The sequence below is a fragment of the Cohnella lupini genome, assembly GCF_003386205.1.
GTDB classification, from domain to species: Bacteria; Bacillota; Bacilli; order Paenibacillales; family Paenibacillaceae; genus Cohnella; species Cohnella lupini.
The window spans coordinates 83,344-138,996 of the sequence record NZ_QRDY01000011.1 but is presented as its reverse complement, the minus strand read 5'-3'; the positions used below and the strand labels follow the sequence as shown (position 1 = coordinate 138,996).

At 51.7% G+C, this 55,653-nt stretch carries 68 protein-coding genes, 1 pseudogene and 1 other annotated feature (1 of these 70 only partly in view); of the genes and pseudogenes, 49 read left to right on the top strand and 20 right to left on the bottom strand.

The window, feature by feature from the left end; all coding sequences use genetic code 11:
• Positions 1-109, bottom strand: partial view of an NAD kinase gene (locus DFP95_RS18440; RefSeq protein ID WP_115994128.1) — the beginning only. It extends 683 nt beyond the left edge of the window; the window shows 109 of its 792 coding nt (coding positions 1-109); it begins with the start codon at positions 107-109; its stop codon lies off the left edge, out of view.
• A 60-nt stretch (positions 110-169) separates the two neighbouring features.
• A complete protein-coding gene (locus DFP95_RS18435) occupies positions 170-1,453 on the bottom strand; it encodes a nucleoside recognition domain-containing protein (RefSeq protein WP_342768261.1) in 1,284 nt (427 codons plus the stop codon).
• A gap of 451 nt (positions 1,454-1,904) precedes the next feature.
• Here DFP95_RS18435 and DFP95_RS18430 point away from each other — a divergent pair, with 451 nt between their 5' ends.
• The 5 genes from DFP95_RS18430 to DFP95_RS18410 all read left to right on the top strand — a co-directional run bounded on the left by DFP95_RS18430 (position 1,905) and on the right by DFP95_RS18410 (position 5,868).
• Entirely contained in the window at positions 1,905-2,339 is a 435-nt protein-coding gene (locus DFP95_RS18430) for a globin domain-containing protein (protein WP_115994127.1), read from the top strand.
• Positions 2,340-2,348: 9 nt separating this feature from the next.
• Positions 2,349-3,053, top strand: a complete 705-nt coding sequence (locus DFP95_RS18425) for a DUF2225 domain-containing protein (RefSeq protein ID WP_181907508.1) — start codon at positions 2,349-2,351, stop codon at positions 3,051-3,053.
• An 8-nt stretch (positions 3,054-3,061) separates the two neighbouring features.
• Complete coding sequence (locus DFP95_RS29700) at positions 3,062-3,187, top strand: hypothetical protein (RefSeq protein ID WP_342768260.1); 126 nt, start codon at positions 3,062-3,064, stop codon at positions 3,185-3,187.
• Between the two features lie 179 nt (positions 3,188-3,366).
• Entirely contained in the window at positions 3,367-5,175 is a 1,809-nt protein-coding gene (locus tag DFP95_RS18415) for a M3 family oligoendopeptidase (protein ID WP_245987723.1), read from the top strand.
• Between the two features lie 294 nt (positions 5,176-5,469).
• On the top strand, positions 5,470-5,868 hold the full coding sequence (locus DFP95_RS18410; protein ID WP_115994124.1) for an O-methyltransferase: 399 nt from the start codon (positions 5,470-5,472) through the stop codon (positions 5,866-5,868).
• Positions 5,869-5,956: 88 nt separating this feature from the next.
• Here DFP95_RS18410 and DFP95_RS18405 read toward each other — a convergent pair whose 3' ends face one another.
• The 3 genes from DFP95_RS18405 to DFP95_RS18395 form a co-directional block, all read right to left on the bottom strand.
• Entirely contained in the window at positions 5,957-6,166 is a 210-nt protein-coding gene (locus tag DFP95_RS18405; RefSeq protein ID WP_115994123.1) for an alpha/beta-type small acid-soluble spore protein, read from the bottom strand.
• 96 nt (positions 6,167-6,262) lie between these two features.
• Positions 6,263-7,234 carry a TIGR03943 family putative permease subunit gene (locus DFP95_RS18400; RefSeq protein WP_115994122.1) on the bottom strand — a complete coding sequence of 324 codons (972 nt, stop codon included), beginning with the start codon at positions 7,232-7,234 and terminating at the stop codon, positions 6,263-6,265.
• Positions 7,235-7,252: 18 nt separating this feature from the next.
• A complete protein-coding gene (locus DFP95_RS18395; RefSeq protein WP_245987722.1) occupies positions 7,253-8,341 on the bottom strand; it encodes a permease in 1,089 nt (362 codons plus the stop codon).
• Between the two features lie 154 nt (positions 8,342-8,495).
• Positions 8,496-8,753 (top strand) — a binding site (T-box leader).
• 55 nt (positions 8,754-8,808) lie between these two features.
• Here DFP95_RS18395 and trpS point away from each other — a divergent pair.
• The gene (trpS, locus tag DFP95_RS18390) at positions 8,809-9,807 is read left to right on the top strand and encodes a tryptophan--tRNA ligase (RefSeq protein ID WP_115994121.1); all 999 of its coding nucleotides are present in this window, start codon (positions 8,809-8,811) and stop codon (positions 9,805-9,807) included.
• Here trpS and DFP95_RS28960 read toward each other — a convergent pair whose 3' ends face one another.
• Positions 9,808-9,981, bottom strand: a complete 174-nt coding sequence (locus DFP95_RS28960) for a DUF5325 family protein (protein ID WP_181907501.1) — start codon at positions 9,979-9,981, stop codon at positions 9,808-9,810.
• Positions 9,982-10,070: 89 nt separating this feature from the next.
• Here DFP95_RS28960 and DFP95_RS18385 point away from each other — a divergent pair, with 89 nt between their 5' ends.
• Complete coding sequence (locus DFP95_RS18385) at positions 10,071-10,274, top strand: alpha/beta-type small acid-soluble spore protein (RefSeq protein ID WP_115994120.1); 204 nt, start codon at positions 10,071-10,073, stop codon at positions 10,272-10,274.
• 118 nt (positions 10,275-10,392) lie between these two features.
• Here DFP95_RS18385 and DFP95_RS18380 read toward each other — a convergent pair whose 3' ends face one another.
• The gene (locus DFP95_RS18380; protein WP_115994119.1) at positions 10,393-11,376 is read right to left on the bottom strand and encodes a metal-dependent hydrolase; all 984 of its coding nucleotides are present in this window, start codon (positions 11,374-11,376) and stop codon (positions 10,393-10,395) included.
• Between the two features lie 73 nt (positions 11,377-11,449).
• Between DFP95_RS18380 and DFP95_RS18375 the strand changes: the two genes are divergently transcribed.
• On the top strand, positions 11,450-11,734 hold the full coding sequence (locus tag DFP95_RS18375) for a hypothetical protein (protein WP_115994118.1): 285 nt from the start codon (positions 11,450-11,452) through the stop codon (positions 11,732-11,734).
• On the opposite strand, the gene gerQ is transcribed toward DFP95_RS18375, so the two are convergent.
• Both gerQ and DFP95_RS18365 read right to left on the bottom strand, forming a co-directional pair.
• A complete protein-coding gene (gene gerQ, locus DFP95_RS18370; protein ID WP_342768258.1) occupies positions 11,724-12,209 on the bottom strand; it encodes a spore coat protein GerQ in 486 nt (161 codons plus the stop codon). The two genes, DFP95_RS18375 and gerQ, sit on opposite strands and share 11 nt — an antisense overlap.
• A gap of 18 nt (positions 12,210-12,227) precedes the next feature.
• A complete protein-coding gene (locus DFP95_RS18365; protein ID WP_115994117.1) occupies positions 12,228-12,650 on the bottom strand; it encodes a cell wall hydrolase in 423 nt (140 codons plus the stop codon).
• 257 nt (positions 12,651-12,907) lie between these two features.
• Between DFP95_RS18365 and cyoE the strand changes: the two genes are divergently transcribed.
• Together cyoE and DFP95_RS18355 are read left to right on the top strand one after the other, a co-directional pair.
• Entirely contained in the window at positions 12,908-13,768 is an 861-nt protein-coding gene (gene cyoE / locus DFP95_RS18360; protein WP_115994116.1) for a heme o synthase, read from the top strand.
• Between the two features lie 6 nt (positions 13,769-13,774).
• Entirely contained in the window at positions 13,775-14,491 is a 717-nt protein-coding gene (locus DFP95_RS18355; RefSeq protein WP_115994115.1) for an SCO family protein, read from the top strand.
• A gap of 741 nt (positions 14,492-15,232) precedes the next feature.
• Here DFP95_RS18355 and DFP95_RS18350 read toward each other — a convergent pair.
• The 3 genes from DFP95_RS18350 to DFP95_RS18340 form a co-directional block, all read right to left on the bottom strand.
• A complete protein-coding gene (locus tag DFP95_RS18350; protein WP_115994114.1) occupies positions 15,233-15,595 on the bottom strand; it encodes a DNA primase in 363 nt (120 codons plus the stop codon).
• A gap of 192 nt (positions 15,596-15,787) precedes the next feature.
• Positions 15,788-15,877: a sporulation protein YjcZ gene (locus tag DFP95_RS18345; RefSeq protein WP_115994113.1), complete on the bottom strand. Its 90-nt coding sequence runs from the start codon at positions 15,875-15,877 to the stop codon at positions 15,788-15,790.
• A gap of 155 nt (positions 15,878-16,032) precedes the next feature.
• A complete protein-coding gene (locus DFP95_RS18340; protein WP_115994112.1) occupies positions 16,033-17,229 on the bottom strand; it encodes an MFS transporter in 1,197 nt (398 codons plus the stop codon).
• 174 nt (positions 17,230-17,403) lie between these two features.
• Between DFP95_RS18340 and DFP95_RS18335 the strand changes: the two genes are divergently transcribed.
• The 11 genes from DFP95_RS18335 to DFP95_RS18285 all read left to right on the top strand — a co-directional run bounded on the left by DFP95_RS18335 (position 17,404) and on the right by DFP95_RS18285 (position 28,688).
• A complete protein-coding gene (locus DFP95_RS18335; protein ID WP_115994111.1) occupies positions 17,404-17,862 on the top strand; it encodes a hypothetical protein in 459 nt (152 codons plus the stop codon).
• Positions 17,863-17,867: 5 nt separating this feature from the next.
• Positions 17,868-19,013 (top strand): transglutaminase domain-containing protein, encoded by a 1,146-nt coding sequence (locus DFP95_RS18330; RefSeq protein ID WP_115994110.1) that lies wholly within the window; start codon positions 17,868-17,870, stop codon positions 19,011-19,013.
• Positions 19,010-21,106: a peptidoglycan D,D-transpeptidase FtsI family protein gene (locus DFP95_RS18325; protein ID WP_115994109.1), complete on the top strand. Its 2,097-nt coding sequence runs from the start codon at positions 19,010-19,012 to the stop codon at positions 21,104-21,106. The genes DFP95_RS18330 and DFP95_RS18325 overlap by 4 nt, the downstream gene beginning before the upstream one ends.
• A 187-nt stretch (positions 21,107-21,293) precedes the next feature.
• Positions 21,294-22,241, top strand: a complete 948-nt coding sequence (locus DFP95_RS18320) for a metal ABC transporter solute-binding protein, Zn/Mn family (RefSeq protein WP_115994108.1) — start codon at positions 21,294-21,296, stop codon at positions 22,239-22,241.
• 16 nt (positions 22,242-22,257) lie between these two features.
• On the top strand, positions 22,258-23,043 hold the full coding sequence (locus tag DFP95_RS18315) for a metal ABC transporter ATP-binding protein (protein ID WP_115994107.1): 786 nt from the start codon (positions 22,258-22,260) through the stop codon (positions 23,041-23,043).
• A 5-nt stretch (positions 23,044-23,048) separates the two neighbouring features.
• Positions 23,049-24,002, top strand: a complete 954-nt coding sequence (locus DFP95_RS18310) for a metal ABC transporter permease (RefSeq protein ID WP_115994168.1) — start codon at positions 23,049-23,051, stop codon at positions 24,000-24,002.
• Positions 23,999-24,883: a metal ABC transporter permease gene (locus DFP95_RS18305; protein WP_115994106.1), complete on the top strand. Its 885-nt coding sequence runs from the start codon at positions 23,999-24,001 to the stop codon at positions 24,881-24,883. Before DFP95_RS18310 ends, DFP95_RS18305 begins: the two co-directional genes overlap by 4 nt.
• Before the next feature lie 179 nt (positions 24,884-25,062).
• Positions 25,063-25,803 carry a Cof-type HAD-IIB family hydrolase gene (locus tag DFP95_RS18300; protein ID WP_115994167.1) on the top strand — a complete coding sequence of 247 codons (741 nt, stop codon included), beginning with the start codon at positions 25,063-25,065 and terminating at the stop codon, positions 25,801-25,803.
• Positions 25,804-25,808: 5 nt separating this feature from the next.
• Complete coding sequence (locus DFP95_RS18295) at positions 25,809-26,294, top strand: DUF456 domain-containing protein (protein ID WP_115994105.1); 486 nt, start codon at positions 25,809-25,811, stop codon at positions 26,292-26,294.
• An 18-nt stretch (positions 26,295-26,312) separates the two neighbouring features.
• Positions 26,313-27,035, top strand: a complete 723-nt coding sequence (locus DFP95_RS18290; protein ID WP_115994104.1) for a ThuA domain-containing protein — start codon at positions 26,313-26,315, stop codon at positions 27,033-27,035.
• Between the two features lie 27 nt (positions 27,036-27,062).
• A complete protein-coding gene (locus tag DFP95_RS18285) occupies positions 27,063-28,688 on the top strand; it encodes a putative polysaccharide biosynthesis protein (protein WP_115994103.1) in 1,626 nt (541 codons plus the stop codon).
• Here DFP95_RS18285 and DFP95_RS18280 read toward each other — a convergent pair.
• Positions 28,619-29,917 carry a DUF2515 family protein gene (locus DFP95_RS18280; RefSeq protein ID WP_115994102.1) on the bottom strand — a complete coding sequence of 433 codons (1,299 nt, stop codon included), beginning with the start codon at positions 29,915-29,917 and terminating at the stop codon, positions 28,619-28,621. The genes DFP95_RS18285 and DFP95_RS18280 overlap by 70 nt on opposite strands.
• Positions 29,918-30,017: 100 nt before the next feature.
• Here DFP95_RS18280 and DFP95_RS18275 point away from each other — a divergent pair, with 100 nt between their 5' ends.
• The 5 genes from DFP95_RS18275 (at position 30,018) to DFP95_RS18255 (ending at position 34,966) form a co-directional block, all read left to right on the top strand.
• Complete coding sequence (locus tag DFP95_RS18275; RefSeq protein ID WP_115994101.1) at positions 30,018-30,362, top strand: thioredoxin family protein; 345 nt, start codon at positions 30,018-30,020, stop codon at positions 30,360-30,362.
• A 212-nt stretch (positions 30,363-30,574) separates the two neighbouring features.
• Positions 30,575-31,528: a COX15/CtaA family protein gene (locus tag DFP95_RS18270; RefSeq protein ID WP_245987721.1), complete on the top strand. Its 954-nt coding sequence runs from the start codon at positions 30,575-30,577 to the stop codon at positions 31,526-31,528.
• A gap of 21 nt (positions 31,529-31,549) precedes the next feature.
• Complete coding sequence (locus DFP95_RS18265; RefSeq protein ID WP_115994099.1) at positions 31,550-33,331, top strand: UbiD family decarboxylase; 1,782 nt, start codon at positions 31,550-31,552, stop codon at positions 33,329-33,331.
• Between the two features lie 128 nt (positions 33,332-33,459).
• Positions 33,460-34,161 (top strand): Cthe_2314 family HEPN domain-containing protein, encoded by a 702-nt coding sequence (locus DFP95_RS18260; protein WP_245987727.1) that lies wholly within the window; start codon positions 33,460-33,462, stop codon positions 34,159-34,161.
• Between the two features lie 28 nt (positions 34,162-34,189).
• Positions 34,190-34,966, top strand: a complete 777-nt coding sequence (locus DFP95_RS18255) for an SDR family oxidoreductase (RefSeq protein WP_115994097.1) — start codon at positions 34,190-34,192, stop codon at positions 34,964-34,966.
• Between the two features lie 70 nt (positions 34,967-35,036).
• On the opposite strand, the gene DFP95_RS18250 is transcribed toward DFP95_RS18255, so the two are convergent.
• The gene (locus DFP95_RS18250) at positions 35,037-35,282 is read right to left on the bottom strand and encodes a NifU family protein (RefSeq protein ID WP_115994096.1); all 246 of its coding nucleotides are present in this window, start codon (positions 35,280-35,282) and stop codon (positions 35,037-35,039) included.
• Between the two features lie 96 nt (positions 35,283-35,378).
• Here DFP95_RS18250 and DFP95_RS18245 point away from each other — a divergent pair, with 96 nt between their 5' ends.
• Positions 35,379-35,645, top strand: a complete 267-nt coding sequence (locus tag DFP95_RS18245) for a YuzB family protein (RefSeq protein ID WP_115994095.1) — start codon at positions 35,379-35,381, stop codon at positions 35,643-35,645.
• On the opposite strand, the gene DFP95_RS18240 is transcribed toward DFP95_RS18245, so the two are convergent.
• Both DFP95_RS18240 and mqnE read right to left on the bottom strand, forming a co-directional pair.
• Positions 35,642-36,703, bottom strand: a complete 1,062-nt coding sequence (locus DFP95_RS18240; RefSeq protein WP_115994094.1) for an NAD(P)/FAD-dependent oxidoreductase — start codon at positions 36,701-36,703, stop codon at positions 35,642-35,644. The genes DFP95_RS18245 and DFP95_RS18240 overlap by 4 nt on opposite strands.
• An 82-nt stretch (positions 36,704-36,785) precedes the next feature.
• A complete protein-coding gene (mqnE, locus tag DFP95_RS18235; RefSeq protein ID WP_115994093.1) occupies positions 36,786-37,889 on the bottom strand; it encodes an aminofutalosine synthase MqnE in 1,104 nt (367 codons plus the stop codon).
• A 325-nt stretch (positions 37,890-38,214) separates the two neighbouring features.
• Here mqnE and DFP95_RS18230 point away from each other — a divergent pair, with 325 nt between their 5' ends.
• From DFP95_RS18230 to DFP95_RS18220, 3 genes are all read left to right on the top strand, one after another.
• On the top strand, positions 38,215-38,598 hold the full coding sequence (locus tag DFP95_RS18230; protein ID WP_147304186.1) for a hypothetical protein: 384 nt from the start codon (positions 38,215-38,217) through the stop codon (positions 38,596-38,598).
• Positions 38,599-38,648: 50 nt separating this feature from the next.
• Complete coding sequence (gene erpA / locus DFP95_RS18225) at positions 38,649-39,008, top strand: iron-sulfur cluster insertion protein ErpA (protein ID WP_115994091.1); 360 nt, start codon at positions 38,649-38,651, stop codon at positions 39,006-39,008.
• Between the two features lie 222 nt (positions 39,009-39,230).
• Positions 39,231-40,265, top strand: coding sequence for a tyrosine-type recombinase/integrase (locus DFP95_RS18220; protein ID WP_115994090.1), 1,035 nt, complete (start codon positions 39,231-39,233; stop codon positions 40,263-40,265).
• A gap of 191 nt (positions 40,266-40,456) precedes the next feature.
• On the opposite strand, the gene DFP95_RS18215 is transcribed toward DFP95_RS18220, so the two are convergent.
• The 4 genes from DFP95_RS18215 to DFP95_RS18195 form a co-directional block, all read right to left on the bottom strand.
• Positions 40,457-40,741 carry a hypothetical protein gene (locus tag DFP95_RS18215; protein ID WP_115994089.1) on the bottom strand — a complete coding sequence of 95 codons (285 nt, stop codon included), beginning with the start codon at positions 40,739-40,741 and terminating at the stop codon, positions 40,457-40,459.
• Positions 40,742-41,441: 700 nt separating this feature from the next.
• Positions 41,442-41,699 (bottom strand): hypothetical protein, encoded by a 258-nt coding sequence (locus DFP95_RS18205; RefSeq protein WP_115994087.1) that lies wholly within the window; start codon positions 41,697-41,699, stop codon positions 41,442-41,444.
• Positions 41,700-41,758: 59 nt separating this feature from the next.
• Entirely contained in the window at positions 41,759-41,998 is a 240-nt protein-coding gene (locus tag DFP95_RS18200) for a hypothetical protein (RefSeq protein WP_115994086.1), read from the bottom strand.
• A gap of 117 nt (positions 41,999-42,115) precedes the next feature.
• The gene (locus DFP95_RS18195; protein WP_115994085.1) at positions 42,116-42,349 is read right to left on the bottom strand and encodes a helix-turn-helix domain-containing protein; all 234 of its coding nucleotides are present in this window, start codon (positions 42,347-42,349) and stop codon (positions 42,116-42,118) included.
• A 138-nt stretch (positions 42,350-42,487) separates the two neighbouring features.
• Between DFP95_RS18195 and DFP95_RS18190 the strand changes: the two genes are divergently transcribed.
• From DFP95_RS18190 to DFP95_RS29440, 19 genes and pseudogenes are all read left to right on the top strand, one after another.
• Positions 42,488-42,724: a hypothetical protein gene (locus DFP95_RS18190; RefSeq protein ID WP_115994084.1), complete on the top strand. Its 237-nt coding sequence runs from the start codon at positions 42,488-42,490 to the stop codon at positions 42,722-42,724.
• A gap of 72 nt (positions 42,725-42,796) precedes the next feature.
• Positions 42,797-43,030 carry a hypothetical protein gene (locus tag DFP95_RS18185; RefSeq protein WP_115994083.1) on the top strand — a complete coding sequence of 78 codons (234 nt, stop codon included), beginning with the start codon at positions 42,797-42,799 and terminating at the stop codon, positions 43,028-43,030.
• Positions 43,027-43,419, top strand: a complete 393-nt coding sequence (locus tag DFP95_RS29825) for an HNH endonuclease (protein ID WP_115994082.1) — start codon at positions 43,027-43,029, stop codon at positions 43,417-43,419. The genes DFP95_RS18185 and DFP95_RS29825 overlap by 4 nt, the downstream gene beginning before the upstream one ends.
• A complete protein-coding gene (locus DFP95_RS18175) occupies positions 43,416-43,760 on the top strand; it encodes a hypothetical protein (protein WP_115994081.1) in 345 nt (114 codons plus the stop codon). Before DFP95_RS29825 ends, DFP95_RS18175 begins: the two co-directional genes overlap by 4 nt.
• A gap of 87 nt (positions 43,761-43,847) precedes the next feature.
• On the top strand, positions 43,848-44,231 hold the full coding sequence (locus DFP95_RS18170; protein ID WP_115994080.1) for a LytTR family DNA-binding domain-containing protein: 384 nt from the start codon (positions 43,848-43,850) through the stop codon (positions 44,229-44,231).
• Positions 44,232-46,131: 1,900 nt separating this feature from the next.
• Positions 46,132-47,061 carry a hypothetical protein gene (locus tag DFP95_RS18160; protein WP_115994078.1) on the top strand — a complete coding sequence of 310 codons (930 nt, stop codon included), beginning with the start codon at positions 46,132-46,134 and terminating at the stop codon, positions 47,059-47,061.
• A gap of 137 nt (positions 47,062-47,198) precedes the next feature.
• A complete protein-coding gene (locus DFP95_RS18155; protein WP_115994077.1) occupies positions 47,199-47,597 on the top strand; it encodes a hypothetical protein in 399 nt (132 codons plus the stop codon).
• Positions 47,598-47,646: 49 nt separating this feature from the next.
• Entirely contained in the window at positions 47,647-48,033 is a 387-nt protein-coding gene (locus DFP95_RS18150; RefSeq protein WP_115994076.1) for a hypothetical protein, read from the top strand.
• A gap of 3 nt (positions 48,034-48,036) precedes the next feature.
• Positions 48,037-48,255: a cold-shock protein gene (locus tag DFP95_RS18145; RefSeq protein WP_115994075.1), complete on the top strand. Its 219-nt coding sequence runs from the start codon at positions 48,037-48,039 to the stop codon at positions 48,253-48,255.
• Positions 48,255-48,704 carry a hypothetical protein gene (locus DFP95_RS18140; RefSeq protein ID WP_115994074.1) on the top strand — a complete coding sequence of 150 codons (450 nt, stop codon included), beginning with the start codon at positions 48,255-48,257 and terminating at the stop codon, positions 48,702-48,704. The genes DFP95_RS18145 and DFP95_RS18140 overlap by 1 nt, the downstream gene beginning before the upstream one ends.
• Entirely contained in the window at positions 48,697-49,335 is a 639-nt protein-coding gene (locus tag DFP95_RS18135) for a hypothetical protein (protein ID WP_115994073.1), read from the top strand. Before DFP95_RS18140 ends, DFP95_RS18135 begins: the two co-directional genes overlap by 8 nt.
• On the top strand, positions 49,335-49,649 hold the full coding sequence (locus tag DFP95_RS18130; protein WP_115994072.1) for a hypothetical protein: 315 nt from the start codon (positions 49,335-49,337) through the stop codon (positions 49,647-49,649). Before DFP95_RS18135 ends, DFP95_RS18130 begins: the two co-directional genes overlap by 1 nt.
• Positions 49,646-49,909: a hypothetical protein gene (locus tag DFP95_RS18125; RefSeq protein ID WP_115994071.1), complete on the top strand. Its 264-nt coding sequence runs from the start codon at positions 49,646-49,648 to the stop codon at positions 49,907-49,909. The genes DFP95_RS18130 and DFP95_RS18125 overlap by 4 nt, the downstream gene beginning before the upstream one ends.
• 58 nt (positions 49,910-49,967) lie before the next feature.
• Complete coding sequence (locus DFP95_RS18120; protein ID WP_115994070.1) at positions 49,968-50,375, top strand: hypothetical protein; 408 nt, start codon at positions 49,968-49,970, stop codon at positions 50,373-50,375.
• On the top strand, positions 50,376-52,319 hold the full coding sequence (locus DFP95_RS18115) for a phage tail tape measure protein (RefSeq protein WP_115994069.1): 1,944 nt from the start codon (positions 50,376-50,378) through the stop codon (positions 52,317-52,319).
• A gap of 4 nt (positions 52,320-52,323) precedes the next feature.
• Positions 52,324-52,605 carry a DUF2577 family protein gene (locus DFP95_RS18110; protein ID WP_115994068.1) on the top strand — a complete coding sequence of 94 codons (282 nt, stop codon included), beginning with the start codon at positions 52,324-52,326 and terminating at the stop codon, positions 52,603-52,605.
• A 61-nt stretch (positions 52,606-52,666) separates the two neighbouring features.
• Positions 52,667-54,415 (top strand): hypothetical protein, encoded by a 1,749-nt coding sequence (locus DFP95_RS18105; protein ID WP_115994067.1) that lies wholly within the window; start codon positions 52,667-52,669, stop codon positions 54,413-54,415.
• Between the two features lie 17 nt (positions 54,416-54,432).
• Entirely contained in the window at positions 54,433-54,882 is a 450-nt protein-coding gene (locus DFP95_RS18100; RefSeq protein ID WP_115994066.1) for a phBC6A51 family helix-turn-helix protein, read from the top strand.
• A gap of 651 nt (positions 54,883-55,533) precedes the next feature.
• Positions 55,534-55,644 (top strand): annotated as a pseudogene (locus tag DFP95_RS29440) (iron-sulfur cluster assembly accessory protein); the annotation flags it as partial.
• Positions 55,645-55,653 lie beyond the last annotated feature (9 nt).

Genomic DNA, 55,653 nt, shown 5'->3' with positions numbered 1-55,653 from the left:
CCGGCGCGATTTCATTTACCGAGAACCCTTTGGCTTTGGCCAGGGAATGGAATTCCTCCGATAAAGCCCGGGATAGCCGGTCTCCCCGGTCTAACAATGCATAATTCAAAGCGAGGCTGCCCCTTCCGAACTTTCTTTCTCCTGATCATAAACAATAACGGAAGTGAATTCAATCCTTCGCTTTCCGATCCAGCTTGCGAATTCCGATCGCAGCCGCGCCGACAATGACGATGACGGCAAGAACAAACGCGAATACGACGGGCATCCAGATCGCGGATCTAAGCAAAGGATATAATCCGGGAGAAGCCAAATGAGACCAAGGAGACCAACTGGATTCGCTCAACCAGGCATCGACGGATAATTGAGCGGAGAGGTCGGAATGAAACAACGGCCATATTAAATAAACGATCAGCATGGCGAGGAGACCATGATAGAGACGAGCACGGGCAAAGGGGAGGTATCTCCAATCGGTGCGGCTCATCAAGCCTGCCACTTGCGCATGAACGGATAAGCCTGCCCAAGACAGGACAAAGGCAGCAACGGCAACCCGATCGACCAAGGGCAATTCGGCATTCGCCGCGGCTGCTTTCGCTCCTAGAGTCACTTCGAAAGTGCCATTCACGAACGCGGGCGCAAGATTGGGGGATGCTCCGAGCAGGTGCAGCAAACCGGCAATCATGTCTCGAAAATAGGCTAGTAGTCCGCTGTTCACCAAGAGATCTAACGTCGCGGAGAAGAAAACGACCAAACCTCCGACGATCATCATTAAGGTAAGGGACGACTGCAACGATTGTTGGAGCAAGATGCCGAATGGGCGACCGTCGGACATACGAGCTTTGTGCATGGCGGATAGAGCGGCACGTATCCTGTTCCCTTTGGTCGGTTCGGCCGTATTTCCGTCGCTATCCGGCTCGCGTCCGCGAAATCTAGAAGCCAACCCGAGCATCAGCGCGCCGCTGTAATGGGCGACGGCAAGTACCGGAGCGGCTTCCAAGCTGCCGAAGAATCCGATGCAGACGGCGCCTATCAAGAAGATAGGGTCTGAAGTCGTAGTCATGGATACGAGGCGTTCTCCTTGATTACGGGTGACTAGCCGTTGTTCCATTAATCGGGATGTCAACCGGGCTCCCACCGGATAGCCCGAGGCGAATCCAATGGCAACGATGAACCCTCCTACGCCCGGCAATCGAAACAATGGCCGCATGAACGGGTCGAGCAAGGTGCCCGCAAGATGAACGATTCCGAAACCAAGCAACAGCTCGGATAAGACGAAGAAGGGGAACAGAGCGGGAAATAAAACCTCCCACCAAACCGAAACTCCTCGCAAGGCTGCGCTCAAAGCGGTTTGAGCATCCGTTAACGCCAAGCATCCCAGCAATAATGAAGTCCCGCCAATGGTTACCGCGCTTGCCAGCGATAGCCTACGGGACGAGATCTCCTCGATATTCCTCATTATACCCACTGCTTAATTCCTCCAATCGAAACCCTCTTGTCCCACTATATGTGAAGGGCTGGGCAATCTTTCTCCCGTGTTGATAAAGCGGACATTTTTTCTATGCAACCGGTTACAAAAATGAGGTGAAAAAGGACTTAAGCTATGCTACAATGGTACTAGGAAATGCGATGGGATTTCGAAAGTCAAATTCATCGAGCTGGAGTGATGAGAATGGCAGGAGTCATTGCAGGATTAATTGTATGCGCTTTCGTTTACGTCATTCGCGAGTCTTTGGTAAGAACCGAAGAAGAAGTGTAAATCATAATAAACTCCCTCGGCGGATAGCCGAATCTGATCGCCCATCCGGGCGATTTTTGCTTTTTAGACCTAAGGCAGTCCGGTTCTTGTGGTATAATAGGCATGCTTCAAGTGAATTGCAAGGACTTTCTACTCATTACTGCAATGATTCATGGGGAGACAAGATTCCCATGAATCTCATAATAGGAGGCACAAATTGGCTAGTTATAACTCGCTCTACGAAGCGCTGGGAGGAGCCGACGTCATTCGCGACGTCGTAACCAGATTCTACCCCAAGGTGCAAGCACATCCGTTGTTGGCTCCATTGTTTCCCGATGACATCGACCCTGTCATGGAGAAACAATATTTATTTTTAACTCAGTTTCTAGGCGGTCCTTCTTTGTATTCCGATGAATACGGACACCCGATGATGCGGGCCCGCCATCTGCCTTTCCCGATTACTCCGGAAAGAGCGGCGGCATGGCTGGCATGCATGGCCGAAGCGTTGTCCGAGGCTTCAATTCCCGAAGAACTGCGGAAAATCACGATAGAACGATTGTCGGGTCCCGCTAATCATTTCGTTAACACGGAGTCTCAAGATCAATAAGGAGGAAACATAGTGGAGCCGCTTTTTCAGATCAAAATCGAATGTATTTGTTGCACGGAAAGCTATCAAACATCCCGGGTAAGGCCAAGCTTGAAAAAAGCGGTAAGGACGGATTCCGATTTCTGTTCCTATTTCAAGACCGTCAACCCGGATTATTACGTGGTAAGGGTATGTCCATTTTGCGGGTTTGCGTCGACGGAAAATTTCGTGACCAAGCTCAGCGAAAAGCAAAAAAGCGCGTATTACGAAAAACTCGGCAATCAGTGGCAGTTTCGGGATTACGGAGGAGAACGTTCGGCGGTGTTAGCCATGGAATGCTATAAGTTATCCTTGGTTACGGCTCAAGCGATCGGGGAAAAAGATCGGGTCGTGGCGGCGCTGCTTCATCATATCGCATGGCTTTACCGATACGAGGGGAAGCAGGACCAAGAAGAGCGATTCCTCAAATTCGCGATGGATTCTTATGTTCGGGTATATGAAACGGAAAGGGATTCCATAAGCAATGCCCGCCTCATGTATTTGATCGGCGAGCTACATAAACGTTTGGGATTATTCCATGAAGCGGTGAGATGGTTCGGACGAGTCATTCACGACAAGAAGATCGTGGATGCCGCCATGATTCGCGCCTCGCGGGAGCAATGGCAGAACATTCGCGAGATCATGACGGGGCAAGGATTGGATCTTCCGGAGGAAATGCAGCAAAGCGGAGCATAAACCGGCATTTGGAAGTTCTATTTTCCACGAATAGCTCGGTTAGCAAGCATGTAATCATCGTCCGCGTCGATTATTCGAACGCTTCCGTGACAGCATGGGAATACGAGCAATATTTTGCGGTGCCCGCCGTATAAGCTTTTGACATCGTCCGGTCTCAGAGGAAGAAGGGTAGGAGAGCTCCCGCAGAAGGGGCACTCTTGTATAACGACGTCGTTCATTATAATATCGTATGGTAAACTATTCCTTAGAGGAATCAAGGTCAAGCCCCCTTTCAACGTATCCTAACAATACATCAGGGGGTCCGAAGAACGCAATGGAAACGGAGCGTGAGGAAATGAAACCATCGTATTCTTTAAAGTGGGACTTGGAGACTTTATTTCCCGGGGGCTCGTCTTCGTCGGAGTATGCGTCGTTCATTGAGAAGACGGAGGCTCTTTGCTCATCCTTGTTGCAAGAGCTTCAGGCTACCGGTGACAAATTGCCCGATCCTGAACGGTTAACGGAATGGACCGATAAGCTTCAAGACGTATTAGCGAGTCTTCGCGAGGCGGATGCTTTCGTTTCCTGCATTACGGCGCAAGATATGGGCGATAAACGCGCGATAGCTTGGACCGAGCGAATTCAAACGTTATCGGCGCGTTTCAGGCAAGCTACGGATTTGTACGATTCGCAGATCGCTTCCGTTCCGGATTCGCAATGGCAACAATGGAGCGGAATTCAAGAAAGAGCTCTCATAGCATTTCCTCTTAACGAACGTCGGGATTCCGCCAAGGATAAGCTGCCGCCGGCATTGGAAGCGGTGGCGAGCGAGCTAGCCATTAACGGATATCACGGTTGGGGAGAGCATTACAATACGATCGTAGGCAGAATTTCCATTCCGTGGGATGAGAACGGAGAAACGGTTCAGCTATCCGTGGGGCAAGCCGCCAACAAATTAGACGATCCCGATCCGTCCGTACGGGATTTAATGGCTTCGAAATGGGAAGAAGCTTGGTCGGAGCAAGCGGATTTAGCAGCTGATACGCTAAATCGGTTATCCGGATTCAGGTTGAAGCTATACGAGATGCGCGGTTGGCACGATCCGCTTAGAGAGCCGCTTCGCATGAATAGGATGAGCCGCGAGACTCTCGATGCGATGTGGACAGCGGTCGAAGGCGGCATCGAACCGCTTAAGCGTTACTTGGCGCTCAAAGCGAAGCGTCTTGGCAAAGAAAAGTTAACTTGGCATGACGTCGATGCACCGATTGCGACTAGTCAAGCCAAGATTCCTTATGACGAGGCGGCTGTCCTTATAACGGATGCTTTCGCGCAGTTTTCACCCGAAATGGTCAAACTCGCCGAGACGGCTTTCGCCGATCGGTGGATCGAAGCTGAGGACCGTCCGGGTAAAAGGCCGGGAGGCTTCTGCACAAGCTTCCCGATTAATCGTCAGGGCAGGATCTTCATGACTTATTCGGGTACGCCGGGTAACGTGTCGACTTTGGCCCACGAGCTTGGCCATGCTTATCATGGCGAATTGGTTGAAGACCTTCCCCCGTTAGCGCAGGATTACGCGATGAACGTCGCGGAGACGGCGTCGACGTTCGCGGAAGCGCTAGTCGGCGATGCCCTGCTCCGAGTTGCGCAGAACGACGAGGAGAAGCTGTCCTTGCTAGATGATCGCTTGCAACGCGCCGTAGCTTTCTTCATGAATATCCGCGCGAGGTTTTTATTCGAGACTCGTTTCTACGAGCGCCGCGCTTCCGGAATGCTTGAAGTATCGGAATTGAACGAGCTCATGGTAGCCGCGCAGAAAGAAGCATTCGGGGACGCTCTCGATAGCTGGCATCCGCATTTCTGGGCCGCGAAGCTCCACTTTTATATTACCGACGTGCCTTTTTACAACTTCCCTTACACCTTCGGGTACTTATTCAGCGCGGGACTGGTTGCCGTAGCCGAGAGGGAAGGCGCCGGGTTCAGTAAGCGATACGACCAATTGCTGAAAGATACGGGAATCATGACCGTGGAGCAATTGGCTAAACATCATCTCGACGTCGCATTGGATCAACCGAAATTTTGGGAAGATGCGGTAGCGAGAGTCGTCGCGGATGTAGAAGTTTTCGCGGAATTGTGCAAGGAATAGCCCGTTATATTCACCCTGTAAAAAAATAATGAATTTCGGTCGTGAAGCACACGCCGCTCAACCTGGAACCAATCTGGGTGAGCGGCTTTTGTTTTTTTCCTAATCGAGAGGGCGAACCAACTGAAAACCATGGTTTTTAAAGCTAAAATCCGCGTTAATTAGCTATAGAGTTACAAATTAAACCAAAATAAGACAAAATGATTGAAATATTCTAATTATTCAATTATACTGAGTCCTAAGTCGTAATAGGTAATACCTAGGAATTATGAGCAATAAGAACAAAGGAGGATAATAATGTCGTTAGAGCAAATTCCTTTAGCTCGTCAGGTGGATGTAGCTTTGGAGAAATTGGGAGGAGAATTGAAAGGGTTGGTCGCGGGTACGATCGTATTGCAAATTCGCGACGACGCGGTCGGCAGATTCGGCATTCGGCACTTACCCGTGGATTGCGGCGAACAGGGGCGAGAAGTCGTCGGCATGACGCCTTCGGAGGTTATGCTACTTAGGAAGCTGGCAGTTGAGGCGCTAAGGCATAAGAACGGATGGACGCATGGAGAAATCTCTTACGATTTCTTGCTGAAGCAAGGCCAAGTCTACGTGAGCGTTCAATTCGAATCCAATTACAACATGGCAAACTTGATGTTTCGGTTTTCTCCGAAAAAGCGGGATCGCAGGGAAGCTTCTAACGAATAAAGCACTACATATCCGTAACGAAAATCCGGCATGCTCTTTGGAGCATGCCGGATTTTCGGGTTTTGCGGCTATTTTCAAGCAAAGATATTTAACGTCCGGCCAATTGCTGTTCGCCCATTTGAACCAAACGGCGGGTAATTTGACCTCCGATGGAGCCCGTCTCACGGGTTAACATGTTGCCGTAGTAGCCGTCACTTGGAATCTGGATGCCAAGCTCCTGCGCGACTTCGAACTTCAATTGCTCCAACGCTTGGGCGGCTTGAGGGACGACGAGAGAATTACGTGAACGCGATGACACTAACGCTCACCTCCTTTGAACGTAGTATGGACGTTATTGGGAGGGCTATGCATTTGTCGGAAGTAATTCCAATAAATACTTTTTTGAATCCGAGCGTTATTCCAAGCCGAAATCCAAATCCTGCGTGACGTAGGGGTCTTCCGGAGGAGAGATCTTGGTAATCTTGGTTACATCGATCTGAATGATCTCGATGTCGTTGTACAAAGCGGTGCTAAGCTTGCCTGTGACGGTCACCCATTCATCCGTTGCAAACTCGCTCGCTTTACCGAACTTCGCCATGACGCCGTAGGGAGAAGCATCCGCGGAGCAACAGGATATCGCAAAGCGACTAACCCCGAACTGCTGCTGACCCATGGAGCCTTCCCGATACACGAAACCGCTGAGTTGTATATTTTTGCCGATAAAAGCGGTTCGGTAAAGATCGAGAGTCGTCAAGGTTTCGATGAACTGTTTATCTGTCACTTGAATCAGATCCTGATCGACGAGCTGTCTGCCGAACCGGGCATAGCTTTCCGTAAATGCGTCAGTCGGGAAAAGGAGATCGAGAGCATCGTCCGATAGCTCCGCTACGGGAATTTCGTCTTCATCGTCCTTCTCTATCGGAAGCTCGATCACCGCGGGATCGATAACGGTCGGGTCGGGCGCAGCTGGCGGAATTTCGGCATAAGGTTTGACGATCTGCTGAGGCGTGAATTGCACGCCTTTGGCGGAAGCCATACTGCTGCCGAGCAAACCGTCAGGTACCGCGAAGCCAATGATCAGAGGCAGGGCGAACCAACCGTACAGAAGCAGGCTCCTGCCCCACGTAGCCGGCATCTCGTGCTGGCAATCGCAGGACGGATCGTGGTTTTTTCCGTCCAACCAAGAGCGGATGGCGGAATAAAACTGCTGGGCAGCTACGGCATATAGACCGAGAGCAGAGCATTTGACGATGAATTGCATCCGGCTGGCAATATAAAGATCGAGATCGCCGGCTCGTACGAGATGGACGATGAAGAATGCGAATCCGGCGAGCAATAGGGCTCTGGCTAAATAATGCATGGCGGTGACGGACGGATGTCTATGCATAGGGTTTATGTCTCCTTTTTATACAAATCCCAGATGATCGAATAAAATGGAACCGAACAGGACTAGCAGGGCTATGAGAATGCCGAATTTCAAAACGAATTTCTTGCGAAAAACCGCGAGCATCATGAGAGTGTTCTTCAAATCGAGCATCGGCCCGAATACGAGGAAAGAAAGCAATGCGGCAGGCGGAAACATATTGTTGAAGGAGGCCGCAACGAACGCGTCCGACGTTGAACAGAGCGATAACGCATAGGCGAAGCCCATCATGAAGAGATGGGAAGGCAATTCATGATCAGCGACGGACGCGAAGGAAGCGCGGGTGACCAAGGTTTGCAGCAATGCGGTGATGAACGAGCCAAGAATTAAATATTTGCCCATATCGAAAAATTCCTCGGCGGCATGACCGGGAGTATCTGCCAATTTCTGCACGACGCTGCCTCCGTGAGAATGAACGTGCCCGTGGTTGTGCGCGTGATTGAGTTCATGCGAATGATCGTGTGCGTGGTTGTGCATGTCCGTAGACCTGAGGACGATAGCGGCTTCTTGTTGGTTTAACGTTTCAGGCTTAAGGGGAGAGCGTTTCATGAAGTAATATAGAATCAAACCAATGGTTACCGATACTACGAATGCCAAATAAAAACGCGAGTAAGCGAGCTCCTTATTCGTGCGGAAGGCGGCGAAGGTCGCCCCGAATACGACCGGATTGATGATCGGTCCGGCAACGATATAGATAATGCCTATGTAAGCGGGAAGCCCCTTGCGGATCAGCCTGCGGACGATGGGGATCATTCCGCATTCGCATAGGGGTAAGATAATGCCGAGCAAGCTGCCGAACAACACTCCCGCGACGGGATTTTTCGGGGTAAGCTTCCGGATGAGCCTGTCCGAAACGAAGGCTTGAAGAAGCGCTGAAACCAAGACCCCGATAAGCAAGAAGGGCAAGGCTTCCAGGATAATGCTAAGAAATACGATTTTGAAATTTTGGAGTTTGGCCGTATCTAAGTTCCAGCGCGACAGATCCCTTCCGAAAAAAATAAGGGCAAGCATCGCCGCGCAAACGACCGTCGCGGCTCCCGTCGCCAGACGCATGATCACGTTGGGCACCATTTCACTTCCTAGTCTATAATAGTAATTGTTACGATTATTATAACGTATGCTTGACCGATAGAGTATAAGAACATGGAAAAAAATCATTCCGATCGTAAAAAAGCATGGATTGACAATCCATTCGCGAGGGGTATAATGAGAAACAAATCAAGTATATTCGGCGATGAAGAGAACAAGTACGCTTGGATGGAGCGCTCCCAGAGAGCCGGTGATTGCTGGAAGCCGGTACGCTTGCCTTGCGGAATGGATCTTGGAGCCGAGAGCGAAACGACGCGCCGGATGAAGTATCGTATATCCTTCCCGCCATGTCCTATGCTCTCCGACTGTTCCCCGTTATCGGAGCTTAAGGTATTGCGAATCGTAAGACTCGCGATACGAATAAGGGTGGTACCACGGCTTTCTCGTCCCTTGCGGAGGAAGGCTTTTTTTGTTTTCCAAAAACTTTAATAAAAAGGGGTTCGTTGACTTTGACCAAACAACGCGTTCTATCCGGCATTCAACCAAGCGGTAAGCTGACTCTGGGGAATTACATCGGAGCGATGAAAAATTTCGTGGCGCTCCAGCACGAGCATGACTGCTTCTTCATGGTCGTCGATCTCCATGCCGTAACGGTGCCGCAGGAGCCGGCCGCGCTTCGCGAGCAAAGCGAAGCCGTTGCCGCATTGTTCGTTGCCGCGGGTCTTGACCCGGCGCAAGCTTCGATCTATATGCAGTCGCATGTACCTGCTCATGCTGAGCTCGGATGGTTGCTGACGACGATGACCTATATGGGCGAATTGGAACGGATGACTCAATTCAAAGACAAATCGGAAGGCAAAGAAGCCGTCGGAGCCGGTTTGTTCGTCTATCCGTCTCTTATGGCAGCCGATATTCTGCTCTACAATTCGAATCTTGTGCCAGTGGGAGACGACCAAAAGCAGCACTTGGAGCTTACTCGCGATTTGGCAGGCCGATTTAACTATAGATACGGAGACACATTCGTCATCCCCGAGCCGTTCATACCGAAAGTCGGAGCGCGGATTATGTCCTTGGACGACGGTACTAAGAAAATGAGCAAAAGCAGCCCGAACGTCGGCAGCTTCATCGCGCTGTTAGACACTCCGGACGAAATTCGCAAAAAAATATCCCGTGCCAAAACGGATCTCGGCCGGGAAATTATTTTCGACGTGCAGAACAAACCGGAAGTCAGCAATCTGATGACGATCTTCGCGCAATGCTCCGGGCAGACGCTCGAGCAGGTCCAAGCCGCCTACGAAGGTCAAGGATATGGCGCTTTCAAGAAGGATTTGGCCGAGGTCGTCGTTCAAGCTATAGAGCCTTTGCAAAGCAAATACGAGGATATTCGGGCATCCGGGGAAATTCATAAGATTTTACGGGACGGGGCGGAGAGGGCTTCCGCCGTTGCGGAGGTTACGTTGCGCTCCGTGAAGGAAGCAATGGGATTCCTGCCGAGGGTCGATCGCTGATTAAGAATTTTTTTTTCTTAATCGCGCTTTAACGACGAAGCCGGTGCCGATCACGGCCACCGTCAAAACGCCGAAAAGAAGCGCCAACCAGCCGTTATGGCTGAGCGAGAAAGTCATCGCGAGCATAAGCGCGATGGAGACGATCGCGAAAAAAAGAGATAAAGTTTTACTCATGATTTCACCTCGCATATTTTTCTTCGTTTCTAGCATACTAAGTTGGCAAGCTTGCAAACCAATCATCTAGGCGAAGGGAGAATTTACTCATGGCGTCAAGTAACCAACTAGTAGTACCACAAGCAAGAGCAGCATTGCAAAGCATGAAGATGGAAGCAGCTCAATCTCTAGGGGTGCAAATCCCGGCAGATGGATATTACGGTAACGTAACATCCCGCGATGCAGGTTCCCTCGGTGGTTATATCACCAAGAAGCTCGTACAAATGGCCGAGCAACAACTATCCGGTCGCTAAGGACTCATAGTCCGGCACCGAAAGCCCGAGGCTAGCCCTCGGGCTTTTCATATTGTGCGCTCACAGGCGACAAACGTCAAGCGGGAAAGCCTTGCGATCAGGGCTTTCCCGCTTTTCGTCAATACGTATTCATCTTTAGTCTTTTTTCCAATCGATCGTCGCTTAACCATCCCACGTATGATTGCAAGGGATTAAAGGACAAGTCCATGAGAACGACGGCTACGAACGGAAATTGCCTGCGGTACCTGTAACGTATATCCACCCACCTAACCTCGTATCCCCAAGTTTGGGGCTTCACGTGCCCGCAGGGGAAAGGCGTGACGGATAGAAATGCTTGTACATCCAGGTGCTGTTTGGATGCCTCTATCGCCGGATGCTCATCGCATTTCAGCACGTCGATCCATTTGAGTCTGCCGTGATCCCATTCTCCGATGCCGTACGTGCAGTCCTTTGAAATTCTGACCAGATTCCAACGGTACAGCGATACGGTAGGCAGCAGACTGTATCTGTCCCCGGCTTGGTATTCCGTATCTTGTTTCGGGATTTTGCGGGACAGCCTTCGGTGAACTAAAGTTCTCCAGCCGTAATAGATGCCCAACATAATATAAAGAACGGGGAATACGACTTGCGGCGTCGCGGCTCCCGATATCCATAACAGAATAGCGAGGAGATGCGTGGAGAAAATAAACGGGTCGAATATGTGGATGATATTCCAGGCGACCCATTGCCTGCTTACGGGGCGAAAGGCTTGCGTTCCGTAAGAATTGAATAGATCAGAGAAAACGTGAACGACGACGGCGAGCAGCACCCAGAAACCGATATGCCACCAAGGGATTTCCCGGAAGAGCAACGATACGACGGTAGTGATCAACGCAGCCCAGCCGATGATGGCCGGAAAAGAATGGGACAGCCCGCGATGATTTTTGATATAATCGGCATTGCTCTTGAATCGAAGCAGTCCGTCCAAGTCCGGCGCGTTGGAGCCGGCGATCGTGCCGATCAGAACGGCAACGGGACCGTAGGCATGAGATGTCACGGCTGGATCTACCATGGCGAGTCCGCCAAGGCCGAGCCCGAATATGAAGTGCGTTCCTGTATCCATAAGCTTAGCCCCCTTATTGCTTTCAGTATGGTCGTCTTAGCTTGAAAATATGAAGGAAAGGGGGGATCAAGGTGTGATTCTCTTCTGTGAATACGTCATACCCGAAACGCATCGCGACGAGTTTGACAAGTGGTTTCGAACCGATGCGATACGATGGAACGGGGTCGAAATTCTCGAAAATACGGGTCAACCCGGAGTATTCGTCGAAATTCGGCGCTGCGGTTCGGCGGCCGAAGCCGCGGAAAAGGAAAAAGAACGTCGCGAGGGACGTTCTTGGGTGGAAATGGAGCAGTGGATCAAGGGAGGAAAGGACGGATTGAGAATTTGGACTTTCCGTCCGCTGGAAATTAGCGAGTAGGAGTGGAGCCGAACGGAAGATTGTAGTTGATCGGCTCGTCGAACGTGATGTAGTCCAAGTTAAGCGTGAGCAATAAGTAGCGCTTGCCCGTAGCCGGGTCGCTGATGATGATATGGTCGCGTCCGGCCGCTTCCAGTACGCCTTTGAATATTTTGGCGTTCCATTCGGAGTTATTCTCATAGGTCATGTATAATGTAGCTACTTTGCCAAGATTCATCCTGAGGATGTTCTCTACATAGGATTCCTCGTTGCCTGGACCTCCTGGGAAAGTCATTCCGCCTTGAGTAATCGCAGCGCCGCTCGGAACCGACGGAGGCATCGAGCCCTGCATCATCATACCGGGCATGGGCATCATGCCCCCTTGGGTACTCATGGGCATCATAGGTTGCATAGCCATCGGCATCATTCCTCCTGATTGGGCAGTCATGGGCATTACTTGGTTCTGCGGGTAAGGCGGCCACTTGTTGTTTAACATCGTAAATCCTCCTTTGAACTAATAAACTGTCGGACAATCCTCTGCGGTCGGCGCGAAGAAGCAGTGCGCTTTGAATCTTCCCGTGTTGGCTTGATCGTACCAAGTGGCCGGGCAGCCTCCCGCGGGACGGAAAAACCACAGAGCGTTTGAAGCAGGACTTTGTCTCTCGCCGTTGACCACGCGCTGCGCCAATCGAACGTCTTTTTCCCTTGCTTTCTGATAAAAGTAGGGCTTCTGTACCGCTTCGAAGCCGCCGGGAGATTGGTATACCATGTTTGGAATGGACCTAATGTTCCTGAAATCCAGACAATTGCCGAGAACGCGGTTAACGCCGACGTTGCCAACCATGAGCATGCCAAGCTCGCCATCGCCCTCGGCTTCGGCGCGCATGAGGCGAGCTAGCATTCTGACATCGTCGCTGTTTGTCTTGATAACGGCCAATTCGCATGCCACCTTTCTTGTAAACCGCCTACGCCTTTTGCTTTGGCATTAGGCAATTGTCGCAATACAGTGTATTTTGAAAGCCCGATTTATGTGACAATGCGAAGTACCGTTTTGTCCCGTCGTTCGCACCTTGTTCACAGGCGGTGGCGATTTGATGAATTCGAAAGAGCGAACATTGTCAATGATTGAAGATATGCGGTATCATTGAACAAACGTCAGGTTATGCCGCTTTACTTGCATAAAGGAGGAACTCCGTGCTTAAAGATCTTGTGGCTTTAACCAAGCCGCGTATTATTCGCTTGAACTTGATCGCGGCTTTCGGCGGTTATTGGGTCGCTTCCAAATGGGACAATATACTCAGCTGGGAATTGCTATGGATGCTTATCGGCTCTGCGTTAACCATGGCATCCGCATGCGTTTTCAATAATTACTTAGACCGCGAGCTCGACATGAAGATGGAGAGAACGCGCGACCGGGCTCTTCCGCAGAACAGAATGACCCCGGGTTTCGTTCTCGGTTATGCCGTCATTCTCGGAATCGTGGGACAGATCGTCCTGTTTGCTTTGGTAAACGTCTTGTCCGGCTGGCTAGGCCTGCTCGGTATGTTCGTTTATGTCGTCGTCTATACGATGTGGCTTAAACGAAGTTCGACTTGGAGCACGTCGATCGGCGGAATTTCGGGCGCGATGCCTCCCGTCATCGGATATTGCGCCGTCAGCAACGAAATCGACGCGGGGGCTTGGATCTTGTTCGCTTTGCTGTTCTTATGGCAGCCGGCCCACTTCTGGTCGCTTGCGATCAGGAGGAAGGAAGAGTACAGGGCGGCCGGCTTCCCGTTATTGCCGGTCGTTAAAGGCGTGACCCGCACGAAGTGGCAGATGCTTCCTTATATCCTGTTGCTGATTCCGGCTAGCGTCCTAATGTACAATTACGATTACGTCGGTATTTACTTCCTTATTTTTTCCGTCGGTATCGCGATAGTTTGGTTTATCCACGCATTATCCGGACTGCGCGCCAAGGATGACGAGAAATGGGCGAAGGCCGACTTCATGATTTCCATCAACTACTTGATGATCATGTTCTTAACGATGATATTGGATACGAACGGGGTGTAGATTCGAATGAGCGAGCGCAAGGACGAGCAACCGCAATCGAGCGTGGAAGGCGTCGATATGCCGTATTCAGCGGATAATAGACCGCAACCGCCTAAATCGTGGCTGAGAAGATACGGTTTTTCTTTAATCGTACTCGGACTATGTATCGTAATGGGATATTACATTATTTTGCAGCAGAATAAGTCGGAAGCCGACGCGACGATGCCGGCGCAAGGGCAAGGGACCGATTTTACTTACGCCGATTCGGACGGGAATAAGGTAACGCTGAGCGATACGAATGGCAAAGCGCGCTTGCTCTACTTCTTCTTCGCTAGCTGCCCGGACGTCTGCCCCCCGACGACGGCGCTAATGTCGCAAGTGCAGGACGAATTGAAAGCGGACGGCGTGTTCGGAAAGGAAGTCGAGTTCTTGTCGGTCACGATCGATCCCGACAACGATACGCCGGAGATTCTGAAGGAATACGCGGATAGGTTCGACGCGGATCCGAGCGGATGGAAGTTCCTGCGCGGCGACAGCCAGCAGGGTACGGCGGATCTGGCTAGGAAGTATCAGATCGATGCAGGCAAGGACAATGACGGCAATTTCTATCATATGAACTTGATCGTGCTGCTCGACAAGAAAGGGCAAATCCGCGATTGGATTAATATCGGTCCTTACACGGAACAAGGCGAGGATAACCTGAAGCCTGCGGATATGGCGAAGAAAATCAAAAGTCTATTATAGAATGAGAAAAACACCCCGCGCCGGGGTGTTTTTTTTGTTTCGCAGGAAAATTAGTATCGCGAGGCTGTACATAAAGCCCTAAAGCTGCTTCGCAGTCAGTCAGTTTCTTCTCGAGCGGAATAGTACCGTCAGGCGGTTACTACTTCGGTAGGTAACGGGAAGTGAGTTTGGGTGATGATGAGCATTCGTTATCATAGCGATGTTATTCAATGTATTTTTGAAGTTTGTTCAAGATGTAAGCCGGATAACGATGGTTTTCATTGCTATTGTTCTAAGTTTGTTCAATTCGGTACAAAATTTTGATGAATAGCGATTTTCTCGATCCTTCTTTGGTTCCAAAACGCCTCAAAGGCTTGAATAAAGATGATTACCATTCTATTTCCTTAGCTTGTTTCCGGTAAATGTAATGCCGAGACGTATTTTTCTTCGAGCGATTACTCGACAGCGGAGACCTAAGCAGTAGCCACCTTGAGGGTGCTATAAGTTCGACAGTCGCTTCTCGAGCGGAATAGTACCCTGGGTTACGGAGGTGCATGAAATATTCGAGTAACAGGGGCGAATTTTATTGGCCGTAGAGGCCGGAGATAGTTCGATTTCGTTACTATTTCGGTTGGGTTCGACGGTAGAGGCCGGAGACCTCATTATTATTTAAGCTAATCAGCCTTTTTTTAGAGTCAAAGTAGGGATGAAGAACGTTATCTACTTGAGTAGTAACCGTCTCGTGGGCATAGCCGTCTAAAATCATTCCTTAGGCGGCCAAGCCGTTGCCGGGTCGGGATAAAGGATGTATTCGTCGAGGCCCGCTTTCTCGAGCTGCTGGATGAGGTATTCCTCCGGTGTGCCCTCGACGCCCATGTAACCCCGACGGGTATAGATATGGTCGGCATCCGGAAATACATCGCGGAGCATTCCTCGTATGCGGCGACCGGATGCATCGTGATCGGTGAACAGATAGACGTGCCGGTTACCTACCGCTTTGCGAAGCGACTCCATGCGATTCGCATTCAATGTACCGAACGTGCAATGGATGGGAACCTCGGGAGAAAGCACGCGCGCGAGGCGGCTCTTGTCGTTCTTGCCTTCTACGATTATGGCTACGTTCATGGCTAATCCTCCGGAGCAAGGGAAATATCGTTTCGTGGTTAACGATTCATCTACTCGCTATTGTACCACCGGTACCGCTTTGTCCAATCATTTTCGTTGAGATAAGCTTGTCCCGTTCTTAGGAAACCGGACGGACGACTGCCAAGGACCGCAAGAAGAAGCGGCCCTCGGCTGAGGGCCAGCAAATAATGCTTAACAAGCTCGAAGTACGATGACGAGCAGAATGAACAGGACGATAACGATTGTCGTGTTCGGTCCGTACCCGCCTGCGATTTGGGACATGTACGTCACCCCGCTACTGTTGCCTTAGATTGGGCCGATTGCCGGTTGCGCCGGCTACCTGGCATAGGCTACATGGCAGGATATGCCCATAACGGCGGCTTGAAGTGTGCGGATACCCAGTTCCTAAATAAATAATCGGCGGAAGGAAAACCCGCTTAATGTCCCGAAGCGGGGGGGATGGACGCGCGCGGGTTCCAATTCGCCCGATAGGACGCTCGGGGAAATAGCAGAGCCAAGGAGATCATAAGCGCGAGAAACGAAAGGAAATAGGGAGAAAAGTGATCTCGTACGGCGCCTGCCGCCACGGGACCCAGGAACGATCCGATCGACAGAGAGATCGACAAAATCGAGAAGGTCCTTCCGTAACGCGTTGGCCCGCTCAACTGGAGAAGGAAGGAGGTCATCGCGGGAAAAATAACTCCTTTCGCCATCCCAATGACGAATAGCAGGCCAAGTAGCGGAATAGGCCATCCGGAAGCTAGTCCGTAATAACAAACCGCCAACAACGATACTCCGATTATCGTTCGGTTATAGGGTAAGTAACGGTTAAGGAACAATAGGCCCAAAGTGACGAGCGCGCCTAAGCTGACAACCGAAAATAATATCCCGGTGCTCATGATCGTAGCTGCGTCGTTGCCTCGAAGGGGGAGCTCGAACGCAAGAATGCCTTGAGCGCAAGCCATGCCGACGGGAAGCGAGAAAATAGCCCATGGAAAACCCTTAGGGACGTTCGCTTCGGTCGTTTCCGTGGGCTTGAGCTTGGGAGCGGGTTTCTTTTTAAACTCCGCTATTTCTTCGGGCGTACGCGCAGGTTCCTTCACGAACCACAGGGATAGAAAACCGGTGAGGAGCAGCACCCACCCAAGTACGGAAAAAGATTGCTTAAACCCGATCGAGGCCGCAAGATAGGCTCCCGCCGCCGGCGAGACGACGGAAGCGATCGTGTGAACGAGCCCGTTGCCAGCCATGAGCTTGCCCTGGTGGATGTGATCTTTGGCTAGTCTTGCAAGCATGGACATGCAAGCCGGGGATAGGAACGCCAGCACGAACCCGCTGATGGAGCGAATATACAGCAGCTGCCAAGGGTCCGTTACCCTCGCTTGAAAAAGCAGGAGGATACCCGCCCCCACTAAGCTGACGGCAATGAAGAACCGGCTTCCGAAACGATCCACGGCGATCCCCGCGATCAAATTACCGGGCAGATGAGTTAAGGAATACATCCCCATGACTAGTCCGATAAACGAGGGGGCAGCCCCCAAAGAGACGGCGAACGGAGTGAGCATGGGGTATTGGGCATGCAAATCGAAGAACGCGACGAACAAAAACAAATAAAGCCAGACGGCGGTTTTCATGGTCCGCTACCTCCTCATGTAGGGGATCCGAGCACCCCTCGTCCGCTTTAGCGGCTTATCCTACTTTTACGTGCCGACCGCCGCGGTTATGACCGTCGTTTACGGGGGTATTATCATTACGGTATAATAGGAATATTGCGAGCTCTGAGCGATAATGGTTATGGGGGAGATTAAATGAGTCTCGATACGGATGCCTGGATTCAGTTCTTGAAGGATCATTGGCTGGTGGTGGTCATCGCCATCGTGGCGATTTTCTTGATCATGAAAGTGGTCAAAACCGTGCTGAAATGGGTATTGGTAGCAGCTATCATCTTAGGTATCGCTACGTATGGCGGGTACAGCGTTGAAGATATCAAGAGCAGGGTTTCCGAGGAAATCGGAGCGATAGGGGACATGGTCTCGGCCGAAGCGAAGGACCAAGCCATCAAAGCGATGGCAGGCGAAGCGAGCGAGGCAACTTACGTGGACAACGCGGACGGCTCCTATTCGATTAAATCCACGAACTTAGAGCTGACCGGAGTTCCGAATTCCGGAGAAGTCACGGTAAAATTTCACGACGCGCCATTAGGTACGTGGAAAATGGAAGGCGCGGTCCGAGAATTCGTCGCTCAAGCGCGAGCTTCGGCTAAGTAAGGCGCATGAGCGGCGGGTGGATAGGTTTCGATGCCAATCTCGTGACTTGGTTGCTGCTCGCGGTGGTCGCGTTTTCCTTGTTCCAGGGAATTAGGCGCGGGGCTTCCGGCTCCGTCAAGCAATTGCTATATTTTCTTGCAGGCGCTTTGGCGGTCGTCATATCCGTCGTTTTATCGGCGCTGGCGGCTTCGGAGTTCTCGCCTCGGTTACAGGAATGGCTAATCGGGCGCAATATGGCTCGTCCGGAGCCCGATGCTTCCTTTTTCGCTCAGTTCGGCTACACGGCTCTTTCGGGTATCAGGGATTTGCCTTTGCTGCGCTTTTCCATATTGTTTCTTGTGTTTCATACGATCATTCGACTATTGATCGGATTCGCGGCGAGAATGCTTGCATCCGTCGTATCCATTCCTTTTAGCGTTCTGCCTTCGGGAGGAACCGTAAGCCGATCGGTCGGCGGGTTCATCGGCACCGCGCTCGGGACAGGCAGGGCTTTATTGTTGACGGCCTTGCTATTCGCCTATTGCGCGTTGTTCCCGCAAGGCCCGATGAAGAGTTATATCGAAAGCTCGGGCCTTTACAAGGAAGTGGCCGCGCAAGTCATCCGCCCGGCAACGGGCAACCTTATCGAGGATAAGCTTCCCGTCTTCGCGGAGGCGATGTCGAGCGAGCTTGACCAGCTATGGTTGAAGCGTTATGACGTCATCGACGCGGAATTACCGGACGACATCGTGAACGCCGCCTTAACCGTCACCGAAGGCAAAACCGGAGACGAGGAGAAGGCGCGGGCACTGTACGATTGGGTCGGAAGCAGGATTACTTACGACAATGATAAGGTTCGGGCTTACGAGGACGAAGGGGATTGGCGAGAGCAGAATCCCGCCCATACTTTCGCAACCCGCAAGGGCGTATGCATCGATTACGCCCGACTATTCGCTTCGATGGCAAGAGCGGCGGGGTTGGAAGCGCGAGTCGTTACGGGACTCGGCTATGACGGACGCGGAGGTTACGGGCCTCATGCATGGAACGAAGTATATTTGGGCGAGCATCAAAGATGGGTTCCATTGGATCCGACATGGGCAAAGACTGGCAATTGGTTCGATTCTCCGGGCTTTACCGACACGCATATACAGCAAGGGGGAATAACCGGATGAGCGGTAACTTAACGGAAGAAGCCCAGAAAAGAGAAATTAGAAATCGGAGGCATTTCAGCTTCCGCCTTAACGTCTTTTTCTTTATTACGTTTTTCGTATTTTCCACGTTAATCGTGCGCTTGGCGTATTTGCAATTCGTGGAGGGAGATTCCCTAAGAGCCAAGGAACATGCGAACGGGACCAGACCGGTTTCCGTGCCGCCGATTCGGGGCAATATTTACGATTCCGAGCATGTCGCATTGGCATATTCCATGTCGACTCAATCGTTGTACTATACTTTCGATAACAAAATGTCCGAAGATGAAGGTAAAGCGCTCGCCCAGAGGCTTGTCGACGTATTTAACGAGCTTGGAGAGAAAACCGAAAAGCCGCTCACGGCGAAAGAAGTGTTCACATACATGGATTTCAAGGGGAAGGTCAATTTCTCCTACCAGCCGCGCCGGATCAAGTCGGGTTTAACCAAAGAGGAAATCGCGTATTTCTCGGAGCATCGCCAGCAGTTTCCCGGATTAGACGTCGTCGAGGAAAGCATTCGGCAATACAATCCGGAAAAGGTGGCCGTGCAATTGGTCGGTTACATGAAGAAAATGAGCGGGGCGACATCGCTCGATAAATATAAGGATATCAACGCGGACCAACCCGATAAAACGCTTGAATATTTGAAGTCGGAGGAAGTTGGGTTCGACGGGCTTGAATATATGTTCCAAGACGAGCTGCGGGGGCGGAACGGAGTCAAGGAATACCCGGTCAATAACCAAAGCGAGATTATCGGTCCCATGAAGCTGACTAAGCCCGTCAAAGGCGATAATATTATCCTCACGATCAACAAAGACGTCCAGTTGGCGACGCAAAGAGCGATAACGGAGCATTTGGCGAAAATCCGCAGCTCTTCGAACGAACAAGAGCGCGCGCCGAACGCGAAAACCGGATACGCGGTCGCGATGGAAGTGAAGACGGGCAAAATCGTCGCCATGGCAAGCATGCCCGACTACGATCCGGACGTATGGCAAGGCGGTATCAGTCCCGAGGAATTGGAAAACATTAATTACTACATGAGCAATGGCGCCATTAGGGACGTTCAGCCCCCTTACAAGGACGACAAGGAACGGATGAAGCATCCTTCCTCGCTAGTGAACCTTGGATCGACGCAGAAGCCTCTGACCATCCTGCTCGGACTGAACGAGAAGCTCATTACGACAAACTCGACGTTCGATGATCCCGGCTATTTCGCTTTCGGGGGCAAGGGTCACGAGACTCGCGTTCGCAATGCGGGCAGCAAGGCGAACGGAACGTTAACACCGACTACGGCGATCGCCAAGTCATCCAATGCGTTCATGGCCGGAATGGTCGGGAACAAATTGTACTTGCGCGATGGAGATAAGGGCGTAGACATTTGGGACAGCTACATGAAGCAGTTCGGTTTAGGAGTAACGACTGGAAGCGGGTTGCCGCATGAGTCGAGCGGGAGTATCAACTATTACAAGGAAATCAAGAACGGAAGCTCGCAATCCGCGCTCGTGTACGCTTCTTTCGGCCAGCAGGCTAGGTATTCCGCCTTGCAGCTCGCGCAGTACGCTTCTACCTTAGCGAATCGCGGCAAGCGGATGAAGCCGCAGTTCGTCGATAGAATCGAGGATACCGACGGCAAGCTCGTTCAGCCTTTCCAATCGGAGATTCTGAACACGGTCAGCTTCCCTAAAGCTTACTGGGAGACGATCGAGTCCGGAATGGCGCAGGTTAGCGTGCAAGGCTTCGAGGGGTTCGGATATGATTTCCGCCGGAAAACGGGAACGTCGGAGCAAGACGTCGGAGGCGGGCGAGTCGAGAATGCGGTATTTATCGCTTATGCCCCGGCGAAGAATCCAACGCTAGCCGTCGCCGTCGTCGTGCCGGAAGGCGGGTACGGCGGTTGGGGAGCAGCTCCGATCGCCCGCAAAATATTCGATGCGTACGATGCCAAGTTCGGACTGGACGGCACTCCCCACGCTCCTGCGAATAACCAGAACGCAACCAATGGCGCGGTTAACGACCAAGCTAACGCCAATGTTCCCGTTAATGGGGACGTCGGCGGTCAAACGGTCAACGAGGAGTAAACATTTGCCCGAAGAGATATCGTAAACTTGCCGCCCCTTAAAATGGGCGGTTATTTTTTGTGAAATATGTTGCATCAAGTAAACATTTTTGTATATTATAAAAAAATAAGCATAAGGGAAAGTATTCGTCTTCACGACAACACATTTGTTCATAGGCAATTACAAGCAAAGGGAGAGGAACATTTCTATGAAGAGAGGTAAAGCATCGTCCCTTAAACGATTATTATGGGTCCTTATATTTCTAACGGGTACAACGACGATATTGGCAGGGTGCGGGGCGAGCCGTGACGCATTCAAGGAAGAAGGGAAATTGCATGTGACCGCGACGATCGGAATGATCGCGGACGTGGCTCAAGAAGTAGGCGGAGACCGGGTAGAGGTCGTCGGACTGATGGGGCCGGGCGTGGATCCACACTTATACAAGGCATCCCAAGGGGATATCGCCAAGCTTGAAGACGCTGCAATGATTCTCTACGGCGGACTGCATCTGGAAGGCAAGATGACGGAAATATTCGAGAAAATGGCCAAGAAGAAAACGGTGGTCGCAGTCACGAAGAATATCCCGGAACGGCAATTGAGGGAAGTAGCGGCGGGAACGCACGATCCGCATGTGTGGTTTAACGTCAGGCTATGGATGAGCGCCACGGAGACGATCAGAGACGCTCTCGTCGAGAAGGATCCGGACAACGGAGCCGAATACGAGGCGCGCGCGGAGGCTTATCTGGGCAAGCTGGAGGAGCTTGATCAATACGCCAAGGATCAAATCGCGACGATACCGAAACAAGGACGGGTCATGGTCACGGCGCATGACGCCTTCGGTTATTTCGGAGATGCTTACGATATCGAAGTCGTCGGCTTGCAAGGCATTAGCACGGCGGCGGAATACGGCTCCAAGGATGTGACCGGCTTGAGGGATATGTTGGTGGAGCGCGGAGTAAAAGCCGTATTCGTGGAATCCAGCGTACCTAAGAAGTCTATCGAAGCCGTTATCGAAGGCGCCAAGAAGCAGGGTCATGACGTGAAAATCGGCGGGGAGTTATTTTCCGACGCGATGGGCAAGGCCGGAACGGCCGAAGGAACATATATTGGGATGGTTAAACATAACGTCGACACGATCGTCGGCGCTTTGAAATAGGAAGGAGCGAATAAACATGACTACGAATTCTCGATTATCGCCATTATCCGTTACGAATCTTACCGTTGCGTATCAGAAGAAGCCGGTCGTCAGGAACGTGACTTTCGAAGTGGCCGAAGGGGAACTCATTGGAATCATCGGTCCCAACGGCGCGGGTAAATCGACTTTAATCAAAGCCATATTGGGTTTACAACCCGTGTTAACCGGGGAAACGCTCGTCTATGGTAAACCGTATAAGTCGCAACGCAAATTGGTTGGATATGTCCCGCAACGGGAGTCGGTCGACTGGGATTTCCCAACGAACGCCTTGGACGTCGTTATGATGGGAAGATACGGCCATTTGGGTTTGCTTAGACGACCCGGGGCCAAAGAAAGAGCGATCGGAATGGAATGCTTGTCCAAGGTCGGGATGGCCGACTTCGCCGGACGGCAAATCAGCCAGTTGTCGGGAGGACAGCAGCAGAGGGTGTTCCTCGCTAGAGCATTGGCTCAGGACGCCACGCTGTACTTCATGGATGAACCGTTCGCAGGCGTCGACGCGGCGACGGAGAAGGCGATCATCACGTTGTTAAACGAGCTGAAGAAGCAGGGGAAGACCGTGCTCGTCGTTCACCACGATCTAGCTACGGTGGATCAGTATTTCGATTCCGTGATGCTGATCAACGGAGAAATGATCGCTTACGGGCCTACGGCCACGACATTTACCGAGCAACGCTTGCAGGAAGCTTACGGCGGGCGGTTGACCTTCATCAAGAGCCATCAAGCGGAAGAGCCAGCGGCGACCGCGAGAGCGGGACGGTGAGCGGAATGCTGAATTTATTCACGGATCCGAACCTGCAATGGATATTGATTGGAAGTATGCTGCTTGGTTTAAGTACCGGAGTCATCGGTACCTTCGCATACTTAAGGAAGCAAAGCTTGATCGGGGATACGCTAGCCCATGCGGCGTTGCCCGGCATTTGCATCGCCTTTATGCTGACCGGAGTCAAGTCGGTCGGATACTTCATGATCGGAGCGATCGTCGCGGGCATGATCGCGACGGTGGGAATCAGTTGGATCACCCGACATTCGCGAATTAAACAGGATGCCGCAATGGGCATCGTTCTTTCCGTTTTCTTCGGATTAGGCATCGTGCTTCTAACGCAAATCCAGCATAGCTCCTATGGGAACCAAAGCGGACTCGATAAGTTTCTGTTCGGTCAGGCGGCATCGATGACGGCAAGCGACGTCTATACGATGACCGGCGTCGCGGTGCTGCTCATCGTCGCTTGCGCGTTGTTGTTCAAGGAATTCAAGCTGATCAGCTTCGATTCGGGTTACGCGAGAGGACTTGGATTTTCGGTGACCGCGCTCGAGCAGCTGTTGTTATGGCTCGTCACGGTAGCCGTGGTCGTAGGCATCCAAGCGGTAGGCGTAGTCCTAGTAGCGGCTTTGCTTATCACTCCCGCAGTATCGGCCCGATATTGGACCGATCGCTTGGGCGTCATGACCGTTCTCTCCGGCTTGTTCGGGGCTCTAAGCGGGGCGATCGGAACATGGATCAGTGCCGGAACGGATCAATTGCCGACAGGGCCGCTTAGCGTATTGACCGCCTCCGCGTTATTCGTGGCTTCGGTGCTGTTCGGGCCGCGCAGGGGCATCGTGGCTAAGATCGTACGTCGATACTCCGCGAAGAAGGAATGGGCAGCCGAGAACGGAGCCGAGAGCCTACCGGAATCAAAGACCGGCTCTTCCGTAAAGGATAGGGAGGTGTCGGCATGAGCGGCTTCTGGATTATGGTTACCGGGGCGCTTGTCGCCTCTTGCTGCGGCATATTGGGCTGCTTTCTTATTTTGCGCCGCATGGCGCTCGTCGGGGATGCCATTAGTCATTCCGTGCTGCCCGGTATCGTAATCGCGTTCTTGGTCAGCGGATCCCGCGATTCCGTATTCATGCTGTTCGGAGCGGCCATCATCGGCTTCGTAACGGTGTTCTTGATCCAGCTGTTTCAGAACAGCGGCGTCCAAGGAGACGCTTCGATCGGGGTCGTGTTCACCTCGTTATTCGCCGCCGGCGTTCTGCTGATAAGCTTAAACGCAAGTCAGGTCGACTTGGACTTGGACTGCGTGTTATATGGGGAAATCGCCTATGTCCATTGGAATCAACTGATGATTAACGGGGTAGAAGTCGGACCTAAAGCGGTGTGGCTGCTCGGAATAACTTTATTTCTGATCGTCGCCGTTATCGGCTTATTCTACAAGCAATTTAAGCTATGTGCTTTCGATCCGGCATTGGCCGCGGCCATCGGAATTCCCGTTGCTTTATTCCATTACGTTTTGATGGGCTTGGTATCGATGGCAACCGTAAGCTCTTTCGAGAGCGTCGGCGCGATTCTGGTCGTCGGACTGCTCATCGTACCGCCGGCGACCGCTTACCTGCTAACGGATCGCTTGGGGACGATGATCGGTTTAAGTCTCGTCATCGGCGTGATTAGCTCGATTGCCGGATATTATACGGCGGCGGTATTGGACGCATCGATCGCGGGGTGCATGGTTTGCGTGGCGGGCGTGCTGTTCTTGCTTGCGTTCCTCTTCTCGCCGTCGCATGGCCTTGTCGTCCGCAAGCTTCGTCAACGGGCATCAACCGCTCGGGAAGCTTATTAAATGATTAACGATAGAGACTTTGCCCCCTTAGAGTGAGGGGGCAAAGTTTCTTTTTTGTTTACGTGCAAGAAAGCGAGCTTAACTAAAATTTAATTCGGGCGTCAAAATGTGATAGAATGACGTTGGATTGAGGAACGGAACACCGCAGCAGGGAGTGGAATGAACAAGTGGATTACCAGATGGGGAAATATCGACTATTGGCTCTTGATTTGGACGGAACGCTGTTGAACGACCGCAGCGAAATTAGCGCTACCAATCTAGAATGGGTTAAACGCGCCGTCGATGCCGGCGTTACGGTTTGCGTATCCACGGGGCGCGGATTTCAGAGCGCGCTTCCTATTGCCGAGCAGATGAACTTGGACACTCCCATGATCACGGTCAACGGGGGCGAAATTTGGACGAAGCCGCATTCCATACATCGGCGTACTTTGCTTGATTCGGGCATAGTCATGAGACTCCACGCCTTGGCGGAGAAACACGATGTTTGGTTCTGGGCTTACAGTACCCAGGATATTTACAACAAAGAACGTTGGATCGGCGACACGATAACGACTCATTGGCTTAAATTCGGCTACTATACCGAGAATTTGACGGTACTTAACGAAATTCTTCAAGAGATTCAAACATGGGACGGTCTAGAGCTTACCAATTCGTCCCCCTTCAACATAGAGATTAACCCGATAGGCGTTTCCAAAGCTTCGGCGCTGGAGGAAGTGTGTCGAATGCTGGGATACGACATGTCCGAAGTCGTCGCAATAGGGGACAGCTTGAACGATATCGCGGCAATCCGGGCAGTCGGATTAGGCGTAGCGATGGGTAACGCGCAAGAGGAAGTCAAAGCGGCTGCCGACGTCGTCACCGGAAGCAATCAAGAGAACGGGGTCGCCGCGGCGATACAAAAATACGTACTTAGGACGTGATTTCGGTGGACATACTGGGCTGGATCCTCATATCCGTATTGTTCGCGGTCGGAATGGCGGGGGCGATCTATCCGATATTGCCGGGAGCGCTAGCCATTTACGCCGCTTTTTTCGTGTACGGTTGGTTTTTCTCGTTCGAGCCGTTCGGCTTTTGGTTCTGGAGCATCCAGACGATTATCGTCGTCGTGCTATTCGTCGCGGATTATATGGTGAACGCCTGGGGGGTCAAGAAATTCGGAGGATCCAGGGCGTCGGTCATCGGAAGCACGATCGGAATTCTCATCGGTCCGTTCGTCATTCCCGCGTTCGGGTTAATCATCGGGCCTCTGGCAGGAGCTATCATAGGAGAGCTGATCCATGGCTCCGATATGGGTCGAGCCGTCAAAGTAGGCTGGGGCTCGCTCGTCGGATTATTCAGCAGTATGGTCGTCAAGATCTTCCTGCAGGCGGCCATGATCGGCATTTTCGTCATATGGCTTGTCGCCCATTAAAGCGAAGGAGAGATGGCAATGGTACGCGTAACCGTATGGAACGAGTATAAGCACGAGCAAATTCACGACGAGGTGCGCAACGTATATCCGAAAGGTATACATGCCGCGATAGCGGAAGGCTTGGAGGCCGCGGAAGAGGATTTTATCGTTCGCACGGCCACGCAACCGGAACCGGAGCACGGACTGACGCAGGAAGTTCTGGATTCCACCGACGTGCTGATCTGGTGGGGGCATATGGCCCATGACGAGGTGGACGACAACATCGTTAATCGCGTTCACGAGCGCGTTCTGAACGGCATGGGTTTAGTCGTCTTGCATTCCGGTCACTTCTCGAAAATATTCAAGAAGCTGATGGGCACGGGCTGCGACTTGAAATGGCGCGAAGCGAACGAGAAAGAGCGCATCTGGACCGTGGATCCTTCCCATCCGATCGCGCGGGGCATTCCGGAGCATTTCGAATTGAAGCCGGAAGAAATGTACGGTGAGCACTTCGATATTCCCGCGCCGGACGAGCTCATCTTCGTAAGCTGGTTCGAAGGCGGAGAAGTGTTCCGAAGCGGCTGCACGTTCCGTCGCGGCCAAGGCAAAATTTTCTACTTCCGACCAGGACACGAGACATATCCGACTTACTACCATCCGCTCGTACGACGCGTTATTGCGAATGGCGCGAAATGGGCGGCTCCGTCCGGCGCGGCGCGTCCCGTAAGAGGCAATCATCAACCGCTTGAAACGATAGGCTAATACAATCATACCTAACGAGGTTTTCCCTTGAAAAAAGACACGTTACTTAAAGGAACGCTCATTCTGGCGGCAGCCGCGCTGATCGCGAGGGCGCTCGGAATTTTTCAGCGGGTTCCGCTGGATTACTTCATGAACGAAGTTGGAAACGGCTATTTTACCGTAGCTAACGGAGTGTATTTACTTTTGCTTGTCGTTGCGACCGCCGGTATTCCAAGCGCCGTCAGCAAGATGGTGTCCGAGCGCTACGCGCTCGGAAAAATCAATGAGGCGCAGCAAGTGTACCGAGCCGCGCTTTTGTTCGGAGCGATTGCCGGCGTCGTGATCACGCTCGGCATGTTCCTGCTTGCGCCCGTTATTGCCGGACCTATTCTGCATGAACCTGACGCGGAATTGGCCATCAAGGCGATAGCCCCGTCCTTGCTCTTATTCCCGGTTATCGCCATGATGAGAGGTTATTTCCAAGGCCGCCACTTCATGGCCGCCGGCGGCATCTCCCAGATCATCGAACAGATCTTAAGAGTCCTGGCCGCCGTTGTGATCGCCTATGCGGTATACTCGGCGAATCCGCTCAACGATAAAGGTATTGCGGCCGGAGCGTCTCTGGGGAGCGTCCTCGGCAGCATAGGAGCATTCATAGCGATGCTCTACTATGCTCGGAAGCTGAAGGCCAGCGACCGCGCGGAGAAACAGAAGAACAACGATGCTTCGAGACGCCTGAGATTGCGAGCGATCTACCGCGAGCTGTTTCGACTATCCGTTCCTATCGTCATGACGGCCGTGACGGTCCAACTTCTCTACACGCTGGATAATATGATGGTCAAATCTTTGACCCGGGGATATTTCGATCCCGACGTCATCAACCATTGGTGGTCGGCGCTCGGCATGAAGGCGCAATCGATCGCGGGTATTCCGGTTATTATCGCAGTTGCGTTAAGCCAGTCCATTATTCCGATCATTTCCTCCGCGCATGCGACCGGAGACCGGGATCGCGTAGGGCATCAGGCATCGTTGGCGGTAAGGATCGCGCTTTACAGCGGAATGCCGGTCGTGCTAATCCTCGGCGTAGGCGCCCACAGCGTTAACGGATTCCTATTCGAGAGCGCGGACGGGAGCGGGATCGTTGCCATGCTGACGCTTGGAACGCTGTTTCAAGTCGGCATGATGGTCACGAATTCCATCCTGCTCGGAATCGGCGAACCGAAGAAAGCGACGATGCATGCCGTTAGCGGCGTGTTGATCAAAATCGTGCTTAGCTTTGCCTTGGCGCCGTTTTTCGGAGTATACGGAATCATCGCGGCGACTACGGTCTGCTTCATATGGGCCGTAACCTTTAATATTTTGAGCTTGCGCAAGAGATCGAAGTTCAAGTTGCTCGGCAACCGTTGGTCCGGATTCGTTATGACGACGGTGACCGTCGCGGTCGGAATCGCGTTCTCCGAGTGGTTGGTATTGACGATTTGCTCCGGGTTGCCGGACAAGCTGGCGTATTTTCTCTCGTGTTGCGTAATGGGAGGAGTACTCATCGTCCTGTATCCGTTGCTGCTCGTGTACTTGCGCGTCATCACCGCGGAGGAGATCGCCACTTATCCGCGTCCTGTCCGCAAGCTGCTGGCGCCGTTCATTAAGCTTCGCTCGAGAAGAACGGCCGCTTGAAGCTTGTTCTGCCCGAAAACATGCTCATGAGTCATATCCACGACGCGCGGGAGCTTGATCGATTTCAAGTAACGAAGCGGATCCGACCCGTCGAGCCAATCGTGCTTCGAAGCGGTTACGAACGGTTGATCGGTCCAAGCATCGCTTAATGCGGGGCTAAACCACATTGATGGCTGCAGAGAGCCGACGCATTTGTCCGTTAACGCGGGCGAGGCGTCGGCTTTCCCTTTTCTATCGGGCGTGAATCTTCCGGGCCAATAATCTTGGCGCGAGCCCGTATGCGCGACTTCGGCTGCGAAGGCCGTCACTCCGCGCAGAACCTCCGGATAACCGAATAAAATGCCGTACAGGCATTTGCCGAATTCGATTCTCTCCCGCAAGTCCTCGAAATGCTCCAGCACCCTTCCGACCAATCTCGGCGGAATTCCCGGATCGGCTTCCCATCGTTTTGCGCTCCGGAGAGGAAATACGATCTGATTCAATTGCAGCAAAGGCTGGCTGCGAAAGGTCAACGTATCGAAGACTGAATGCTTATAAAAATCGTCTTCGACCACTCGAGACTGAATATAATGCTGTTCGTTAACGATAAGGGCTTCGGTCAGGAGAACGGAATTGCCGTCCAGACGGAATCGATCCCAGAATGGTCGCATGAAGGCCGATACTCCGAACCGGCTAAGCAGATGGGATAAACCGCGTCCGGCGCGCTTGCTCTCGGAGTAGAGTCTCAATTGGGGGTAGGCATCACCGAAGATGAGGGAGTTGCAAGCTTCCAGCAGCTTGAATATCGAGTTTGCCATCCGTTCATCAAGCAACTGGGGAAGCCACTGGCCTCTCAGGTCCGTCATGCTCCAACCTCCGTTTCGCGACACCATATGGGCCAGCAATGCCCAGTGAAGCTCGGGATGACTGGCGAATATTCGCCAGTAAGCTGCCGTTCGGGTGACGTTGTTCAAATTGAGCGCAGCGGTTTCCTCCAGGATGCGGCGGCATATCCGATCGTCATCCTCTTCATATCCTCCGTTAGTGGGGGAGTTAGGCAGCTCGGGAGGCTTGATCGAGCCGACTAATCGGCCTGCCAGTTCGGAATCAACCTCGAGCTTAAGCCTCCTGCGAGTGAGCCGATATGAATACCATAAGCCGGTCGCTTTACTCGCGAATCCCGACAATAATTGCCCGGATACGCGCATAAGCGAGGATATTGTATTTTTTCCTTCGGGCTGTTTTTTCACCGGATCGAGACTCCTTTCGACGCAACGACTGTGCAAAGCTTTATTATGCTCTCGATCGTCGTTTATAATGGAATTAGAAAAAGAGATGGAGGTACAAACGATGCGCAAAATTTCGGAAGAGTCGGCCTTTCGCGAGCAAGTAGGGGGCGAAGGATTGACGGTCGCTATATTCAAGGCCACATGGTGCAAGGATTGTCATTTCATTGAGCCCTTCATCGCCGACGTGGAAGCAAACTACGCCGATCGGTTAACGATGATCGAGATCGATCGCGACGAAATGCCCGATCTATGCAGCGAGCTCAATATTCTTGGCATTCCGAGCTTCATTGCTTTCAGGCAAGGACAAGAGCTGGTCAGGTTCGTAAGCAAGCTTCGCAAAACCCGCGAGGAAATCGAGCAATTCCTCGATCGGGCGGTCGAAGTGTCGGGTGCTTTGGCTAAGTAAACCGCAATAGAAACGAAGAGCCTCTTTATCCGTTCGAGCGGGTGAAGAGGTTTTTTGATTATAAAGAAGCCCGCGCGATAAATAAGGCAATAATAAGACCTCTCTCGTCCGGAACCCAATGTTCACATTATGAACATGGCTTTGAAAGTTGGCGTTCGGTATAATGAGAAATGGCTCCTAGCGCCTACTTTCACAAGAAATCGGGGATGCGCATGACCTCACAAATGACCTCGCAAAGATATCGATTATTAACCTTGCTTACATGCATCGGCATGTTCTTGGTGCTTATAGCCGGAGTTCTCGTTACGAACACGGATTCCGGACGAGGGTGCGGTTCGGACTGGCCATTATGCCATGGTCGTTTCGTGCCGGCGCATACGGTTGAGTCCCTGGTCGAATACAGTCACCGGATGATCAGCGGCCTGGTCGGCTTGCTGGTAGGGGCGACTTTCCTCGTTACGCGTTTCTGGAAGCCTGCCCATCGCAAGGAAAACATGCTGTACGCCGGAGGCGCGCTGCTGTTTACCGTGATGCAGGCAATTCTTGGCGCGATGGCCGTCGTATGGGAGCAATCCTCTCTCGTCCTGGCGCTCCACTTCGGAATATCATTATTCGCCTTCACGTGCACATGGTTGTTGTATACTTTAGCTAAACGGCAAGCCGGAGAGAATTCGGGCTCGGTCACCGGGAATGCCGGATTGGACAAACCCTTGTCCTCGCTGCCTAAGGCGCTATTCCGCAGCGTCTTGGCCGTTCTCGTCTATTGTTACGGCGTCGTATACTTGGGCGCTTATATTCGACACACGAGCTCAGGCGGCGCATGCGATGGATGGCCGTTGTGCAACGGCGATGTCGTCCCCGAGCTGACAGGCTCGACGGCTGTCGCTTTTGCCCACCGGATCGCGGCATTGCTGCTGCTAGTGCTTGTCGCTATTCTGGTCGGCTACGTCCGTAAAACGGCAGGAAAGCCGTCGGAATTAGCTTCTATCGCCAACAAGGCGTTAACGCTCGTTATTCTTCAAGTCTTTAGCGGCGGATTGTTATCCTTGACGCTCAGCAACGAAGACGTCTATATTTTCACCGGATTGCTTCATACGATCATCATCTCGGCTCTCTTCAGCATGCTGGTCTTATTGACGATTCGCGCGAGGCAATTGTCTCGATAGTAGCCATTCGGAGGTTAGGACATGATTTTTGAATCGTTAAGGCCTTTCATAGAAGCATTGAGGCAAAATAAAGAACTCGCCATCATAGACGCCCCCGTCGACCCCGTCCTCGAGATCGCTGAAATTCATCGTCGCGTCATCGATAGGGAAGGCCCGGCGCTTCTGTTCACGAACGTGAAGGGGAGCCCGTTTCCCGTCGTGACCAACTTATTCGGGACTAGCCGCAGGGTTGACATGGCTTTCGGACCGAGACCCGAGCTCTTGGTGAAAAGGCTCATCGGCGCGATGGATACGTTGCTTCCTCCAAGCTTGCCGGCGTTATGGCGGGAGAAAGATATGCTCTTCGATCTCGTCAAGGTAGGGTTAAAGAACGTGCCGAAGGAACGCGCGCCGATCTTGCAAGCCGCGAGAACGGAAAGGCCGCTCGCCGGGCTGCCTGCTCTTACGTGCTGGCAAGAAGACGGAGGGCCATTCGTGACGCTGCCGTTGGTGTATACCGAGGATCCTCGCAACGCGAAGCAGCACAATTTGGGCATGTACCGGATGCAGGTCTACGACGATTCGACGACCGGCATCCATTGGCAGATTCACAAAGGCGGAGGCTTCCACTATCACGAAGCCGAGCTTCGCAACGAAGCCTTGCCCGTATCCGTGTTCTTGGGCGGACCTCCGGCGCTCATCGCATCGGCTATCGCTCCGGTACCGGAGAACGTGCCGGAGCTGCTGCTGGCATCGTTCATCGTGGGCGGCAAGCTCTCGATGGTGGACAATCCTTACGGCGGGCACCGAATTCCCGCGGAAGCGGAATTCGCGATCGTCGGCCACGTTCCTCCGCACGAGCGGAGACCGGAAGGGCCGTTCGGCGATCATTTCGGCTATTATTCGCTGACTCATGATTTCCCCGTCCTTAAGGTCAATCATATGTGGCACCGCAAGGATGCGATTTATCCGGCAACGATTGTAGGTAAACCGCGGCAAGAGGACTATTACCTCGGAGAATTTCTTCAGAGGCTGCTATCACCGGCTTTCCCAATCGTCATGTCGGGCGTCAAGAGCTTGTGGACTTACGCGGAGACGGGCTTTCATCCTTTGGCCGCGGCGGTCGTCAGGGAAAGTTATTCCCGCGAAGCGCTGACTTCCGCGTTCCGAATTCTCGGAGAAGGCCAACTTACTTTAACGAAATTTCTGATATTGACGGACAAGCCGATGGATTTGGCGAATTTCCCGTTATTGCTTGAAACCGTGCTTGAACGCTTCGATCCGCACAAGGATTTATTCGTATTCGATAATACGTCGCACGATACGCTGGATTACACGGGACCGCGGCTTAATCACGGCAGTAAAGCCGTCCTGATGGGCGTAGGCGACCCGATTCGCAAGCTGCCGGGCGAATACGCGGGCGGAGACATAGCGGGCATACGGCGCGTTAAGCCCTATTGCAGAGGCTGCTTGGTCGTGGAAGGCGCGGAATATGCCGCGGATCCCGAATTGGGCGCGCGTTTGGCGGAAAAGCTCTCGGCGGAGGGTTGCGAATGGCCGCTCATCGTGCTTGCGGACGACGTCGATATCGCCGACGGGCAAACATCGTTTCTGTGGACGACGTTCACTCGCTTCAATCCGGCCGCAGACTTATACGCGGCAAGCGATGCGGGCCGTCATCATATCGGATATCGGCTGCCGATCGTGATCGACGCGAGGATGAAGCCCGGCTATCCGGACGAGCTGTTCGCGCGGAAGGATATCGTCGAGCTCGTGGATCGCCGTTGGAAGGAATATTTTCAAGCATCGACATGGAATGGTTAAGGTTCTTATGATTTAATCAAGGGACGGCCGCGTTCAATCGTCATCGGTTGAGCGCGCCGTCCTTTATGCGTTACAATGGAGAATGAAGTCGTCTTGAACGTAGTCGAGGAGGAAGAGATTTGCTAAGAATGCTGTTCGGGGAAGAGCCGAGAGAGTGGACGGGGACGTCGCTCGATACGGTGCAATCGATTGAGCAATTTGCTCTGCTTGCTTCGGGGCTGGCCGAGCGGCAGCCGGACAAATTCTCGACCTATCGGACGTACGCGATATGGGCCGAAGGTTTGCTTCGCTCCATGGACGAGCTCGAACAAAGCGGTTATGCGGCTAAGAAGTACGCAAGCCTGGTTAGACACGTTCATATAGATGAGCTGTCTTACAAAGAGAGGCTTAATTATAATCGGCACGTCTATTACGACAAGAACGCATATATTCGCGCGTTCGCCTTGCTCGATAAGCTGGGGACGTTGCTTAACCGGCTGCTCGACTTGCGTACCGAGCGGATTAAAGCGCGTTTCTCCTATTTTACGGTGCTTCGCAATCTACGCGAAAACCATCTTCACGCGGAGCTGATGAAGCCGCTTAACGAATTGAAAGAGCGTCACCAAGGCGCTTTCAACAGGCTGCGCAGCCGAAGGAATCTGGAAATCCATCAGATGAACGCGGAGCTGGAAGACGATCTTAGCCAGAGCCTCGCGAATAACGGGGAGCGCAGGAAGCTGGAAGATATCGCTGCCAACATGGCGGATTTGGACCAAAGCTGGGAGATGGTTCAGGGCTCGCTCAACCACGCATTCCGGTTTGCGTGCAAATGGCTTCGCAGACTCGAATAAACGTTAGGATGGGGAATGGGGGAGCTATGTGAAGCTATTGGGTAGGACGGCATTGATTACGGGAAGCGCAAAGGGACTGGGACGCCGGACGGCGCTGGAGCTCGCGTCGTACGGGTGCGATGTAGCCATCAATTACGTGTCGAGCCGGCAGGAGGCAGAGCAGCTCGCCGGGGATATCGCTTCTATGGGGCGCCGCTCATGCGCCATTCAAGCGGACGTAGCGAAATCCGACGATGCCGAACGGCTGGTTACCGAAGTGGAGAAAACGTTGGGCGGCGTCGATATCCTCGTGAATAACGCAGGGCCTTTCATCCGTGAACGACGCTTATTCGCGGACTATCAACCGGAGGATATCCATTATTTGATGAACGGAAATCTCGTAGGGACGATGCTCATGGACCATCGCGTTCTGCCGGGCATGAGGAGTAGGCAATGGGGGAGAATCATTCATTTCGGTTTCGGCCACGCATCCGAAGCGAGGTCTTGGCCTCATCGCGCGGTATACGCCGCCGCGAAGGTCGGTCTCGTCTCCTTTACGAAAACGTTGGCGGTCGAAGAAGCCTCTAGCGGCATAACCGTCAACATGATATGCCCCGGAGACATACGCGGCGGCAACAAGGAGAAGAGCATAGTCGACGTGGCCGGCATAATCGACGACGAATCTCCCCGTGGCCGTCCGGGGACGGGCGAGGACGTAGCGAGAATGATCGCTTTCCTCTGTCTGCCGGAATCGGACTTCATTACCGGCAATACGATCGACGTATCCGGCGGATTGGATCCGATTCGCACTCATTTGAAAAGATAGGATCGAAATGACAGACAAAAGGCCCTGCCGCGATGGCAGGACCTTCTCGACTTTCTGATATGAAGAAAAATCAGAACACTTGAACGACTTCTTGAATGCCTTCGACTTCTTCCAGCAATGCGCGCTCGATACCTGCTTTGAGCGTGATCGTGGAACTCGGACAGCTACCGCAAGCACCCATTAGGCGCAACTTTACGATACCGTCTTCAATGTCGACCAATTCAACGTCTCCTCCGTCGCGTTGCAAGAAAGGACGCAACTTGTCGAGAACGTCGATGACTTCGTCATACTGCGTGCTTGGAGCATTGGTACTCATAATCATCCACTCCTTTCAACTTCTATTATAGTACAAAAAGTCAGGTTTTCAAACAGACTGTTGTTAGTAATTCGCTTAAAGAAAGGAATTCGTCTTATGAATATCGTGGAATTTTGCGTAAGCAACATGCACCACGGAACAGATCGGGTATTAGAGAAGCTCGAAATCCTTCCGCATATCGAAGTGATCGAATACGGTTGCTTGGGAAATTGCGGAGAATGTTACCTATCTCCCTATGCGCTCGTTAACGGCGAAAGCATCGTCGCCGAGACGGCCGATCAGCTATACGACCTGGTGCTGGCCGCTATCGATAAGCAGCAAGACGATCTGGCCGCGCTAGATAAGCTATTGGACGACCTTTAACCGAAGTGGCGTTTGCTTTTCCAGAGCACTCCGCTTTTAAGCATACGCGGGATACGACCGAGCAACGGCGTCGAACCCATTAATCCGAATCCGGCTTTCTTACCTAAGGAACCGAGCACTCCCTTAAGCTTAATGCGGGAGAGCTTCGGTTCTTTATTTTCCCAACGGGCGCGAATGACTTCCGCTACTTGCTTACCTTGAGCCCCGGCAAGCTGGGCGCTCGGAGAGTAGGGTTGGCTGGAGCAATCGCCGATGACGTATACGTTAGGGGCGTCCGGAAGCTCATGCCATTCGTTCACGATTAATCGACCTTGGTTATCCTTGGCTTGCGTCATGCGCTGAACCAGCTCCACTGGCTGGATTCCCGCCGTCCAGACGGTCACGTCGCTGAAGATCGGCTCGCCTCCGCTGTGCAGGATGGTGCCTTGCTCTAACGAAGTAATGCAAATATGAGACCTCATCTCCACGTCGTGCAGGCGGAACCAAGAGGCGACGTACTCCTGCAATTTGCTAGGGAATGCGGACATGACGCTGTTGCCTCGATCGAGAATGCGTATATTGACGTCCGAGCGGGCTTCCCTTAATTCGGCGGCGATTTCCACGCCGCTCAGTCCGCCGCCTACGATCGTTAATTGTCCATAGGGACGAATATCATTGATTTGTTGATAAGTGCGTCGGGTAGAGGAGAGCGATTGGATACTGCAGGAATATTTGGATGCACCGTCTATACCGTGGTAATTATCGGTACAACCAAGCGCTATGACCAATGAATCGTAGGAGATCGGTTCTTCGTTCTCGACATGTACGAGACGGTTGTCCAAGTTTAGATCGGTTATGTTTCCGTAAACCATTTTCAGTTGGGGATGAACGGGGTAGTTCACGCGTATGTCCAGATCGGATACGGTTCCCGCGGCCAAAGCGTAATATTCCGTTTTCAGTCCTTGGTAAGGCATGCGATCCACGAGTATTAATTCGGCATCCTTCGGCAGATGCTCAAGCAGTTCCTGGACGACCGTGAGTCCTCCGTAACCGCCTCCTAAAATAACGACTTTGCTCATGCGAATGATCTCCTTTTGCAGTTGTTGGCTTGCCTTAGTATGACACAGAAGAGCCCCCGTCTACACGACGGGGAACCCGGTGTTATTCGTATATTTTCATCTCGTTATAGAATGTGTCCCGTTCCACGGGAATCCGGCCCGCGCCTTTAATCAACCACACAAGGTCTTCGCGCGTAATGCCGGCCGGAGTAAGGGCTCCCGCCGCATGGCTGATTTTCTCGCGGACGATCGTGCCGTGCGCGTCGGAAGCGCCCATCGTTAGCGCGACTTGCGTCAACTGCGTGCCGATGTTGATGAAATAAGCCTTAATATGCTGGATATTATCAAGCATGAGACGGCTGATGGCAATTGCCTTCAAGTCGTCGAAAGCGGAGTTCCGGCGACGGATGCTCGCTTTCGGACTGATCGGTTGCATGGAGAGCGGAATGAACACTTGGAATCCGTTCGTCTCGTCTTGTAAATCCCGAATGTGGAGCATATGCTGTACACGCTCTTCGAGGGATTCGACCGATCCGTACAGCATCGTCGTGTGCGTCTTTAACCCAAGCTGGTGGGCCGTGCGGTGAACGTCCAAGTATTGCTGAATATTCGCTTTGTCCACCCGCATTTTTTTGCGGTACTGATCGGACAGGATTTCCGCGCCTCCGCCGGTTAAGGTTTCTAAGCCGGCCTCGATAAGACGCTCCAATACTTCCTTGTAAGTCAAGCCGGAAATTCTGGAGAAGAAATCGATTTCGGCAGCGGTGTAAGCTTTCATCGTTACGTTCGGATACTTCGATTTCAACGCGCGGATCGATTCCACGTAATATTCGAACGGCACGTTCGGATTGTGTCCCCCCACGATATGAAATTCGCGAACGCCTGGGTGTATATGCTCCTCGACGTAATCGATCATTTCTTGAGGCGATAACGTATAAGAGCCTTCTTGCCCCTCATCCTTGCGGAAGTTGCAGAAAGCGCAGTGCGCTTCGCATACGTTAGTGAAATAAAGGCTCATGTTCTCGATGAAATACACTTTTTTTCCATTTTTCCTTAAATTAACCTCATTGGCTAATTGACCGATCGTAAGCAAATCATCAGAACGGTAAAGAAAGACGCCATCTTCCAAAGACAGCCTTTCGCCATTTCTGACCTTGTCGGCGATTTCCGCCATTTGTCGATCGGGGTCCGTCGTAACGAGCGTCATGACATGCGCCTCCTGTAACCCAGTTTTCTAAAAGATGAAGTACGAATGATGAAGCATTTGAGTTTGTGAAAAAAAGAACTTACCAAGTCTGCATGCGAGTCCTTGGGTGAACAACTGTAAATATTATAAACCTCATCATAATCCTCGGCAACTGGAAATAGAAAACGTATAAACGTTGGCAAAATGGGGAATGAACTTGAATAATAAACAAATTATGGTTATGTTATTAATAAAAATACGAACGAGGCGGTGCATTCCACTGAAACCTGAGATTTTACCACTCAGTGAGCTTGAGAAGATGGACGAGGCGGAGAAGATACAAACATTGCAACAGTATAGGGCGGCCTATACCATTAAGGACTTAGGACAGGCATGGAGCTTGTCTAACCCGATTCAATATTATATGTGGCTGAAGAAACAGCGCATATACGAGCAGATCGTGCGTCGCGCGGATAAATTCGAACCTTCGAAGGAATGGAAGAGAATACAGGACTCGGGGGTTCGCGAAGCGGATCGGGAACGCGTTCGCGGATTGTCCGCGGATCAATTCCGCTACATGCTGGATACCGACTCGACGGGACCCGAGCTGGCGCTAGTTTTTAGGCGGCTGGCGGATTTCCTGCAGAACGAGAAGGGGCAGTTCCGCTGCAGGATCGAGCTTAAAGCGATCGCGCAGCAAATTGCGGGCGATACTTCTCTTGAGGCTTGAGGCTCTCTAAGGTATACTAGAGAGAGAACAGGCACGGGGAGGGAACCGAAATGGTTAACATAAGCGAGTCGGCCACCGACAAGATTCAAGAAATGCTGGCGGCGGAAGAAGCTCCGAATTTGTTTCTGCGCATTGGTGTTCAAGAAGGCGGATGCAGCGGATTTTCTTACGGCATGGGATTCGACGACGAGTTCCACGATAACGACAAACAGATGGAAGTCGGCGGAGTCAAGGTTGTCGTCGATGGGGATAGCATGAAATATTTGAACGGTCTCGAGATTGATTGGAAAGAATCCGCCATGGGCGGGGGCTTCACGATCAACAATCCGAACGCCACGGCGACTTGCGGCTGCGGATCATCGTTCCGCACGGCGACCGAAGCGGGTAATCCGGCAGCGGAGCCTTGCTAAGACCGTGCCACATCAACGTTTTTAGCTTCGTAGGCTTTCCGGTGATTTAGTCGGTAGCCGTTACGGTAGCTAACGCGATGATTGCGGATTGTTGGACGGGAAGTGTACGTTAACAATCCCGAATTGTGTACGTTAACAACCCTTAAATGTACGTTTGTGGGTTGTGGATTACGGCCTCTATGACGATATTAGTCCGCGACTAATCGTTATGGAGGTCTTTTTATGTCGTTAAAGAAGCGTGAGAGGCGCGTACAGGCCGGAGGACGCACGGAAAAGCTTTTCCCGGATATACCACTAGACCAAGGGCTTGACCTCGTAATAAGCGCTAAGAGGTCGGAGGGGCTGCGCGACCGTACGTTAGTGGATTACCGGAAGCATTACGGATATTTTACGAAGTGGATACGCGAGAAGCATCCGGAGGCAGTTTATGTCGGAGACATTACCGTTGCGATGCTGCGCGATCACATTTCGTATATGAAATACGACCACACACGTTACGACGGTCACACGAATATCCCATCGGAGGGACAACGGGTCGGACTAACGGATACTACGATTAATATCCGGCTGCGGACGTTGAAAGCGATTTTCAATCAGATGGAACGCGATGAGCTAATCGAAGATAATCCGGTTGCGAAAGTTAAGTTAATCCGGCAAGACGTTGACTTAACGAACTGCTTTACTGATGACGAAGTAAAAGCGATTCTCGCACAGCCAAATCAAAGGGACTTCGTCGGCTTTCGGGATTTCGTAGGGATAATGTTGATGTTGGACAGCGGGATGAGAATTTCGGAAATGCTAAGCCGTCGCGTTCCGGATATTGACTTTCAGACGCGGTTTATTACGATGCCTGGAGACTCAACAAAAAATCGACGCCCGCGGCTTGTACCGATATCTGGATATACCGCGAAGTTACTGTTGCAGCTAATCGAGGAGAACCGCAAACACTTCACGACCGATCGGTTGTTTCTTTCGTGTTACGGGGACCCCGTTTCCGCAAATCACTTTAATAAACGCCTAAAGTATTACGGTGAGAAGGCCGGCGTCACTGCCAAGAAAATGACAGCTCACGTTTACAGACACTCGTGGGCAAAATCGATGGTACTTAATGGAGCTGACGCGTTCACGGTTCAGAAAATGGGCGGTTGGAGTGATATACGCACGATGAGGCGATATATTCAGATGGATACGGGGGACATGCGGAGAAGTCACGATACTCACACGCCGGCGGCCCGGTTTATGAAGAAGCGCACGTGAGTCGCGGCATGGTCAGCGGCGAGTAAGACGGATCGACCGGAGATACATCGCCTGGCGGATGAGGTGCGAAAAGTGGCGGGGATAGCGATTAAGTAGATTAATAGATGCGGCTCACTAGCGAAGTTACGGCGGTTTTATACCGCTAATGACTCCGCTTGGTGGGCCGCCTATTTTGCGTTTACATATACGATTTAATCGAACGCTGCGAACAATGTAACTCCGACTTGTGCGACCGCGGATAGCGCCAGCACCCAAGTTAAAATCGCAATAGTCCGCGTAGACTTTTCGGTTCTATTTGCAGTCTGTTCTGTGATTTTTGCAATATAAATCTGCGTAAGGAGTTCATATGTATTAGTTACGCGATCGTAAATAAATGCTTCTCCATCTAAGTATTTGATGAATGCCACTTCTTCTTCGGATAGATTAAACTTATCAATTATTATTTTTGATAGTGGAAGATTGTAGTTCACAGCCATATTCTCCCTCCTCTCTCACTCGCTATAAAACGTACAGTTGGCGCGCGTGGAAGTTAGCGGCGGCATTACGGGGAGCTCCAAATAAACAAGATTTAATCCCTCCCCAAGTACAGACCGAGGATTCGCCCGAGATCATCCCTATGTTTAAGGTTTGATTTTCTAAGCTCTCCGGACGATTCTGGATCACAATTAAGGCCATTTGCCAAGCCTATTAAACATCGGCTAGCATCATTGATGTTCTCCCGATTCGGTATTGCTTTGAATCTAATAACTATTCGTTTGCAGGATAATTGCTGATAATATCCGAGAAGTTCACTAGCTAAAGTCCGAAAGTCTTTACTTGCATTAGTTATCGGCTCATCCTGCCTCGTCATTTCGGTTAATGGTCTGGGGCTCGAATATACATTAGCGTGGTAGATAAGCGCGAATGTAATTTTACCCTTAAGTTTTTTGAACTCTGCTAAAGGCTCGAGAACTATTTTTAGGAATAATTGACTAACAATAAAGATGATAATCCCTCCTAGAATCGTAAAGGAGGCTGTAATAATTGAGTTCTGCATATGTTACCTCACAGTTTGATAATTTTTCACAACTACTTATTCAATTCGACACAATAACAGAATTTTCCTGCAAACAAATAAGCCCACTAGACACACTACGTAATCAATCCGTAGTCATATCTGGTGGGCTCTTTCTGCGTTTACTTGTTGCTTATTTTGTGAAGGTGACGTAGGATCTCGCCTATTCCCATCGTAATAATGCCGAGAGGAACCGCGATGACTAGATAAGACATATCCATCGTAAACCCAAGTATAGCGCCGAGTATCGCGATAATCATTCCGGATATTCCATAAAAATTTATCGCGGACTTTTCGTTAATCTGCGCGATTTCCTCTTCGTTGCGTTTCCGCCATTCCGCTAGTCGGTCTGAGTCCTTTACTTCGTTTTCAATTGGCATATTTCGCCTCCTAGCTGTCCTTTACTCTCTAATTCGACAAAGTGGAAGAAAATCCCTTCTTATTTGCGCGGAAACCCGTAGACGAGTAGTAGCACGCCAATAAACGTAAGCGCCGGCACGAATACATTATCGAAGAAGCTCGCTACGTGAATCTCCGGACTCGCGTTAATATTAGCCGCGTACATTGCTGCTCTCTCGTTACTTTGCGCGATAATCGATCCCACGCGTTCGATCGCGTAGATGATGCCGGCGGCGATGAGGAAAGCCGCTCCTAATTTACGATAATGGTCGTTTGCCATCGTGAATACCTCCGTTATATAACCGTGATGTTGCCGCGCTAGGCTATATCGGGGTAACGGTGCGGGGCGGAGTGGGGCGCTAATTTGATGGTGATTTTCCACGCTGTAACCAACTAGTCAAGAAGTTCCGTTGTGCTCGAGTAAATCCGCGATCGTATGCTTCTTACCCGTCATTGCGTTTATCGTGTCGATGATATTGCTCAATGTATCTAAATCGATACGCCTCGTTTTACCTTCACACATCTCGTATATAAGATTCGGGCGAACTTTTGCCTCGCGCGCCAGTGCATTTTTCGTAATTCCTACGCGCTCCAACGTTTCTTCTAATTTAATCCGGATCGTCAACGCCATCACCTCATACCTCCAATTATAACGTATTAATAATCTTCTGAAAATTATCGGTTGACGTTTATCGATAGGCGTTATATACTGACGTTAATCAATAGACGTTAATCATAATACGTTAAACAATACAAGGAGGTTTCACTCATGACAATTCGCTATTATCGTCACGTCACCGGTAATTTTATTGTAAATCTCATTGGTATGAATCAACGCATTTCCGTAAGTCCAGCCGTCATGTCGCGTGTCATCGTCGGGCTTTCTCCGCGCGCTGTCCTAGGCTCTGCCCCGGTAAGCCTAGATGAAGCCGCCACTTTAGGATTTTTACCCTCTGGACATCATACGCGATTGGAGGTGAGTGAACGTGACCTTGTCATCGCGTAAACGTATGGTTGTTCGTTTAGTCGGTGTTTTATTATCAGAGCTCCTTCGCGGAATGATTGGAGGGTTGGCGCGATGAAACGATACCGTATCCGCGAGTTTGATTGTTCAACGGGAGACTTCAAGCCGGAAGAGAGTTGCTATCGTCATATGGCGTTCTATCTTCGCGCCGTCAATCGTTACAACGCTGCTCGATTCGATATCCTACGTGGGAGATCCGTTAAGGCTCCGCCGATCTCACGACCAGGCCGCCTGTTTGCGTTGAAGATTGCGCTTAACGAGCGTCTAGAGAGGGGCACGCCAGTATGATTGAATTAGCTCCGATTGACGGTATTGTCTACGTTAGGTCGCCGACCAAGTCAAGTACCAAATGGTTCGCGCAGATCGATGTCGCCCTGGCTTCATTACTTGTACGCGAGCAGGCTGCGGTGGTTAAGAGTCCGACCGTAATTGTTAGGCTTTATGATGCACGAACCTTCCGCCAATTCGTACTCGAGCGCGATGGCTATACGTGTGTTTATTGCGGAGAAGTAGGAGGTAATTTAACGCTCGACCACGTTGTACCGCGATCCAAGGGGGGAAAGTCTACGCCGCTTAACGTTGTTGCCGCGTGCCTACGTTGTAACCAATCAAAGGACGCACTCGACCTTGATGATTTCATATGCCTGCTACCGCGGGGGAGGAGTATTCCGATATGAAAAAAGTTGCGTTGATTCTCGGCCCGTACGATGATTCCGGCGACGGTTCCGGCCACAGTTACGTAATGGAAACCGGCTACCTCGTTGATGACCGCCATGTCATGTATATCGACGCAGAAGGCGACCTATGGGTCGAACCGGTCCGCCGCGTTGACGGGCGCAAGACGTTGTACATTCCGTCCGATGTCGGGTCCGGCGTGAAGCTTGCAACGGGCGTCGAGCGCGGGGACATCGTCATTAGCGAAGTACATGCGCGATTGGTGGGTATGACCGGGTGGGCGTTCCTCACGAATGTGCTTTTACCGAGTGATAACGCGGTCGAGCTCGAACTTTTAGAATGATACGAGCGGAAGGAGGACGGCGGTAAAGCACGCAGGAATCCGAGCCTTTATATATGAAGTCAATTTGAAGAGGAAGGGCGTGCGTTTATGCATTTGCCACTAATTTGGCGCGAGAAAAATAGTGATTTCGAGATTGTTCACGTTGACCCACGCGATATCCTGTACATTTATGTAGAGGGCGGATCCCTTCGCTATCAGACGGCTGATCGGACCTACACGCAGATTACGACGTTGGACGAGCAGGAGCGTTACTTGCGTGACCAAGGATTCGTTCGAACGGAGCGCGGCTATCTCGCTAACATTGACGCGGTAACCTGGTATGACCCGGCGTTCGGACGGCTCCAATTCGGGAAAACATCGGATGATGTGGCGTTATCCGTACCGGTATCTCGAGCAAAGAGTGGCGCTGTGAGGGCGCTAAACTTACGCGAGGTGCCGCCGGTACGTTTTGGGCGGTATGCTTACATTTGAAATTACGGGCGGTTCGTCGGCGGCAACCGACGCGATCGCATCCATAGCGCTAACTATGGTACACGCGTTAAGATTATGTAGACGATTCGTTCCCAACAGGCGGGGGAATGAGTCGTTTTTATTTTATACGTAATGACAGGAACATACGTTCCATTTTTATTCTCGTATTTTCTCCGTCAAATTATCGTCTGTAATTCGCTAGACTACGATAACCCTACCGGAAAGCTAACGCGCCTATTTCGCGGTAATAACGTGGGGAGTCTGCGGGCATTCACGTATACAGACCGTTCGACGTCGAACGATTTGGTGACGACGTAATCTCGGAGTTACAAATCGGGACTCCGCGCCCTCTATTCAAGACGCGAGGACGTCCTCGCATTTGGGTGACGCAAATCGGTGTACGTACACCGAAATGGGGCTTCGCGCACTTTACGAAATCGCCACTCTCCCGTCTGATGAGCGCGACCGTCCGCACATGGTACCGTCATCCGGTCAAGCGAAGCGTCTAGATGAAATGACCGTCCGCGAGCTGCGCGAAGTCGTTCGCGATAGTGTGCGAAATGAGGTCGGCCGTCGTCATACGTTATATATTCCGCGAAAGTGTGCGAAAGAGGCCGCGGGGTACGGTTAACTACGTATAGGAGGCGCGATTATATGAGTTTTATCGTTTGGTATCTGCGGAGGCGTTGGCGTCTATACCGGGCATTTCCGGTTTGACGGCTTAAAAACCGCGTTAAATATGGCGAAGTTGTGAACAATTGGCGGAAACGACCGTTTTTATTAAAACAATGCGTCTTGTACCTTGTATTTTATCCCGTTAGTTACCCTTACGTTATGGAAGAATAAAATTCAAAACTTACCGTATATTCCGTTTCATTTCACGGCAATACGTATTGAGGAAGTTTTTTATATTTCTCCGCACGAGTTACTTATATTTCTCGCAGTTTCACGGCTATATCTTATGAGGGGATCACCCAGGATAAATAATATTTGCGGGTGCTTGTATTTCTCCCGATTTCACGGCTATACGTTATAGGAACGTTAACCCTCGTCTCGTACCGGATGCCTGGCGGTATGTAGGCGTTCTTTTATTTGCTCGACTAGTTCCGGAAATTAGAACGAATAGGAGGCGTATATGATGTCCGTTGTTAACGAAAGGAATCTCGCAACTATCCGCGAGGTATATCGATTGTCTTGCGAGGATGTAGGCGCACTAATGGGCGTATCCGGCCGCTTTGTTTCATACGTAGAACAAGGCGCTCGAAACTTACCGACTTACCGTGCGGATTTGTTAGCGAAGGAATTAGCGCTCACACACGAAAAGGTAACGCGATTAACCGAGATTTACGAAATGGCGCGGAGTAGTGAGCGGCCGGCTGCGTTATTTGCCGGTTTAATTTAACGTAGGTTACTAGTGCGTCCATTAGCGAGGAAGACCGCCTCATTCATTACCTTCCGCGTTAAAAGCGTACGCGTCAGGGATTATCAATAACCCTTATCGCGATAGAGTTAACGTAGTAGAAAAGCATCTTTAAAAACTGTCGTGAGCGGCGTGCTCTTAGCCGGTCACTAGCAAGGAAGGGAACGCAGTTACCGATATGACGCGGTAGGCACTTAGGCTCAAAGGGAATGTCAACATTCCACGCGAGCGGTACGACGGTACGCGCCGGCTTTTAAAAGCCAACGAGAACATACGTATATCAGGAGAAAACGGAATCACCTATATATTCTAACGCGGAGGTTCTTAGAGAATATATAAGAGAAGAGGGACAGACGGACCCGAAAACGCCGAAATCTACCGCGGCTCTAAGCGTCTCGGCATTTTAGGGGTGTTCCCGAAAAGACACCTAATATACCCGTTTTGTTCCCGAAAAGACACCTAATTTTAAGGAGGCGGAGAATGGGCATTGAAGCAACGAGGGAATGGAAAGGTATGCAACCACGTCAAAAGATTCGCATGCTTGAGACACAGAAAAACGGCAGCATAGTTGACGGCGCCATATTGGCAACGGACGGAGTAGACGTTTCCCATCGGCTCATGATAGTTCCGCGAAAGACGATGGCGCAACAGAGATACGCACGCAATCGTTCGATAATGGGATTATTTGCGGAGGAAAACGGTGGTTACGTATCGGCGTTATTTGAATCGTGTATAACGATGGCCCAACGGTTCCCGTCGCTTTCGCAATCGGATATTGCTCGACTAATGTTTATTGGAACATACACCGGATATAGCGATGGCCGCCTCCGCCACGACAACGGAACAACGATCGATCGCGTCGCACTTCTAAAGTTGACCGGGATGAGCCGTGCTCGCTATTCCGAGTTTTATGGTCGGCTACTAGTGGAAGACGTTATACGCGAGGCAGGTAATACGATTATCGTTAATCCTACGGTGTTCCAGCGCGGCGAATCCGTGGATGGAACCAACGATCTTCAGCGTATCCGTCTTTACCGCCAATCTATCAGAGAGTTATACGAACAATACGGTAAGGGACGCGATGTTAAACAACTCGCTATAGTGTTTACGATCATTCCGTTTCTACATTTCAGTACGAACGTGGTTTGCTTTAATCCGCAGGAATATAACATTGATCAGATACAGCCGATGACGGTCGATAAACTCGCTGCGATGTTAAATTACGCGCAGACGTCAAAGTTAAAGGCCGCCATGAACAACGTTAAACTAGGCGGACGACCGGTCTTCGTATTCGTAGAGGACGTTCATGATAAGCGTAAACGTCGTATCGTGGTCAATCCGCGTGTCGTATTCGCAGGTAATGCGGACGGGCTGACGCAACTTCGAGCAATATCCGTGTTATTCAACTAAGCGCAGACGGCAAATACCGCCCGAAGCGCTTTTTATATGTCCGAACGTTCATGACGCGAAACTGAAACGGGAAATCGACCGGTGAAAATCCAAAGACGGACGCAGACGGTCAGCGATTCGCATAGGGAACGGTTGAGATGAAAGTATCACAGGAAGACGGCTTCACTTACGTCACATACCACGACGACAAGCGGCCGCTTAAGCTCGTCCCGTTCTTTATCGACGGTATCGATCGCGAAATTATCTTCTCACGTATTCTCAAATTCATCGAATGTAAATCGAACGCGCCGGCACACCTCGCGAGAATGGAACCGGAAAAGTGGTGGTCATTAGTTGAGCGGTTATCTACACTTGTTTGCCGCGAGTTCTCACCAACTGCAAATTGGGGCGTCACCAAACCGGAAATACGTGGTGTCGTTTATTTCGTCATGAACGAGGGTGTGCGGGCGGGCGCGTGGCCGGAAACGTATATGATGACGCAGACGACGTTCGTACAATACTGCGAAGTTGGCTGCGATTACGGGATATCCGGATGAATGCGCTAATGCCGGCATCGAAGTGATAACAAAGCGGAGGTGAGGCGGGTTGATAACGGCAACCGTCACGTTTCACCGAAATAGCGATCGCCACATTGACGCGTATGGAATCTCGCTTCACCGCGACATGCGTAAGACATACGCGATTGCTTCGGTATTTTTGGACGAACCGCTAGGCGTTAACGATGCCGTGCGGGATGCGATGGCTACTGCCGCTATAATCTCGCGGGATAATACGTGCGACGTGCTAGTCATCGGAAGCGAGAAACCGTTTAAGCATCCGGCGAGCCGGGCGCGGTTTGAGAAATCAGTTGTAAGCGTTAGAGCAAGGATGCAATTTTCATACAATCCACCGCGGAAAAAGGACAGCCAGAGATATGCACGTGACGCAGCTATCCGGAAAACAACAATCATTGAAAAATTCGAGGAGGAATAAAAAATGGAATACGGAAAAGTGAAATGGTTCAACGCAGAAAAAGGATACGGGTTTATTGAACGGGATAACGGGGGAGATTCTTTCGTTCATTGGAGCGGAATCGCCGGCGAAGGATACCGGAACTTGGAGCAAGGGCAGCGCGTTGCGTTCGACGTTGAGTCGGAAGGGGATTCCCGGACCAAGGCGGTGAACGTAGTGGTCATTTACGAGGGTGAGCAATAATGCGCCCGGTCATACGATTAGTCATCGCGGAGATCGACGCTGTTCCGTTCATGGTCGCTAACTACTACGATCAAGCCGGGCAACATGCGGACGTAATACTGAAGCCCGCAGTAAGCAACTTCGCCGTACGCCAATCCATCGCGGAGCTAATGCGTGTTCACGAAGTACAGACGGCGGATTTATATACGGATAACGACGACGTATACAAGACGTTTCTTCCGGCCGCGGGTATCAACGTGCATTACGAATCGAAGGCGGCATTGCGGGATGTGTACGCTAACTTGGCGGCGGATTCTCCAATATTCCCGGCAATCCGCGAGTTATTCTTCGCGCCAGAAGCGGACAAGCCTGCGGCGGATCCGGCACCACAAAACGAAGCGATTACGGAGCGACCGTCCAAGTGGCGGCGTTTAATCCAATTTATGAAGGAGTGTTTCGCACGTGATTAAATTCGAACTGAAAGAGGCGTACGAAAAGCAAGACGCCAGGTTTGCGGAGATTAAAGCCCGGTATCAACAGGCGGTCATAGATGCTGGAACGCGATTAGCCGACTTGAAATCCGAGCAGGAGGAACTGCTTCGTCAGGAATTTTCGACCGGGGCGGACCTCAGCAAAGAAAAGGCAGGAGTGCGCGTAAAGATTGAAGAGGCAGAGCGCCAATTAACCGCCGCCGAGACTGAGTCACGAAAAGCCAACGATTACGCACGCGATTCCGCCGCCGAAGGTCGAATTACCGTACGTAATCTAGTCATTGAGTGGAACGGAAAGCACCGCAACAAAATACGTGATATTGAATTAGACCCGATTATTGAGCGAATGTCAGGTGCCCGGAACGCCTACTTAAATGCAGTTCTCGATTATTATGAATTCGACAGGATGTATTCACCAGTATGGGTGGAGATGTGTGATTTAGAACGCATTGATATTCGTCCTGGCGATGGTTTGGCGGTTCATAAGATCGCAACTCCCGCGGACCTGCCGCAGATAACAGACGACGACCTATCGTATATCGAGCACTACCACAAATTGCCTGAAGGTGTAGAGCGTTCGACGGTCACGCCGACGGGAGGTAAGCGCTAATGAACCAGGCTCAGATATCAACGATTGTTCGCGATATGACGCAGAAGGTGACCGAAGGTGCGCCAACTACACGCGAGGACGTTGAACGTATGGCCGCCGCCGCCCGTGCCTCCGGTAATCTGGAACACCGGGCTCTTTACGCGGCTGTGCGTGCGCTACTCCCGGACGTCCCGGATGATGAGCGGACAATAACGGCGGATGACGTTGCCGCGGCCGGGCAAAAGGCGAAGAAGACGGGACGTATCGAGGACCGTGTAGCTTATGTAAGGATTAAAGACCAATTTGCGGAACAAGAAGGGAGCGCTAATCAATGAGGGTTTCAAATAACGGAAAAACAACGGTAATCGACGGTGACGAGGTAGTTGTAGCGCGCGCAGCCAGTATCGATATGAACGCGCCATATTGGGAGTACGTAGGATCGGACGGGGAACTGGTCCGGGTAGACGTTTCCGCTCACCGGACGAATATGGACGTGCTATCCCGGCTTTATCAGAAGGCATACGCGAGTGGGCGGTCAGAAGATGCAGCCGGGTATGTTCGGCACAAAGCGCGAGTGTTGGCGCTGCTTAACTAAACGAAAATACACGAAGAGGCGCTCCGATATGGGGCGCTTTTTAATATGGAGGAAAACGATGAACATAGCTGATCGTTTATACGCGAGGGTATCGGAAATATGCGGAAACGTGGCGCCATTTGCCGGTAGTTATTTGAAGTCGCGGCTCGAGGCGTTCGAACGAAACGAAATCGGAATCGTACAGTTCAAACTCGACATGCGCATTGCATCAACGCGGCTCAGCGAAGCCCATGCGGAATTGAACGCGATTAGATTTCCGAAGTTCCGGGAACGAGTCGCACACGCAGGATTAGCGTCGGCGCTTCAACACTATGGACGCGCGATTCCGCTAATGGTACAAGCGGTGGAGACGGATAATCCGGCGCTATTACGTAGGGCTGACGGCCACATTGACGCGGCGAGTCGCGGGGCTGACGCGTATTTTTCGCGAGTATACCGGTCCCGTACCGAAAAGGTGGTCGGGTAAATGAGCTTCGACTTAACGGCCCGCCTACGTTTAATAGACGGCATGTCCGGCCAACTACGTAATGCATCAAATAGCTTAACGCGATTTAGTACGGGCGTATTGAAAACGTCGATCGTAGTTGGCGGACTAAGCGCAGCTATCGCCGCGACCGCCGTCGCCGCTTCCTCCGTAAAGAAAGCGATGAACTTCGAGGCGCAGATGGCGTCCGTAAGCTCTCTTGATAAGTCGCTAAAAAAAGGTACTGAGGGTTACAAGCAAATGTCCGCGCTCGCGCTAGAGATGGGCGCAAAAACACAATTCGGAGCGCTGGATGCGGCATCCGGAATCGAGGAGCTTCTTAAAGCGGGCTTAACCCCGGCAGCCGTTCAAGCGGGAGGTTTGGAAGCCGCGCTTAATCTTGCAACTGCCGGTGGTCTTGAGTTAGCCAATGCGGCCGAGATTATGTCTACGGCACTCAATTCGTTTAAGAGGGATGGGCTGACCGCGGCAGAAGCTTCGAACATACTCGCTGGAACCGCTAATGCGTCCGCGACCGGTGTCGACGAGCTGCGCCAATCGCTTGCGGCGGTGGCTTCCGTAGCATCCGGAGTAGGATTGACGTTCGAGGATACGAATATCGCGCTCGGATTATTTGCCAACAACGGGATAAAGAGCTCGGATGCGGGTACGTCGCTAAAAACGATGCTCCAAAACCTCCAACCAACAACGAAGGATCAAATTGCGTTGTTCGAGGCGCTAGGACTCGTAACCGAAGACGGCGCAAACGCCTTCTACGATTCACGCGGAAACATCAAGTCGTTGCAGTCTATATCCGGTTCCTTGCGTAAATCGCTCGGTAGGCTTACGAATCAACAACGTGCTCTCGCGTTAGAGACGATGTTCGGAACGGATGCGGTCAGGGCCGGAAACATCCTATATAACGAGGGTGCGGACGGCGTTAAAAAATTCCAAACGGCTATGAAGAAGGTCAGCGCGCTCGACGTCGCAAAGGAAAAGATGAACACGGCGGCCGGCGCGGTCGAACAGTTTAAGGGCGCGCTCGAAACGTTGCAGATATCCGCGCTGCTTCCGACAATGCCGCTGATTCAAGACGCGTTCGGTAGGTTGGCCGGCTACGTTGACGCGAACACACCGGCTATAACAGCGGCTATGCAACGGATGACGGATAAAGTTAAGAATTATCTTCTCACGCATTTTACCAACAATCCGGAATTTCAGCGGATCACGTCGCTTCAGGGAAAAATTACGTTCGTGTACGAGGATATTATGAAGTCCTTTAACGAATGGATGAATGCCGGCGGGCGAGATAAGGTAAACGCGCTATCTGAGAACTTAGTCAATACAATGGCGACCGCGCTTAGTGCCTCTGCTCCTTTATTAGAGGCAGCGACTAAACTCGGAGCAGCAGTCGCCGAAGGAGTAGCAACAGGGTTTTGGGAGTTAATAAAGAAAGACCCTAAACTCGCCGCGATAATTGGGGGAGCTACGGGTGGCGCTTTTGCAGGATTACCGGGGGTTGTAATTGGAGCCGGGGCAGGAACAGCGCAGCACTATACAAACAAAGCGGTTGATACTCTCGTTAAGCCGACGGGAAACTGGATGACTGAAAATGTCATGGACCCTTTTGCAAAGTTCATTAAGCCCGCAACTGACTTTATATGGGGCGATCAAACGGGAGTGCCAATCAGTAGTTTTAATCCATTTCCCCACGCGGCCGGACTCGACAACGTCCCTTATGACCAATATCCCGCAAGCTTACACAGAGGAGAGATGGTTTTAACTCGGACGGAGGCGTCTGCTGTGCGCGAAGGTGGCGGAAAAGTCGGTAACGGCGGTGCGCCAACGGTCAACATCACCGGAAACACATTCCATATCCGTAATGAATCGGATATAGACGCGCTTGCTGCGAAGTTGGCGTACGCTATCACACAAGGGAGGGGTTAAACGAATGTTTGTGTTTGATCGACATAGTTCGGGAGTCTCCAAACTTTATCAAGCAATTAAGAAGGTCGGCTACAACAAGGATGTTGATTTAGAATTCGCACGTGTAACGGCAGGATACCCGGATATACGAATTAGGGTAAATAATATGCCCATTGACTTGGACAAAGATGATTTCTTTATCTGCGAAAGGCTGACGGAGCACGAAAGGCCGCTAGCAATTGGTGACCGAGTGCTCGTCGCGGCGTTTAGCGGTGATCAAATGTTCGCAATTATCGATAGATTCTAAATAAGTAAGTGCGGGGCCTGCTTCGGCGGGCTCTTTTTATTTTTAAAAAGGGGGTTACGATTTGGCGTGGTCAGACAACAAGTGGTTAAGCCGGCCCGAGCGCGAGGCCCGGATCGACCGGTTAACGCAGCATATGACGAGGTTGCGCGCACTATACGATACCGGTAAGGCAACGGCGGAACACGTACGGACGCTATTTAGCCATCGGGATGAGGTTACGCGCCTTCAGCGGATAAACCGTGCGGAGAACGACGTAGCCTACTTCGCGTATATATATCTTTCCGATAGCCATAACGCGGACAATGATGCGAATATCATCCGCCACGCGCCCGGCAAGCTACATGACGGTATAGATGACATGGCGCAGCTTCATCGCGAGTTTTTCGACCTATGCGATAACGTAAATGTGACGCAAGACGCACGCATAGCGATCGCAAGTCCGCGCGGCCACAACAAATCCGGTACGTTTTCGAATATCCTTCCGCTCCATCAAATCGCGTTCCGTAAGCGGAAATACATCCTCGTAATTTCGGAGACGGACGCCATTTCGAAAAAGCTGACGGGATGGGTTAACGGCCAATTAAAGTTTAACGAGATGCTCCGGAACGACTTCGGTCCGCTGCTTCATCCGGTCAGCACAAAGAACGAGAAGGACAACGAAGAGGCGTTCCTAACTACGACGGGAACACTCGTCGAGGCGTCATCGTCCGGAAAACAGTTACGGGGAAAACGTAACGGCGCCAACCGCGTTGACTTATGTATCATTGACGATCCGTCTTCGTTGAACAACGAGGGGACTCGGGAAGCGCGGGAGAAGTTAATCCACTGGTTTAACTCCGTTGTCATGCCGATCGGACAAGTTAATACCGCGTTTATCGTTGTAGGCACGCTTGTAACGCCGGACGGTCTATTAAAGCACGTACTTGACCGGAAAGACTTTCAGCGTTCGCTATACGGCGCCATCACGTCGGATCCGGATAACGCCGGCTTATGGGACCGCTACTGCGAGGTTTACGCGAAGGGTGACGACATGACCGAAGCGGACGCCTTCTACGAGGAGAATAAAGCCGAATTGGAGTGCGGTTCGGAGGTGGCGTGGCCGTGGCGTTGGAGCTACCGCGAGCTAATGCATGAACGCGTAAATATGGGCGCCCGCGCCTTCAACTCGGAATATCGAAACGTGGCGTACTCGGAAGAAGACCGCTTGTTCTTCCCGGATAGGTTCGGTTACTACCATTACGAGAACGAACACGGCCGTAAGGTTATCGTCTACGAAGGGGAACGGATTCCCGTCGATAGCTTAACGGTTAGTGGCGCGTGGGATCTTGCGATGGGCCATAACTCGCGCTCATGCTTGAACTCCGTCGTTACCGTAGGTCGACACGAGCGGACCGGCCGCATTTTCGTGTTGGACGAGTATTCTTCGAAAGAGGCGCCGCATGTCTTTATGAACATCGTCATCGATAAGATTCGCACATTCAGACATAACGCGTTCTCTATTGAATCGATTAACGCATATCACGAGTTCTATCGGCAGCTCGCGGAAAGGCTCCGCATCGAACGCATGTATAAGACGCGGTTACATCCGGTTAAATCGCATAAGACGTCGAAGAGCCAGCGTATCGAATCGCTTGAGCCGTTGGTCCACAACAAGACGCTAATCTTCAGCCGGAGCCATACGACACTCATCGGCCAACTCGAAGAATACCCGGACGGCGTGTTAATTGACGCGGCAGATGCGCTCCAAATGGCGGTCGAGAACGTGTCGAAGCCGAAGAGGACTCTCCGCGATAAGCCGTTATGGTTATAAAATAGGAGGAATCATATATGTCGAGAATCAAGGAACGCTTAGAATCGAAGCTAACGGTTCAGCAACGGAAGGCGGCCGCACTCCTCGTCGCGAACGAATGGGGCGAACTAACGGAAGACGGTAAGAAGAAGACGCAGGCGGAACTCGCGGAGGTAGTCGGAGTCACACGCGGGACGTTATACACCTGGCGCCAGGACGACGACTTCATCGCGTACGTTAACCTACTCACCGACCGCGACCTTAACGCGATGCGGACGGTAGCTAACGCGCAGCTTATGTCGTTGATCAAAGGGGACAAGACGAACGGCATCGCATCCGTCAAGGCGCTGGAGATGTTCTATAAGCGCCACGGCCTACTGACCGACCGTCAAGTCGTCGAAACGGTAACGGACGGCGGCGCATATGAATCCGACGAGGACATTGAAAAGGGAATAGCGGAAGTCGACGCTATACTCGCGGAAGGGTAACGAATTGGGGACGCATGATGACGTGAAAGACTACGTCTGATTGCGTCCCCTTTTTTCGTTTATGTACGACCACTAACCGGATCGATCAAGCGGACCATTAACGCATTGACCGCGCGGCTTGACCGGGGGAACGACCGTTTGATTCCGGGATACAATTCCGAACACAGTTGCAGCGTGTCTCCGGCGGGGGAGGCGGTGAAATCTCGGGGGTTCGGCGTATAGTTATGCGGTCGATACGTATACGGACGGTCGGAAACGCAATGCATAAACGGAGCGATCGCGAAGAGTGGCGGAAAACCGCGCGGTTACGGGATTTGTGGGGACCACCGGTGGATTGCGGATTGATGATTAACAATTGTGCGTATGTATAACGGATGCATACGGGCTCAGACCCCCAAGACGGGGGTACGCAGGCCCGGCGTTACCTCTTCGCTGAAAGTAATTATCACATTTTTATGCGGGGGTACTCCGTTAATTATTCGTAGCTTATAACAACCGCGAATTCATTGCGTAAACTTGCCCGCTTGGGTATAATTGGGTTAGCGCGGTTATCCGTCATAGAGGCCCACACACCGCAATCCACGTATACAATCCGCAATCACGATAAACGTCCGCAAACGTTGATTTAACGGGGTTTTAGCCGACCGCTAGCTTACCGGAGGCTTCACGATCAACAATCCGAACGCCACGGCGACTTGCGGCTGCGGATCATCGTTCCGCACGGCGACCGAAGCGGGTAATCCGGCAGCGGAGCCTTGCTAAGACCGTTGG

Coding starts and splice junctions, on each gene's coding strand:
- DFP95_RS18435 (WP_342768261.1), bottom strand. CDS start 1,453: ATGAGGAATATCGAGGAGATCTCGTCCCGTAGGCTATCGCTGGCAAGC.
- DFP95_RS18430 (WP_115994127.1), top strand. CDS start 1,905: ATGGGGAGACAAGATTCCCATGAATCTCATAATAGGAGGCACAAATTG.
- DFP95_RS18415 (WP_245987723.1), top strand. CDS start 3,367: ATGGAAACGGAGCGTGAGGAAATGAAACCATCGTATTCTTTAAAGTGG.
- DFP95_RS18410 (WP_115994124.1), top strand. CDS start 5,470: ATGTCGTTAGAGCAAATTCCTTTAGCTCGTCAGGTGGATGTAGCTTTG.
- DFP95_RS18400 (WP_115994122.1), bottom strand. CDS start 7,234: ATGCATAGACATCCGTCCGTCACCGCCATGCATTATTTAGCCAGAGCC.
- DFP95_RS18395 (WP_245987722.1), bottom strand. CDS start 8,341: ATGGTGCCCAACGTGATCATGCGTCTGGCGACGGGAGCCGCGACGGTC.
- DFP95_RS28960 (WP_181907501.1), bottom strand. CDS start 9,981: ATGAGTAAAACTTTATCTCTTTTTTTCGCGATCGTCTCCATCGCGCTT.
- DFP95_RS18385 (WP_115994120.1), top strand. CDS start 10,071: ATGGCGTCAAGTAACCAACTAGTAGTACCACAAGCAAGAGCAGCATTG.
- DFP95_RS18380 (WP_115994119.1), bottom strand. CDS start 11,376: ATGGATACAGGAACGCACTTCATATTCGGGCTCGGCCTTGGCGGACTC.
- gerQ (WP_342768258.1), bottom strand. CDS start 12,209: ATGTTAAACAACAAGTGGCCGCCTTACCCGCAGAACCAAGTAATGCCC.
- DFP95_RS18355 (WP_115994115.1), top strand. CDS start 13,775: ATGAGCGAGCGCAAGGACGAGCAACCGCAATCGAGCGTGGAAGGCGTC.
- DFP95_RS18350 (WP_115994114.1), bottom strand. CDS start 15,595: ATGAACGTAGCCATAATCGTAGAAGGCAAGAACGACAAGAGCCGCCTC.
- DFP95_RS18345 (WP_115994113.1), bottom strand. CDS start 15,877: ATGTCCCAAATCGCAGGCGGGTACGGACCGAACACGACAATCGTTATC.
- DFP95_RS18340 (WP_115994112.1), bottom strand. CDS start 17,229: ATGAAAACCGCCGTCTGGCTTTATTTGTTTTTGTTCGTCGCGTTCTTC.
- DFP95_RS18335 (WP_115994111.1), top strand. CDS start 17,404: ATGAGTCTCGATACGGATGCCTGGATTCAGTTCTTGAAGGATCATTGG.
- DFP95_RS18330 (WP_115994110.1), top strand. CDS start 17,868: ATGAGCGGCGGGTGGATAGGTTTCGATGCCAATCTCGTGACTTGGTTG.
- DFP95_RS18325 (WP_115994109.1), top strand. CDS start 19,010: ATGAGCGGTAACTTAACGGAAGAAGCCCAGAAAAGAGAAATTAGAAAT.
- DFP95_RS18320 (WP_115994108.1), top strand. CDS start 21,294: ATGAAGAGAGGTAAAGCATCGTCCCTTAAACGATTATTATGGGTCCTT.
- DFP95_RS18315 (WP_115994107.1), top strand. CDS start 22,258: ATGACTACGAATTCTCGATTATCGCCATTATCCGTTACGAATCTTACC.
- DFP95_RS18310 (WP_115994168.1), top strand. CDS start 23,049: ATGCTGAATTTATTCACGGATCCGAACCTGCAATGGATATTGATTGGA.
- DFP95_RS18305 (WP_115994106.1), top strand. CDS start 23,999: ATGAGCGGCTTCTGGATTATGGTTACCGGGGCGCTTGTCGCCTCTTGC.
- DFP95_RS18300 (WP_115994167.1), top strand. CDS start 25,063: ATGGGGAAATATCGACTATTGGCTCTTGATTTGGACGGAACGCTGTTG.
- DFP95_RS18290 (WP_115994104.1), top strand. CDS start 26,313: ATGGTACGCGTAACCGTATGGAACGAGTATAAGCACGAGCAAATTCAC.
- DFP95_RS18275 (WP_115994101.1), top strand. CDS start 30,018: ATGCGCAAAATTTCGGAAGAGTCGGCCTTTCGCGAGCAAGTAGGGGGC.
- DFP95_RS18270 (WP_245987721.1), top strand. CDS start 30,575: ATGACCTCACAAATGACCTCGCAAAGATATCGATTATTAACCTTGCTT.
- DFP95_RS18265 (WP_115994099.1), top strand. CDS start 31,550: ATGATTTTTGAATCGTTAAGGCCTTTCATAGAAGCATTGAGGCAAAAT.
- DFP95_RS18260 (WP_245987727.1), top strand. CDS start 33,460: ATGCTGTTCGGGGAAGAGCCGAGAGAGTGGACGGGGACGTCGCTCGAT.
- DFP95_RS18250 (WP_115994096.1), bottom strand. CDS start 35,282: ATGAGTACCAATGCTCCAAGCACGCAGTATGACGAAGTCATCGACGTT.
- DFP95_RS18245 (WP_115994095.1), top strand. CDS start 35,379: ATGAATATCGTGGAATTTTGCGTAAGCAACATGCACCACGGAACAGAT.
- DFP95_RS18240 (WP_115994094.1), bottom strand. CDS start 36,703: ATGAGCAAAGTCGTTATTTTAGGAGGCGGTTACGGAGGACTCACGGTC.
- mqnE (WP_115994093.1), bottom strand. CDS start 37,889: ATGACGCTCGTTACGACGGACCCCGATCGACAAATGGCGGAAATCGCC.
- erpA (WP_115994091.1), top strand. CDS start 38,649: ATGGTTAACATAAGCGAGTCGGCCACCGACAAGATTCAAGAAATGCTG.
- DFP95_RS18220 (WP_115994090.1), top strand. CDS start 39,231: ATGTCGTTAAAGAAGCGTGAGAGGCGCGTACAGGCCGGAGGACGCACG.
- DFP95_RS18215 (WP_115994089.1), bottom strand. CDS start 40,741: ATGGCTGTGAACTACAATCTTCCACTATCAAAAATAATAATTGATAAG.
- DFP95_RS18205 (WP_115994087.1), bottom strand. CDS start 41,699: ATGCCAATTGAAAACGAAGTAAAGGACTCAGACCGACTAGCGGAATGG.
- DFP95_RS18200 (WP_115994086.1), bottom strand. CDS start 41,998: ATGGCAAACGACCATTATCGTAAATTAGGAGCGGCTTTCCTCATCGCC.
- DFP95_RS18195 (WP_115994085.1), bottom strand. CDS start 42,349: ATGGCGTTGACGATCCGGATTAAATTAGAAGAAACGTTGGAGCGCGTA.
- DFP95_RS18190 (WP_115994084.1), top strand. CDS start 42,488: ATGACAATTCGCTATTATCGTCACGTCACCGGTAATTTTATTGTAAAT.
- DFP95_RS18185 (WP_115994083.1), top strand. CDS start 42,797: ATGAAACGATACCGTATCCGCGAGTTTGATTGTTCAACGGGAGACTTC.
- DFP95_RS29825 (WP_115994082.1), top strand. CDS start 43,027: ATGATTGAATTAGCTCCGATTGACGGTATTGTCTACGTTAGGTCGCCG.
- DFP95_RS18175 (WP_115994081.1), top strand. CDS start 43,416: ATGAAAAAAGTTGCGTTGATTCTCGGCCCGTACGATGATTCCGGCGAC.
- DFP95_RS18170 (WP_115994080.1), top strand. CDS start 43,848: ATGCATTTGCCACTAATTTGGCGCGAGAAAAATAGTGATTTCGAGATT.
- DFP95_RS18160 (WP_115994078.1), top strand. CDS start 46,132: ATGGGCATTGAAGCAACGAGGGAATGGAAAGGTATGCAACCACGTCAA.
- DFP95_RS18155 (WP_115994077.1), top strand. CDS start 47,199: ATGAAAGTATCACAGGAAGACGGCTTCACTTACGTCACATACCACGAC.
- DFP95_RS18145 (WP_115994075.1), top strand. CDS start 48,037: ATGGAATACGGAAAAGTGAAATGGTTCAACGCAGAAAAAGGATACGGG.
- DFP95_RS18140 (WP_115994074.1), top strand. CDS start 48,255: ATGCGCCCGGTCATACGATTAGTCATCGCGGAGATCGACGCTGTTCCG.
- DFP95_RS18130 (WP_115994072.1), top strand. CDS start 49,335: ATGAACCAGGCTCAGATATCAACGATTGTTCGCGATATGACGCAGAAG.
- DFP95_RS18125 (WP_115994071.1), top strand. CDS start 49,646: ATGAGGGTTTCAAATAACGGAAAAACAACGGTAATCGACGGTGACGAG.
- DFP95_RS18120 (WP_115994070.1), top strand. CDS start 49,968: ATGAACATAGCTGATCGTTTATACGCGAGGGTATCGGAAATATGCGGA.
- DFP95_RS18115 (WP_115994069.1), top strand. CDS start 50,376: ATGAGCTTCGACTTAACGGCCCGCCTACGTTTAATAGACGGCATGTCC.
- DFP95_RS18110 (WP_115994068.1), top strand. CDS start 52,324: ATGTTTGTGTTTGATCGACATAGTTCGGGAGTCTCCAAACTTTATCAA.
- DFP95_RS18100 (WP_115994066.1), top strand. CDS start 54,433: ATGTCGAGAATCAAGGAACGCTTAGAATCGAAGCTAACGGTTCAGCAA.